General features: G+C 42.7%; 37 protein-coding genes and 2 pseudogenes. 23 read left to right on the forward strand and 16 right to left on the reverse strand.

Annotation, left to right across the window (positions count from 1 at the left end):
• Together AACW45_RS31940 and AACW45_RS31945 are read left to right on the forward strand one after the other, a co-directional pair.
• The coding region (locus AACW45_RS31940; protein WP_242045801.1) for a HEAT repeat domain-containing protein at positions 1-1,776 on the forward strand (1,776 nt) is incomplete at its 5' end.
• A gap of 169 nt (positions 1,777-1,945) precedes the next feature.
• Entirely contained in the window at positions 1,946-2,170 is a 225-nt protein-coding gene (locus AACW45_RS31945; RefSeq protein WP_190637013.1) for a hypothetical protein, read from the forward strand.
• A 1,056-nt stretch (positions 2,171-3,226) separates the two neighbouring features.
• Here the strand turns inward: AACW45_RS31945 and AACW45_RS31950 are convergent.
• Together AACW45_RS31950 and AACW45_RS31955 are read right to left on the reverse strand one after the other, a co-directional pair.
• On the reverse strand, positions 3,227-3,367 hold the full coding sequence (locus AACW45_RS31950) for a hypothetical protein (RefSeq protein WP_190637015.1): 141 nt from the start codon (positions 3,365-3,367) through the stop codon (positions 3,227-3,229).
• Between the two features lie 479 nt (positions 3,368-3,846).
• Complete coding sequence (locus AACW45_RS31955; RefSeq protein ID WP_190637080.1) at positions 3,847-4,050, reverse strand: hypothetical protein; 204 nt, start codon at positions 4,048-4,050, stop codon at positions 3,847-3,849.
• Positions 4,051-4,431: 381 nt separating this feature from the next.
• On the opposite strand from AACW45_RS31955, the gene AACW45_RS31960 reads away from it, so the two are divergent.
• From AACW45_RS31960 to AACW45_RS31970, 3 genes are all read left to right on the forward strand, one after another.
• Entirely contained in the window at positions 4,432-5,724 is a 1,293-nt protein-coding gene (locus AACW45_RS31960; protein ID WP_190637017.1) for an Arm DNA-binding domain-containing protein, read from the forward strand.
• A gap of 90 nt (positions 5,725-5,814) precedes the next feature.
• Positions 5,815-7,146: an Arm DNA-binding domain-containing protein gene (locus AACW45_RS31965; protein WP_190637019.1), complete on the forward strand. Its 1,332-nt coding sequence runs from the start codon at positions 5,815-5,817 to the stop codon at positions 7,144-7,146.
• Between the two features lie 157 nt (positions 7,147-7,303).
• Positions 7,304-7,711, forward strand: a complete 408-nt coding sequence (locus tag AACW45_RS31970) for a hypothetical protein (RefSeq protein ID WP_190637021.1) — start codon at positions 7,304-7,306, stop codon at positions 7,709-7,711.
• Between the two features lie 249 nt (positions 7,712-7,960).
• On the opposite strand, the gene AACW45_RS31975 is transcribed toward AACW45_RS31970, so the two are convergent.
• Together AACW45_RS31975 and AACW45_RS31980 are read right to left on the reverse strand one after the other, a co-directional pair.
• On the reverse strand, positions 7,961-8,317 hold the full coding sequence (locus tag AACW45_RS31975) for a hypothetical protein (RefSeq protein ID WP_190637023.1): 357 nt from the start codon (positions 8,315-8,317) through the stop codon (positions 7,961-7,963).
• Positions 8,318-8,319: 2 nt separating this feature from the next.
• Positions 8,320-8,793, reverse strand: a complete 474-nt coding sequence (locus tag AACW45_RS31980) for a hypothetical protein (protein ID WP_190637025.1) — start codon at positions 8,791-8,793, stop codon at positions 8,320-8,322.
• Between the two features lie 140 nt (positions 8,794-8,933).
• Here AACW45_RS31980 and AACW45_RS31985 point away from each other — a divergent pair, with 140 nt between their 5' ends.
• The 3 genes and pseudogenes from AACW45_RS31985 to AACW45_RS31990 all read left to right on the forward strand — a co-directional run bounded on the left by AACW45_RS31985 (position 8,934) and on the right by AACW45_RS31990 (position 12,693).
• On the forward strand, positions 8,934-9,164 hold the full coding sequence (locus AACW45_RS31985; protein ID WP_190637027.1) for a helix-turn-helix transcriptional regulator: 231 nt from the start codon (positions 8,934-8,936) through the stop codon (positions 9,162-9,164).
• Between the two features lie 29 nt (positions 9,165-9,193).
• A pseudogene (locus AACW45_RS38510) lies at positions 9,194-9,253 on the forward strand (PEP-CTERM sorting domain-containing protein); the annotation flags it as partial.
• A gap of 602 nt (positions 9,254-9,855) precedes the next feature.
• Entirely contained in the window at positions 9,856-12,693 is a 2,838-nt protein-coding gene (locus AACW45_RS31990) for a DUF3854 domain-containing protein (RefSeq protein ID WP_190637029.1), read from the forward strand.
• A gap of 165 nt (positions 12,694-12,858) precedes the next feature.
• Here AACW45_RS31990 and AACW45_RS31995 read toward each other — a convergent pair.
• A pseudogene (locus tag AACW45_RS31995) lies at positions 12,859-13,578 on the reverse strand (hypothetical protein); the annotation flags it as partial.
• Positions 13,579-13,824: 246 nt separating this feature from the next.
• Here AACW45_RS31995 and AACW45_RS32000 point away from each other — a divergent pair.
• Positions 13,825-13,983 carry a hypothetical protein gene (locus AACW45_RS32000; RefSeq protein WP_190637031.1) on the forward strand — a complete coding sequence of 53 codons (159 nt, stop codon included), beginning with the start codon at positions 13,825-13,827 and terminating at the stop codon, positions 13,981-13,983.
• Between the two features lie 41 nt (positions 13,984-14,024).
• Here AACW45_RS32000 and AACW45_RS32005 read toward each other — a convergent pair whose 3' ends face one another.
• Positions 14,025-16,418, reverse strand: coding sequence for an NACHT domain-containing protein (locus AACW45_RS32005; RefSeq protein WP_190637033.1), 2,394 nt, complete (start codon positions 16,416-16,418; stop codon positions 14,025-14,027).
• A 726-nt stretch (positions 16,419-17,144) separates the two neighbouring features.
• Between AACW45_RS32005 and AACW45_RS32010 the strand changes: the two genes are divergently transcribed.
• Both AACW45_RS32010 and AACW45_RS32015 read left to right on the forward strand, forming a co-directional pair.
• Complete coding sequence (locus AACW45_RS32010) at positions 17,145-18,623, forward strand: type I restriction-modification system subunit M (RefSeq protein ID WP_190637035.1); 1,479 nt, start codon at positions 17,145-17,147, stop codon at positions 18,621-18,623.
• On the forward strand, positions 18,620-19,819 hold the full coding sequence (locus AACW45_RS32015) for a restriction endonuclease subunit S (RefSeq protein WP_190637037.1): 1,200 nt from the start codon (positions 18,620-18,622) through the stop codon (positions 19,817-19,819). The genes AACW45_RS32010 and AACW45_RS32015 overlap by 4 nt, the downstream gene beginning before the upstream one ends.
• Positions 19,820-19,835: 16 nt before the next feature.
• Here AACW45_RS32015 and AACW45_RS32020 read toward each other — a convergent pair whose 3' ends face one another.
• From AACW45_RS32020 to AACW45_RS32030, 3 genes are read right to left on the reverse strand one after another with little or no spacing between them, the layout of a single operon-like run.
• Positions 19,836-20,111, reverse strand: coding sequence for a DUF4351 domain-containing protein (locus tag AACW45_RS32020; protein ID WP_306415017.1), 276 nt, complete (start codon positions 20,109-20,111; stop codon positions 19,836-19,838).
• Positions 20,093-20,314, reverse strand: a complete 222-nt coding sequence (locus tag AACW45_RS32025; protein WP_190637039.1) for a DUF4351 domain-containing protein — start codon at positions 20,312-20,314, stop codon at positions 20,093-20,095. The genes AACW45_RS32020 and AACW45_RS32025 overlap by 19 nt, the downstream gene beginning before the upstream one ends.
• Before the next feature lie 52 nt (positions 20,315-20,366).
• On the reverse strand, positions 20,367-21,203 hold the full coding sequence (locus AACW45_RS32030) for a DUF4351 domain-containing protein (RefSeq protein ID WP_190637040.1): 837 nt from the start codon (positions 21,201-21,203) through the stop codon (positions 20,367-20,369).
• Positions 21,204-21,577: 374 nt separating this feature from the next.
• On the opposite strand from AACW45_RS32030, the gene AACW45_RS32035 reads away from it, so the two are divergent.
• Entirely contained in the window at positions 21,578-24,970 is a 3,393-nt protein-coding gene (locus tag AACW45_RS32035) for a DEAD/DEAH box helicase family protein (protein WP_190637042.1), read from the forward strand.
• 407 nt (positions 24,971-25,377) lie between these two features.
• Here the strand turns inward: AACW45_RS32035 and AACW45_RS32040 are convergent, their stop codons facing one another.
• Complete coding sequence (locus AACW45_RS32040; protein WP_190637043.1) at positions 25,378-28,959, reverse strand: nSTAND1 domain-containing NTPase; 3,582 nt, start codon at positions 28,957-28,959, stop codon at positions 25,378-25,380.
• A gap of 137 nt (positions 28,960-29,096) precedes the next feature.
• Here AACW45_RS32040 and AACW45_RS32045 point away from each other — a divergent pair, with 137 nt between their 5' ends.
• Complete coding sequence (locus AACW45_RS32045; protein ID WP_190637045.1) at positions 29,097-29,483, forward strand: CU044_2847 family protein; 387 nt, start codon at positions 29,097-29,099, stop codon at positions 29,481-29,483.
• A 434-nt stretch (positions 29,484-29,917) separates the two neighbouring features.
• Here AACW45_RS32045 and AACW45_RS32050 read toward each other — a convergent pair whose 3' ends face one another.
• The 4 genes from AACW45_RS32050 to AACW45_RS32065 form a co-directional block, all read right to left on the reverse strand.
• Positions 29,918-30,259: a hypothetical protein gene (locus AACW45_RS32050; RefSeq protein WP_190637048.1), complete on the reverse strand. Its 342-nt coding sequence runs from the start codon at positions 30,257-30,259 to the stop codon at positions 29,918-29,920.
• Between the two features lie 246 nt (positions 30,260-30,505).
• On the reverse strand, positions 30,506-31,183 hold the full coding sequence (locus AACW45_RS32055) for a recombinase family protein (protein WP_190637050.1): 678 nt from the start codon (positions 31,181-31,183) through the stop codon (positions 30,506-30,508).
• Positions 31,184-31,308: 125 nt separating this feature from the next.
• Complete coding sequence (locus tag AACW45_RS32060) at positions 31,309-31,431, reverse strand: hypothetical protein (RefSeq protein WP_339381972.1); 123 nt, start codon at positions 31,429-31,431, stop codon at positions 31,309-31,311.
• Positions 31,432-31,736: 305 nt separating this feature from the next.
• Positions 31,737-32,669, reverse strand: a complete 933-nt coding sequence (locus AACW45_RS32065) for a tyrosine-type recombinase/integrase (RefSeq protein WP_190637052.1) — start codon at positions 32,667-32,669, stop codon at positions 31,737-31,739.
• A 200-nt stretch (positions 32,670-32,869) separates the two neighbouring features.
• Between AACW45_RS32065 and AACW45_RS32070 the strand changes: the two genes are divergently transcribed.
• Together AACW45_RS32070 and AACW45_RS32075 are read left to right on the forward strand one after the other, a co-directional pair.
• Positions 32,870-33,067 carry a hypothetical protein gene (locus AACW45_RS32070; protein WP_190637082.1) on the forward strand — a complete coding sequence of 66 codons (198 nt, stop codon included), beginning with the start codon at positions 32,870-32,872 and terminating at the stop codon, positions 33,065-33,067.
• Positions 32,997-33,176, forward strand: a complete 180-nt coding sequence (locus AACW45_RS32075) for a hypothetical protein (RefSeq protein WP_190637074.1) — start codon at positions 32,997-32,999, stop codon at positions 33,174-33,176. The genes AACW45_RS32070 and AACW45_RS32075 overlap by 71 nt, the downstream gene beginning before the upstream one ends.
• Positions 33,177-33,189: 13 nt before the next feature.
• Here the strand turns inward: AACW45_RS32075 and AACW45_RS32080 are convergent, their stop codons facing one another.
• The gene (locus tag AACW45_RS32080) at positions 33,190-35,388 is read right to left on the reverse strand and encodes a pentapeptide repeat-containing protein (RefSeq protein WP_190637054.1); all 2,199 of its coding nucleotides are present in this window, start codon (positions 35,386-35,388) and stop codon (positions 33,190-33,192) included.
• A gap of 300 nt (positions 35,389-35,688) precedes the next feature.
• Here AACW45_RS32080 and AACW45_RS32085 point away from each other — a divergent pair, with 300 nt between their 5' ends.
• The 5 genes from AACW45_RS32085 to AACW45_RS32105 all read left to right on the forward strand — a co-directional run bounded on the left by AACW45_RS32085 (position 35,689) and on the right by AACW45_RS32105 (position 38,745).
• Positions 35,689-35,994 carry a TRADD-N-associated membrane domain-containing protein gene (locus AACW45_RS32085; protein WP_190637055.1) on the forward strand — a complete coding sequence of 102 codons (306 nt, stop codon included), beginning with the start codon at positions 35,689-35,691 and terminating at the stop codon, positions 35,992-35,994.
• 759 nt (positions 35,995-36,753) lie between these two features.
• Complete coding sequence (locus AACW45_RS32090; RefSeq protein WP_190637057.1) at positions 36,754-37,362, forward strand: ParA family protein; 609 nt, start codon at positions 36,754-36,756, stop codon at positions 37,360-37,362.
• On the forward strand, positions 37,359-37,709 hold the full coding sequence (locus AACW45_RS32095) for a hypothetical protein (RefSeq protein WP_190637060.1): 351 nt from the start codon (positions 37,359-37,361) through the stop codon (positions 37,707-37,709). Before AACW45_RS32090 ends, AACW45_RS32095 begins: the two co-directional genes overlap by 4 nt.
• Positions 37,710-37,860: 151 nt before the next feature.
• Complete coding sequence (locus AACW45_RS32100; RefSeq protein ID WP_190637062.1) at positions 37,861-38,451, forward strand: prolyl hydroxylase family protein; 591 nt, start codon at positions 37,861-37,863, stop codon at positions 38,449-38,451.
• Between the two features lie 75 nt (positions 38,452-38,526).
• The gene (locus AACW45_RS32105) at positions 38,527-38,745 is read left to right on the forward strand and encodes a DUF4230 domain-containing protein (RefSeq protein WP_190637076.1); all 219 of its coding nucleotides are present in this window, start codon (positions 38,527-38,529) and stop codon (positions 38,743-38,745) included.
• A 425-nt stretch (positions 38,746-39,170) separates the two neighbouring features.
• Here AACW45_RS32105 and AACW45_RS32110 read toward each other — a convergent pair whose 3' ends face one another.
• Positions 39,171-40,070, reverse strand: a complete 900-nt coding sequence (locus tag AACW45_RS32110) for a patatin-like phospholipase family protein (RefSeq protein WP_190637064.1) — start codon at positions 40,068-40,070, stop codon at positions 39,171-39,173.
• Positions 40,071-40,206: 136 nt separating this feature from the next.
• Between AACW45_RS32110 and AACW45_RS32115 the strand changes: the two genes are divergently transcribed.
• The 3 genes from AACW45_RS32115 to AACW45_RS32125 form a co-directional block, all read left to right on the forward strand.
• Positions 40,207-41,361, forward strand: coding sequence for a hypothetical protein (locus AACW45_RS32115; RefSeq protein ID WP_190637065.1), 1,155 nt, complete (start codon positions 40,207-40,209; stop codon positions 41,359-41,361).
• A complete protein-coding gene (locus AACW45_RS32120; protein ID WP_190637067.1) occupies positions 41,343-42,335 on the forward strand; it encodes an AAA family ATPase in 993 nt (330 codons plus the stop codon). Before AACW45_RS32115 ends, AACW45_RS32120 begins: the two co-directional genes overlap by 19 nt.
• Before the next feature lie 83 nt (positions 42,336-42,418).
• Positions 42,419-44,820 (forward strand): HEAT repeat domain-containing protein (locus AACW45_RS32125; protein ID WP_242045802.1); only part of this gene is annotated, 2,402 nt, incomplete at its 3' end.

The raw sequence follows: 44,820 nt of genomic DNA on the forward strand, positions 1-44,820 counted from the left end.
GTGCAACTGCTGCAATCACCTGATGTGGATGAGGACACCCTTTTGCAGGCAGCACAGAGCTTAGGGAAAATCGACCCAGGGAATCAACATGCGATCGCTGCCTTGGTGCAACTGCTGCAATCACCTGATGTGGATAACTACACCCTTTTGCAGGCAGCACAGAGCTTAGGGAAAATTGGCACAGGCAACCCTGATGCGATCGCTGCCTTAGTGCAACTGCTGCAATCACCTGATGTGGATGAGGACACCCTTTTGCAGGCAGCACAGAGCTTAGGGAAAATCGACCCAGGGAATCAACATGCGATCGCTGCCTTGGTGCAACTGCTGCAATCACCTGATGTGGATAACTACACCCTTTTGCAGGCAGCACAGAGCTTAGGGAAAATTGGCACAGGCAACCCTGATGCGATCGCTGCCTTAGTGCAACTGCTGCAATCACCTGATGTGGATGAGGATACCCTTTTGCAGGCAGCATCAAGCTTAGGCACAATCGACCCAGGTAATCAAACAGCCATCGAAGGGCTAATAGCACTTATCCGTGATTCAAAGGTAGATAATTATACTAAAGTACAAGCAGTAGAAAGTTTAGGACAAACAAAGCCTGGTAATCTCACTGCTATCACTGCATTAGAAGAGCTAATTCGTGATTCTCAATCTGAAGATATTCGCAGACAGGCAGCAGAGAGTTTAGCTAAAATAGCTTTTAATAATCCCACTGCTATTCTTCCATTAGAAGAGTTAATTCCTGATTCTTCGTTGAAAAATACTCATCTGTTTGCCCACGGTTATGCTTTGTTAATTGGAGTTGGTAGAACAGCCGAACCAAAATGGTCATTACCCGTTACAGTCAAAGATGTGCAAGCACTACAAACTGTGCTAACCGATGCAAATTTGTGTGCCTATGATCCCGCAAATATTCGCTTATTGCAGAATGAGCAGACAACACGTAGCGCAATTATCGCTGGATTAACCTGGTTACAAGAAAAAGCAGCAAGCGATCGCAATGCCACAATAGTAGTTTATTACTCCGGTCAGGGATGCTTTGACCTAGCAAGCCAGTGTTATTACTTGCTGCAACATGACTTCAAATCCTCAGATATTGCTAACACCGCCCTATCTGCCCCAGAATTTACACAAGCCTTGCGAAAAATTCAAGCAAAGCGGTTGTGGGTAGTAATTGATAGCCCTCATGCAGAAGGTATGGCTACTTCCAAAGGCAAACTACCTGCGGATTTTACCGCCACAGCCTTACCCAAGGGTGTTATAGATGACTTGAAGCACGGTGAAGGAATGGCAATATTTACATCATCCAGGGCAAATCAGAGTTCTTACATCCGCCCTGATCGTAGCATGAGCGTCTACACTTATCATCTCATTGAAGCATTGCAGGGAGCCGCTAACAAACCAGGAGACACCACAGTTATGCTCTCAAACCTCATCAATCATTTGGTTAAAACTGTGCCAGAAAGCGCTAGAACCCTGTTTAGAAAAGAACAAACGCCATTTTTTGATGTAGCAATAGAAGATTTCCCCATTGCTATGTTGCGCGGCGGAAAAGGACTACCAAACTCAACCCCAGACTCACCCGAAATCATGAGGGATCGCGAAGTCGTCACACCTGCACTCACAAGAGCAAAACGAGCATTAGCTATTTTAGAAGAACAAGCTGCTTCCTATGGAATCAGGATTCCAGTAGATTTGCAGATTGAATTGGAAGAAAAACGCCGACAAGTAATTGAATTAGAATCCCGACATCAAAGAACCGGATTAGATTAATTAAAGTACACAGGTAGGAGTGTCACTATACCCAAAAGATTTCAGGGTCTGGAAGCATAACCGAGTCTTTAAATATCTGAAACCCTTATTGTTGCGTTACTGGATTGTCAGTAAGTCCTAACATTGGAAGTATAACTTGTCCTTTGACTCAAAATGGAAGCATAAAGCTATGCGTAAGTCCCAAAATTTTGCATCCTTTAAACCCAATAAAAACGTTGGACAAACACTGAATATATTTTATACATCTTTACCTCGCTTAAGTTTGGGGCTTAGAACGATAATTTGGTTCTTGTCAGATTTTGGTGATGATGAAAGCTTACGCACTTTAAGGCAGAAGGCAGGAGGCAGATGGCAGAAGGTTTTAAAACGTTTTCTTATCCGGGCATGGGATTAGTGAGTTCAAGGGGCGATCGCTTACGGCTTTCTCGTGATGCAGATGTTCTATAATCCTTGCATTGCTTTAATTGTGGAAATTTTTCCTTCCTCTTCCTTCTGCCGTCTGCCGTCTGCCCTCTGCCTTCCCCAAGCGAGATCACCAAAAGTTGCCAAGAACCTATATGTTGTCCTATGGGGTTATGAAGTATGTCTTGACCGTTTGGTCAAGACATGGTTCAAATCACACTTGGTTAAACGACGTACCTATTGCCAAAACTCGTGTTTCTCGCTTCAAGCAATTGCAACCAAAACCTGCTTGAGCAATCCTTAAATACCCATAACCATGTAATACACGGTTGAAAATTGACATTTCAAGAGGTGATTTGGCTTTACGCTGTAATACATGGTTGCTCAACAGACACTCAAAAATTGGGCAGTCATCGCAAGTATTATCCTTCGCCATGTATTACACGGTAAGGAAATGTAAATTAATCGTTTTATTCCTGAACCGATTAACCTCACATAGGTCTTTTCCGAATTCGCCAACAGTGTCTTCGCTAGATCGGTATTGAGCCGAGATACAAGTAAAAAGCAGCAAGATAGACTGAAAAGCCTTGCTGTATATAAGTTTGAGCGTTTTTTAGGCGAAAGTAGGATTTTGAGAGAAGATACTTGCAGTCTGAGGGTCAATAATTGCTTTTCGCCTACCACAGAGAATAATAAATACTCTGTGGTAAAAGGCTAATGCTTTGGGCTATAATCCTTTATTTATAAGAGTTTCAGACAATTGACTGCGAAAGATACTCATCGTCCTTGCTATAAAACCTGTAAACAAAATTAATAAATACTCCAAGGAAAGTAGCAATATATACCTTATATTTGCGCTCTAGAGTCAATTTTACTTAAAAATGCCTGAACCCTATATATAACAGGAGTTTCCAGACCATCTTGCAGGTTTTTACTCATATCTCGGCTCACTACCTAGATCCACCCCATCTAGGGGTAGAGTCGAGGGGAATGTTGCCATTCCCCTCGACTCTACCTCTCGGCGGATACCCAGAAATACCTCATTTGTTTAGCGCATAGTTTTTATGCTAATAGCAATTATTAGAGTAATATCTATTGCGATTCCTGCTCCTGCTCCAATTCCTCCAGCTGTAAATAATCCAATAATTGGTGCTGCAATAGCTAATAAAATAGTTAAAAGTGAAGGCATATTTTTCCCTAATTAAACTATAAGTTTGTATACCAAGATAAACCTTATAGCCTTACTTTGAGTAAAGCTCTAGTATACAAACTACATATATCAATGCTCATGGATGCACAGTTAAATAACTATATCTCTTTAAAAAGATAGTGCCATATTTCTACTATCTGTGACTTCCGAATTTTCACTAGTTATTTAGTACCTGTTGTCCTCACTGGCATATCACAATAATTACTGAAATTTAGAGAAATTTGATAGATTTTTATCATAACCTAAAAACGAATTTTAGCAATAATATACTGATAATCTTATAAAGGCTTTATAGGATGTTTGAAAAGTCAAAACCAGTTAAAATCATGCCAGTCGTCTGACCATAATACGAATCATAGCAATATAGATAAATGCTTCTCAGGTTTTGGGTAGCCTTTCATAATCCTTACTTAAACGCCGACACCAATTAAGCAAGCCTTAAATGCGCTCAACAACATCTATTCTAAGGATTCTTCAGAGCAAAGACCTTCCTTAAATGCGGCATCAGTAATTACCCTCCTTAGCCAATCGGATTTATTGGGCAGCGCTCTAATAGCTGAATCGATTTTTACTGGTACCTTGACGCAAAGTGGCTGCTTAGCCAGTGACTCATCTCCCATTGGCTCAAAGTGTTTGAGATTGTCTAATTTGTTTTTTTTCATTGGTATACCACTGAGTAGCTACAAATTGAATACACACTATTATTAACCCAATTTCGCTCTCAAGCTTATATAGCAAGTACTTTCACTCGTATACCAGTGAAGCAATGCATAAAGTATTCATGTGCTGCTACAAATTGAATACAAAATGCAAAACACCTTCAAAAATAATCTATAAAACTGTTGCTATATAAAGGCTTTAGTCAAATTACCCGATTATGCGATGGACGGAAACGATGCTATAATGCCAAATAAAGCAGCCAGATCAGCAGCGGTATTCACTGGTATACCGTAGAGAACTTAAGTATATTTACTTATTTGTTTTCATCTGTTTTGAGATTGTGATCTGCTTGTGGCTACACTTTGAATACAAAGGCTGAACCCTTGAAAAATCGTACTTCTAGCAAAAATCATTCTGCTTCATGGACTGTAGGTAAAGCTCAAATTCAATCAAACGGTGGGTATCTACGTATTGCTCTCCCTAAGCATCTCTACCCAAGTAAGCGCAAGTATCTAAGTTTGGGATTAGCTGATACGCCAGAAAACCGAACTAGAGCAGAAGTAAAACTGCGAGAGATTCAACAAGATATTGACTACAAAGAATTTGATACCTCTTTAGAGAAATACCGTCCTGGTCATCAGAATAAAGTCGAGACTCCAAATACTCAGAGTAAGGAACTCTTTGAACAACTGACCCTGAGGCAAATGTTAGAAGATTTTGAAACTAGATATTTTCGGACACGTAAAAAAACTAGACAATCGCAGCGTACATTTAACCACCATCAAGAAGTGGTCATTAGAGCGTTTAAGTTTGAAAAAAATTTAGACTTTTATTTATCCAAAAAATCTATTGATAAAGCGATAGAGTTAACAGACGCTGGTACTCATTTAAGAAAAGACATAGTAGCTTCTTTAAGAGTTTTCCTCAAGTGTTTTAAATTTGATTATCAATTTGAATCAGGTATAGCAAAGGGTTACGAACCACAAGAGAGAAAATTGCCAACAGATGCAGAAATTGAAGAGGGTTGGCATAAAATTCAAGTAGAAAATTTTTCTCATTCAAGACATAGAGGTAATGCAGAGTCTTGGGGTTGGATAATGGCAGTGATTGCTACCTACGGTTTAAGACCTCACGAAGTATTAGCAATAAATTATGAAAAATCTTTTCAACCTCCACATTACTGTTTATATATTGATGAGAAATTAACTGAAGGAACCAAGACTGGTTCAAGAGTTGCTTATCCACTGCCATTAGAATGGGTAGATATTTTCGACATTGCTAATCCTAAAACTAGCTATTTGGAAAAAAAGAAAGATTTTTTCTTGGCGCAATTAAATAAATTATCAGAGCGCTTAGCGGAGAGAATGAGGTTTAAAAATGTAGGTTTTCAACCTTATGATCTGCGGCATAGATATGCAATCCGAGGGCGTGAGCTTGGATATCAGATAGATAATTTAGCGAAATGGATGGGGCATAGTCTCAAAGAACATACACAAACCTATCAAAAATATTGGGATGATGATTCACATGTCATAGTTTATGAAAAAGGTCTGCATGGTATGCAGAAATCAGAAACAATTCAGAATCAAAATCGCTCCTATAGGGAATTAGAAGCTTTGTTAGAAAAAGCCAAGCTCCGCATTGCGGAACTAGAAGCTGAGTTGCTCAATTATTGAATTGTTGATGAATTTTTAATCCTGTGTAGACAAATAAGAAGTAGTAAATTGAACTACTAAAATCAATTCACCTATTTTTTGAGAAAACTAATGAAAAAAATTAATTCAATCCCAAACAATACTCGTGTATCTAAAGGTACTGCTAAAATTCAAACAAATGGTAAATATCTACGTATCCAACTTCCCAGACATCTTTATTTAGGCAAGCAAAAATACTTAAATTTGGGATTGATTAATACACCAGATAATTGGAATTTAGCAGAAGTTAAACTACAAGAGATTCAAAAAGATATTAATTACGATAAATTTGATTTAACTTTAGATAAGTACCGACCTAATTCTAAAAAACCAGCCAATAATACGGATGAGTCTGAAACAAAAAATCTAACTTTTAGAGAAATGTTAGACGCTTTTGAAGCAAAATATTTCTACAAACATAAAAAAACTAGAAAATCTAAAGATACTATCTCTCAATATAAAGGTTTTATTATCAGGGCTTTCCAATTTCAAGATAATTTTGATTTTTACTTATCTAAAGAAAATATTGACCAGGCAATCTATTCAACTGAAGCTGGTTCTTGTAATAGAATGAGGACAGTAGTTGCTTTCCAAGTTTTTTTTAATTGTTTTAAATTTCAATATGAATTTGCTGAAGGGATAACTTCAGGTTATCAACCAAAAGTGCGAGTCTTACCAAGTGATGAAGAAATTATAGATGCTTGGTACAAAATGAAAGTTGAACGCAAAGGGTGTAACAAGAAGCATATAGGTAATGCAGCATCCTGGGGTTGGATATTGGCAGTGATTGCTACTTACGGTTTAAGACCTCATGAAGTGTTAGCAATAGATTATGGGAAATCTTTTCAACCTCCATATTTTCCTCTATATATTAATGAAAAAATTACTGGAGGAACTAAAACTGGTTCTAGAATTGTTTACCCACTGCCATTAATTTGGGTAGAGCTTTTCGACATCGCCAATCCTAAAACAAAGTATTTGGATGAATCGAGAGAGATTCTTCATGCAAGAATCCGAACACTTGCAGACCGTTTTGGGGAGAGATTAAAACTCAAGGGAGTGAACTTTAACGCTTATGATCTACGACACAGATATGCTATTCGGGGACGTGAAATTGGATATGAGAGCGATGATTTAGCAAGATGGATGGGTCATACTTTAAATGAACACACACAAACTTACCAAAAATATTGGACTGACAATTCACACTCTATTGTTTATGAAGCAGGACTAAGCCGCATAGAGGAATTAGAGAAAATTAAGAACGGAGGATTATCAATTAGCCAATTAGAAGCTGAATTAAATAAAGCCGAGCTTCGCATTGCTCAACTGGAAGCAGAGTTAAGTTTCAAAAAAATGCAGGCAGCACACCTTAACAACATTGACAAAAAGATTGATTTGTAGTTTGTTTGCACCTTAAGCATTTGTAGCTAAATCTACCATAGTCTACATCTTAGATTGTTAAGATATAACAGGATAATTATTAACTAAATTCACAATTATCTTGTTTTGCAATAACTTGAAAGAACAGAAATATTTGTAATACACAGGACATTAGTTTATGTCATTCATAGTTGATATGATCTTGCCCTTGGCAGAAGGTCAAAAACTCCCAACAATTTACACCCTATCTAATTATCAAATAGCTGATAGTAATCCTCCAATATGGGAAATAGCTGTATTTGCTGCTAGTGGACATCCACAGCAATTCAAGAAATTAAAAATTTCTACTCTCTGGAGTTTAGCTCCAAAGAGCCAAGTCTATATAAAATCCTGGTCAAATAAAGCTAGTTTATTTGGCAAGAGTCAAAATTTTTCTAATCATATGTTGATGGACGATGAGCTAGATAGATATGTACAACCTTTAGTTCTTATTTGTAAATCTTTAGATCCATATGATGGGATTGTAGAAAAACATTTAAACTCCGGGGGTATTCTTAATAATTGTTCATTTAAGCATAAAAAATAAACCCTTTACCATCAGGCTAAAATCAACGCATATAACTAGATATTCTTACCTTTTTCTTATCAAGAAATATCTCAAAGCCTTATTTTCTCATATTGACTAGCTAGTTAGCGATGCTTGCACTTGCATCTTGTGAGCTAGTTACAGCAAAGCTTTGAGAGTTTTCGGAGATGTCTTATATCTAAGTTCAACAATCATAAAAAAGCCTGCATATATGCAGGCTGAAAACTCGCTTATGAGATGAAAATAGGTTTAACTGTTTTCTGCAACAGGTTCTTTTCTGCACCAAGCAATGACTATTTCTCTGAGTGTTCCGTTACTATCTCCGCTGGCGGACAGAAATTTTTGGACACTGAACACAACCCAGTCTGAATGATTGGAGATATACTCACCTGTGGCTTGATTTGTAATTGTGAAATTCTCCAGTCTTTGCCCTATATAAGGATGCTTTCGCTTTGGAGTATAGTCTGCTTCGTGACGTAACAGCAAAGAGGTTTTTTGCCCTATCAATGGCTCATTTGATGAAATTTCAACGCCTTCTAGCGCCATGTAAAGATAGAGAGAAGCATCTTCAAAACATTCACGCAACTCTTGAATATCTGTATCCATTATTAATCACTCCCAAAGCTGGTTTGTTTACCTTCAAAAATGCACCAGGTTCCACCACCAATCGCCGCTCTATGGTCTTTAACTACCCATCCATTCTTTTTTGCCATCTTGTAGCATTGTTTGAAATCTCCAGCTACCCAATGAGCATTTCCTAGTTTGGCAGCTTCAATTCCAGAGATTTCTCTGGTTTCAAAAACTGTTGTGCCAATCAATCTTTCAGAATTATTTACTTGTCCATTAGCATCTGCTGCATAATTTCGTCCGTCCTTGGTTTGCCAGACATAGTAGATGACCCCACCTACTACCGCCGTCCCAATCAAAATGCATCCCACTCCTGCTGTACCTGCACAAAAAGCGGCAGGTGCAAGTATTACCGCAGGGTTAGCATTAACTGGGCGCGACAAAGTTGAACAAAACAGCGCAATTGATATTCCAACAGCACTAGCCTGTTGAAGCTTGGTTTGAAATTTGGTCATAATGTGAATATCCAAATGGAACAGAAATAGCGGCTTCTACTTTGGTCGGTGGTAGTCGCTTTTTCTGTGGTTTAATACTATAACGAGCGTTATATATATGTCAACTATCGTTATATAATTACTGTTATATAAGTGAGGTAATGAGTTCAAAATATGGCGATGTAATCATGCGGCTGAGAGCTAGAGCCGGGTTAACTCAAAGGCAAGTAGCAGAAGCTATGGGGCTGACAGTCCAAACTGTCAGCAATTGGGAAAATGGTGTCAGAATCCCCAAATTATCTCCAAAAGAAACTATGTCGCTTTGCAGGGTATTAAATTGCTCACTTGAAGAGTTGGCAGATGAGTTACCTGGAGAAAAGGAATCTGGGTAATGCGAATCTTTTACTAGGGTTAAGGCACCGAACCCACCACTATACTCGGCTTAGTCACAGCTTTAGGCTTCGGCGATCGCCAAAAGTAAAATTACGCCTCAAATAAATTGAGGCGTATTTGCACTGAGGGATTTTTGAGTGCTGCTGCTTTCTTCTTATTAAAATTTTCCCTCTCATTCGGTGAGAGAGAATTTAAAAAGTCTAAATCAGTCTGATTTATCTGAGACGAATGAGAATCCTGATTTTGCAATGGTTATACACTCTTCTTGAATTCTTCAGGTTTCTTTAAGTCTTTGGAACTATTTCCAAGAATTTCGCCATTTCTGAGGCACTTCCTCTTCTGATCTGAGAAACATTTAGCCCCAAATATGAATATAACCCCATCGGAAAAATCCCTCTGGAGTTATACTTAGATCTAAACTCATTCGATAAAAAACTTGCATACACGAGTGCTGACTCGTTGGTATGCTATTTCTTATTATATTGTAGCAATGAAGGAGTAAAAAGCGATTTTCTTTTCTTTGTCTTTTATCAAGTTGCACGCCGATAGCGTACCTTGCCTTTCTTTTTTTCAAAGATATAGCGGTCAATCAGGGACAAAGACTAAGATTTTCCTTCTTCACATGACTACGATTTAAGAGACTAGCATTTCCTACTCCAAAGCGCTTGGGTGTGCAAGAAAGGAGATGAAATGACCGCATTTTCCACACTACACCCTGCACCTAATGCATCCGCTGCTTTTGAGAGTTTTGAGGGATTTAAGGCATATATTCGCAGGACATTTATCGAAAAAAGCGGCATTGACGCTGCATTATTTGACGCTTGCGTTACTTTTCATCAAGACATAGAGCTGACTGACGGCAACGATGTAGAAACCCCTATTCACGATGCCTTAGGCTGGCATTATACTCGCTTTGGGGCTAAAGCGAATGGGACACTGTACGCCGCATTCCTGATGAATGAAGATGGCTCATTGTGGCAAGCAGTTGTGAGTGTCTGGGATGAAGACAAGCAACGTCACTACCGCTACTTTGCACCGACGGCTAATGGAGATCGCGCATTTTTACCCCCAGTGCCACCAACAATTCGTCGGCGGATTGGCGATCGCTTTGGGATCTCCGTACCAGAAGATGGCAGTTTTTGGGAGTGGGTGAAAGGGGTAAATGTACCACGCCTGCTCACCGAAGGCGGAAAAAAGGGATTAAGCGGCTTATCGCATGGCTACATTACGATTGCCCTGTACGGCTGCACTTGTGGGGTTTCTACCAAAGATGAGGAACAGCATACCGTTGAGCCTTACTTAATCAAAGACTTAGAGCAGTTTGCCACCTTTGACCAGCAATGGCTGTTTGCCTTTGACCGCGACACCAAGCCAACGGCTATTCGAGCCGTAGCGCATGGCAAAAAGCGGCTACGACAGGCGCTTTCTACCGTAGGATGTGTTGCGGCGGATATTATATGGAGAGGTGAAGAAGACGGCAAAGGCATGGATGATTTTATCATAGAAAAGGGCAGTGGTGCATTTGATGCCGCCTACGCGAAGGCGATATCGCTGCTGGAGCGCCAGTTTACCTCCCGTGCCAGGTCTGATCAGCCAACTCCTATTCCGAAAGCGGATATTCTGGCGGCAGAGATTGTCGAAGATTACCGCGACATTATTGTGTGGAACAATGCCCACCGCACCTGGCTCAAATATGAGTTAACCCAGGCAGGGGTGTGGGGGATGGTAGACGACCACTACGTAGACACATTAATTCACAATGTATTAAAGGCGCGTGGGATTCGGGGTTATGGTACTGATGCTTACATTACGAATATTCGTAAATTCTTAAGCCGGGAGTTGGTAACTTTTACCTGGGAAGAACGCAAAGGGGTGTTGCCTTTTGAAGATGGGGTCGTATCTATTGATACAGTAGTTTTTGCACCGCATTCCCCCCAGAATCGTCTCACCTGGTGTTTGCCGCGCCAGTATGAAACCTCGCTGATGGCAGACTGGGGAACAATTCGCGCCTGGTTTGAGGAGGCGTGGAAAGATGAAAGAGATCGGGAGATGCTGCTCTGCTTTGCGGCGGCGGTGATACGGGGGCGGTACGATTTGCAGAAATTCTTGTACCTTGTGGGCACAGGCGGCAGTGGCAAAGGCACCTACACTCGTTTACTGCAAGCAGTCATCGGCGAGCGAAACGTCTGGGCGGGAAAAATTGAAAGCTTAAACGATAAAAATGACTGTGCGCGGTTAGTAGGAAAACCCTTAGCCGTGTTTGCTGACCAAGATAAAGTCACTGGCGGGTTACAGCTATTTAAAAACTTAACTGGGCAAGATGACATCACCGCCAAGCGGCTGTACAAGGACGGCTTTAACTTTATCTTTCAAGGATTAGCACTGATTACAGCAAATGCACCCGCGCTTTTAGGGGCGGGAAGCTGGATGAAGCGCCGGGCGATTGTCGTCAACTGCAATCACCAGCCGACAAAAGAACGAAATTTAGATGTAGAGTTTGCCCCAGAGATTGCTGCGTTTACTCGCTACCTGTTAAGCATTTCCAATGAGCGTATTGACCAAGTGCTACGGGATGAGCGCCCCACCAGTGGTGCGGTTGCTCCTGCCTACTGGGAGATGGCGCAACGCCAAGATTCGATTGTAGCGTGGTTAGAAGAGTGTGTGGTCTGTGATCCTCAGGCATTTACCGCCGTTGGCAAGAATAAAGATGAGTGGCGAGAAGGCGGATATACCCCAGAATTAAGTACACTATTTGGTTCTTATCACCATTTTTGTCGCCATACGGGGTTACAAGGAAAAAGTTTAACGAATTTCTCTCCAGAACTCGAAGAGCTGTGTCAAAAGGTATTAAGCTACCCGTTTGTCCAGCGTACCCGCAATAGTCAAGGGATACGGGGATTTCAAGGACTTCGCCTCCGGCGTGAAACAGAACCACATATCTCTGACAACCTTGTACAGGCGACTGACAATCATGCTGACAACCAGACTGACAACCAAAAATCCTTACCAATCAAGGATTCTGACAACCCTGACAACCTTTTGACAAAAATTATTCCCAATAATTTATCTTCTGTTCAAAGCGGTGACAATTCGCCGCCTAAATTTCCGCCTCATGCTCCCCCTGTGACTGCCATAACTTCTCCAATAACAATAGAAAATGGTTGTCAGGGTTGTCAGAGCCATGAGGAAAACCACGGCATAGTCAAGGATGTAGCCTCTGACAACCCTGATGTGGTTTTGTTGTCAGCCAACAACACATCAGGAGATTGCCTCCCTGAGGAAGCAGTGCCACCCGCATTACCTACGCCTGGTGTACCTTCCTGGGTAGTTAAGCTTTGCTCAGGCTCGTTGGTAAGGTTTCAGCACGATGATTTTGATGGATGGCGCAATGGGGTTATTCAGGAAGTGGTGGCTGAAGCAGGGGTTTTCGTTCACGCGGTGGTAAAAGCGAATATTAAAAAACGTGGGGTGTTCGTGGAGCGGACTTATACTGTGGGACGGATGGATTGGTTACAGCCGAGAGGGTAATAACACGCGCATATCATATAAGCACCATAATGGGCGCTGGCAAATTTAAATGCAGCTGAGACAATTCCTGACTTCCTCATGCATCTGAAGATGAATTAGCTATTGGTAAAGACAGTAGGTAGACAAGGGTACAGAATAATTCTTTTGGCGATCCGCCTATGACTTCTGTTTTTTTGCTGCCTGCACTGCCGCCTGATCATCTTTAGATAATTTAAGAAATCGTGGGGCTTTCTCCTGCGGCGGTGCTAACATCTCCACAAAGCCAAATACATTTCGGTGTGGCAGAAATTTCGCTTTAATTGCCACAAACACCGGTTGCCCCTGGTCTCCCTCTGCCTTAGGGTTAAACCGAAATGGCTTGACTGGTGCATCCTTCCACAGCGTAGGCACATGACTTGCCTTCATAAATTTCACATTTTGGGAAGGTTCCGCCTGTTTCATAAACTCTAGCCGTTGACGAGTGAAATTACGAAACACGCTAATACACGGCGTAGGGCATACGGGGATAAACTGCCACAATCCTGAAAGTTTAAATTCATTGTCTCCTAACTCACTTGAAACCGCGTGAGCTTCTCTTCCCATATCAAAGCCCACTACTTGGAAGGAAATGACGTGCGGCTGGTCTTTCTTCGGAAAGTGAATTACCTTTGGGTAGACCACGAGCCGTTGCCTATGGTTGCCTGTGGTTTCAATCTCACGTTTAAGCGACTCAAATGCTTTGCGCTTTTTGGTAATGTAAAACAGCGGGTAGGAGGTCTGCCCGATCGTCATCGTATTCCCTGACTCAGAGAAATGAACATCTCCTACGATGACCCCCACCGCTTGAAAGTGTGCTTGAAACTCATTATCCGCACCTGCATGGGGAGTATCTGTATCTTCTGTCATAGGCGTATGTGTCTCCTTGGAGGAAACAGGAGAAGGAACAGCTTCAGTGAAGGACATAAGAGTCTAAGTCGAACATGTGAGGGAAAGTCTGCATTTATCTATCGTACCCACAGAGATGACAAGGTGCCGTGAATAAGGCAAGGTACAGGTTAACACATGGGTGTAATTGGGTGTCATTAAGTGAGAATAACATTCATCTTGTTGCCATCGCATTGAGCGGTCTTAATTAAAGATGCAGCTAACAATATGTGGCGACCTGGATTTAATCGAGATGGAGACTATAACGGCGAACGAGTTGAGATTTGGGAAGCAGGTAGCAGTAGTCGTCAAATCACCTGCCGTATCAAATCTGGTGGCACAATTAAAGTCAAGCGAGGTAATCTCCGACCTTGGCTAGGGATTTGAGCGACAGACAACGCCATTGTTAAATTAGTGTTCAAAGGGGGTTAGGTTCGATTTGCTGGCAACAGTAATGTATCTTCAATCTCCTGGCGAACTGAACGGCTTACGTAACATTCGCTATTGAGACAATCGACTAGTAACTTATTAGCGTCATAGTACTGCTGCAACAGTTGCCGCTGGGCATTGTTGAACTGCCAGTCATGTCCAATATTGCGATGCTCAATGATCACAGTTCTGAGTTGTTCAGTCCAGGCTTGACCATTTGTCTGCCACCACTGTTGGAATTTTTCTAAGTTTTCTTGGGTTCTATCCGGTAGCTGATTTTTGAGTTCTTGCAGCTTACACTGCAATTTGGGGTTGAGGGAGCGGTCGAGGGAGCGGTCGAGGGAGCGGTCGAGGGAAATGAAGAGAGAGCCGGGGAGGTCGAGGAAGACGAAGACGGAGCGGGAGCGTTCGAGGTCGAAATCGAAGTCGAGGGAGCGGAAGCGGTTGAGGGAGTGGTCGAGGGAACGGTCGAGGGAGCAGGCGAGGTCGAGGTCGAGAGAGCGGTCGAGTTCGAGGGAGTGGGAGAGTTCGAGGTCGAGGGAGAGTTCGAGAGAGAGTTCGAGGGAGTGGGAGAGGTCGAGGTCGAGGTAGAGGTCGAGGTCGAGTCCGAAGGAGCGGTTGAGGGAGCGGGAGCGAGAGTGGGATAGCAAGAAGTAGAAGGCTCGAATAGCAGATCTTTTATAAGACGCTCCCACAGAACTGGATTTTAGACTAACCCAGGTGAGGAACTCCTGTAATCTTTCATCATTTGCTATGAGTTCATCAATCCGCTGTTTCATTAACTGCAAGAGGTCGTCAGCATCAGGCAATATCCCTACCGTCAACAAAAAGACTTCTCGCCAACGTTTGTCAGTGATATGACTAACTAATTGTTGAAACATCTGCTGAGGATTACGGCTCAAGGCGATATTTCTAGCGGTAAAAAACTCATGAAATGTCAAATGGGAAAATGAATAAATTCTCCATGCCCGTTCTACTAGTAGTCCATGCTGTGCTTCAATGGATTTTAGTACTGCTTTGCTATCTAGTAGCAGTGCTTCTGGATCTGTTTGAGCATCAGGTAGATTTTGGATGTAATCACTGATGTATCCTTCCACAAGCCTTTCTTTAAAAAAGTAATTTCCTTCCTCAAAGGTTTCTAAGGCTATCTTGCTGAGGAGGTCTTCTTTGCGTTTGAGAGATAGTTTTTGGTATACCTGGTCACGCTCAATGCTGCGCGTACCATCCCACTTTTTCAGCAATACATCTACACCTTCTTGGTAAAGTTCAGAACGATTAGAAGGAAAATCTGTAGATTCGCCAAAGAGCAAGCACAGCAGTGTCAGGAGCAAGGGATTGGTTGCTAGTTCTTTAATCCGCTTGTTTTCTTTAAGTTTTTGGATGAACTGTTGGGCTTTCTTTGGGTCTTTAGTCTGAAACCATTTGGTAGCAAACTCCCCAATCTGCTTATCCTCAAAGTCGGCAACCTCAACCTCAGTAAACTGTTCAAATGTATATTCCTTTGACGCAATTCGGCAGGTGATTACAAAAGAATTGGCATCGTATTGAGTCGAAAAGTCACGAATTTCTCTTAAAACCCGGTCATTGTCTGCTTGCTTAACTTCATCCAACCCATCAAGCAACACGATTGCCCAACCCTGACGCAACAGCGTTTTAATTATTTCTTGGTCTGAGATATCATTAAGAGCAAATTGGTCGTTAATATATTGCAATAAACCTGGTTGCTGGGGTGCTTCAGCAAAGTCTTTGAGAGTGATGAAAATCGGGACATGATCTGCAAAAAATTGCCCATTATTACATTGAATTGCTATCCGCTTTAAAAAAGTTGTCTTGCCTGCCCCTGGCTTTCCTAAAATCATTAGTTTGGAGTGTTCTGCAACAGCCGTCAGCCCTGGAACTCGCTTTTCTATCACTTGATTTAATCCAAAGCGCTCAAAGTCTTCTGTGTTGCAGTTTTCTAAGAGTTGAGCTATCTCTAAGCGTCTGCGTCCTGTAATTTTCTCCAGAATGTTGACATCAGTGTAAATGTCATTTAAACCGATGGGCTTAGTCATGTCCAGGACGCGCATCCATCCGCATCGCTTTTGGATGTCTGCGCTGACTTTTTCACGTACCTGATTTACTAAAGCATCAATTGTTGTTGGCAGGATGGGTTTTTCTTCCCCAGTTTCTAGTTCGGCGATTTCTCCCCACTCCAAGCCCAATTCATTGCAAATAGCTTGGAATTTGTTCTTGTCAACATTTCTCCTAGCAAAAAAATTATTGATGGTTTGGCGAGAACATCCTACACCCCCAGCTAAGTAATCTTGAGTCCACCCCTTCCGCTTAAATGCGTTTTTAGCTTTTTCTAGTCCTGCTGTCGATGCTCGGAGTGACCTTTGTGACCTTGCCATTAACTCACCACAACTTTTACATAAGTCTTACATAACCCCAACGCCTTTGTCTGACCAAGGGTTAAGAAATCTGGGGTCTGATGGTAATTGAAGACAACCACAGTTTAACCCCTGACTTTAAAGGTATCAAATGAATAAGTTTCCCAGACACACACTCACCCGCCGCCCAAATCCCAGAAGAAAATCTTTACTGTGGAGAATCAGGCAGCTATGCCGATTCTGGCAACCAATTGTAGCGATTGTATTGGCGGTACTAGGGTTTTTGATCAAATCTTGGCAACCAATTTTGCAAGTCATCGCCCACATATTTGAGTGGTTATCCAATTTTTTTTAGGAATTAGGTAGCCAATAGGGATGTCTTCATCCCATTATGTCTAACAACTGGTTAGAGCAAGCCCTTGACAGCCATCGTCAGGGGCTTATTTATTGCTCTGTGGAACTGGAGTGTAATTTATTTCTCAGTACTAACCCAACAGATTCCCTTCTCTTTAGCTGGATACCTAAGCTAGGCGGGTGATTTCCTGACTTAGGTATTGACTTACTGAATTCCACAAAACTTTTCTGAGAATCTAGCCAAACAACTCTCAAGTCCTGTAATGTCTAATCTTCAGGATTAAATAACACTGCATTACAGATTCTCTAGTGTAGAATCTACAGAGCATTAATGTCTTCGTATACGGCGCTGTTGTGGAAGCACACAGGGCGCTGACTTCTGGAGTAAATTGGATGATCACAGGTGAGATGAGGTCAAAGGTTGACCGCCTTTGGACGACTTTTTGGAATAACGGGATTAGTAATCCCCTTTCAGTCATTGAGCAAATTTCTTACCTGTTATTCATCAAGCGCTTAGATGACTTGGAATTGGCGCAGGAGAAGAAAGCGCAAAGGTTAGGTAGACCCGTTAGTAAACCGACTTTCTCGGCGACTCAGCAGCGCTGTCGCTGGTCTTACTTTAAAAACCTCACCGACTCCGAGGAAATGCTGCGAATTGTGCGGGATGAGGCGTTCCCATTCATCAAAACTTTGGGGCAAACCGGGGAAGACAGCGCCTATGTCCGCCACATGAAGGATGCTGTGTTTTTGATTGCTAACCCGGCACTGTTGTCGAATGTGGTGGGACAAATTGACCAAATCCCGATGGAAGACCGGGATACCAAGGGCGATTTGTATGAGTATATGCTGTCCAAGCTGACCACAGCAGGGACTAATGGGCAGTTTCGCACCCCGCGCCATATTATTAAAATGATGGTTGAGTTGATGGCACCGGGTTCAAGAGAAATTATTTGTGACCCAGCTTGTGGTACAGGTGGCTTTTTGGTCGCAGCAGCTGAGTACCTGCGCGATCGCAAAGATGGAGATGGCAATCTAATTCTCAATGCACCAGGGAACCGGGAACACTTTAATCAAGAAATGTTTCACGGCTTTGACTTTGACGCGACCATGCTCAGGATTGGCAGCATGAACCTGATGCTGCACGGCATTGAAGACCCCAAAATTGAAGCGCGGGATTCGCTTTCGGAAGACCATGCCGGGATTACTGAGGCATTTACGCTGATTCTGGCAAATCCGCCGTTTAAGGGGTCACTGGAAAAATCCACCATTGCCAAGGATTTAACTAAGGTTATTTCGACGACTAAAACCGAACTGCTGTTCATCGCCCTGTTTTTGCGCCTGTTGAAAATTGGCGGACGGGCGGCGGTAATTGAGCCGGATGGGGTGCTGTTTGGTTCCTCGACCGCACATAAAAAGATGCGGGAGGTGTTGGTAGAGGAGCATAAACTGGATGGGGTGATTTCTATGCCTTCCGGGGTGTTTAAGCCCTATGCCGGGGTGTCTACGGCGGTGCTGATTTTTACCAAGACCGGGGCAGGGGGGACGGATTACGTTTGGTTTTACGATATGGAGGCGGATGGTTTATCACTGGATGATAAGCGTCAGCCAGTGGAAGAGAACGACATCCCCGATTTATTGCAGCGGTGGCAGGTGCGAAATCCTGAGACGGATACAGACCGCAGGGGGAAGGCGTTTTTTGTGCCAAAGGAAGAGATTAAAGCCAATGGTTATGACCTGTCGATTAACCGCTATAAGGAAGTTGAGTATGAGGAAGTGAAGTATGAGCCGCCCAAGGTGATTTTGCAGAAGCTGCGAGATTTAGAAGATGAAATTCGGGCGGATTTGGATGCTTTGGCGGAGTTATTGGGATGATTCAACTTGTCGCGATTGGAAAAGTAGCTGACGTAAATCCAACAATTCCAAAAGAACTTGGCAATTTACTCGACAATGTGGTGACTTTTCTGCCGATGGCAGCAGTCTCGGAGGAAGGTAGGATCACCATACCTGAAGAGCGTCCAATAGGTGAAGTTATTAAAGGTTATCGATACTTTGAGCAAGGTGATGTTTTACTAGCAAAAATCACCCCTTGTATGGAAAATGGGAAAGCAGTTTTTGTCGAAGACATTCCGCACAAGATTGGATTTGGTTCGACTGAGTTTCATGTGCTTCGTCCAAGTTCTGAAATAGATGGGCGGTATCTTTTTTATATGCTTTGGAATCCAATTTTTCGTGGTATTGCCGAGCGAAATATGACAGGAACTGCTGGACAGAAAAGAGTTCCAACAGATTTTTTAAAGCGTTATAAGATTCCCCTCCCACCTCTGAAAGAACAGCGCCGTATTGCAGCCATTCTCGACAAGGCTGATGCTGTTCGTCGGAAGCGCAAAGAAGCGATCGCACTCACAGAAGAATTACTGCGATCGGCTTTCCTCGATATGTTCGGCGACCCTATTACAAATCCAAAGGGGTGGGAGGTCGTTAATTTAAAATCACAAGTTGCAGAGCTTCGTTATGGAACTTCAGTGAAATGTCATGATGTGAAAAAGAATGGTGATTTACCTATTTTAAGAATACCAAACATTATTGGTGAGGAAATTTCTTGGGAAGATTTGAAGTATGCTGAACTTGAAGCTAAAGAAACATCTAAGCTCCTCTTAAAACCGGGGGATATTCTATTCGTTCGGACAAACGGAAATCCCGAATATATAGGTCGGTGTGCATTGTTTGAAGAGAATTATGGTAATACTTTGTATGCTTCCTACCTAATTCGCGCACGCTTGAAACCAAATGCTCAATTTTACCCTGCTTTTATTCGGGATATTATCTCATTTCCAACTTATCGCTCTCATGTAGTTCGTGAAGCTCGGACTACAGCAGGAAACTATAACATTAATACTGAAGGCTTAGGTCACTTACATTTAATTAAGCCTCCTTTAAAGGAGCAAGAAAGTTACTTACAGTTAGAACGTAATCTTAAGATTCGTGCTGAAAAGCAGAAAAAACAACTTGAAGAAATTAACAACCTCTTTAACTCCCTACTTCAAAAAGCCTTTAGGGGAGAACTCTGAGCGATTGCATTAAAATTTAACTATTCTCCTGCTGTTCTAATAAAGTTAACAAATCAGATATTGCAGAAAAATCTATAGATTCCTCTCCTAATATTTCCAATTGTTCAGTAGATAATACTTGAATCCGTTCAATTATCGACGAATCTATCTCTCCAAAACGTCGATTTAACTGGAGCATCAAAAACCGAAAGGCTTCTTGTTGCATTCCTTTCTGGAAAATATCCTGATAAATTACCGACTCTTGCATCACATCTTTGCTTGATAGTTGAAGAATTAAATTTGCTGTAGCCAACTTACTAAATCATCTATCGATGAAATTCTTAAAAGCGCCCTACCTAAAGCTTCTAACTGTTCCTTACTTAAAACTTCAACTTGCTCAACAATTGACGCATCAATATTACCAAAGCGTTCCTCAAGTAAAGACATACAAAAAGTCAGAGCTTCTTGTTGCTGTCCCTTCTGTAAAATATCCTGATAAATTACCGATTCTTGCATCGCATATTCGTTGAAAAATGACGTATCAATTCCTGATTTTGTGGTGAATATTTCAACTATTCTCCTGTTGTTCTAATAAAGCTACCAAATCAGAGATTGTAGAAAAATCCACAAATTCTTCACCTAAAACTTCCAATTGTTCAGTAGATAATACTCGAATCCGCTCAATTATCGATGCATCTATCTCACCAAAACGTCTCGTTAATTGACGAATCAAAAACCGAAAAGCTTCTTGTTGCTGTCCCTGTTGCTGTCCCTTCTGTAAAATATCCTGATAAATTACCGATTCTTGCATTACATCCTCCCTTAAAAATTGCCGAATCAATTCCTTTTCAAACTTCAAACCAGCTAAAATCTCGGCGTAAGCTGCAATATCCTGTTGAGTATTCCTATCGGAAATTCTAGCAACACTCTGGGCAACCTGGGATAACAACCTTTGCGGTGAAGTTGTTTGGGTTAATGGTGCTAAAGGTAATAATGCCGGGTTATCGAGAAACATCGCTGAATCTTGTTCCCACATCCGCAAAACTCGATAACGGTGAGTTGTCGTCTCATTGACATATTCTTCGGTATAAGCGATTTCGTTACTTGTCTCCTGCAAAAAAATCACCACCTGCGTCACAGGGACATTATATTGCCGGATTAACCTCACTGAATAATCCAGCATCCTGAATGGTAGCGGCGGATTTGAAATGGTGCGTGTCTGAAATTCAATATGTAAAATCCGATTGGCTGTTTGCAGAAAAGTCACAGAATCAGCACGGATTGGTTCTAAACTCAATTCGGTCTTTAGTACCTTAACTTTTGTCGGTGCTTCGCTCAGTAACCAACTCACAAATTCGCTTGGGTATTTCTCAGCTAATACCTTACAAACATTGTCAAAACTCACAATTTACACCCCATTTACCACCAAAATTATCGTTACATGGGAAAGGGAAATTGCATAGTTGAAGAAGGCAGGAGGCAGAGGGCAGAGGGCAGAAGGTTTTGTTTGGAAAGGGATTCCGATCTCTCCCAAACAAGAGCCACTAAATTTTCAATTTGTTGTGGTGTTTCACCTTACCCCCAATGAGAGTGCAAAGGAGCCACCTGCATGGGTGGGTTTCCTGACTTGTGCAGAATGGCGTGGCTCTAATCAGAATTCCCTTCTGCCTTCTGCCTCCTGCCCTCTGCCTTTCTTGATAAATCCACCGAACACCTTAGCAACAGTTTACACTAGTAAAATCAGCATGAGTGGTAATTACTGGGAGTGAGTGGGGATTTATGGCATCCAACTTTGATTTTCTGGGCGACCGTTACCCTGAGCTATTTAAGCACGCCACCCACGCCGAAACCTTAGTTTACACTGCCCCCCGTGCCAGTTGCTTTTATACACGCTTCACCCTAGAGCAAGCAGTTCTCTGGCTCTATGATCACGATACCTACCTGCAAATTCCCTACGACACCAAACTCAGCGCCCTTATCCACGAACCAACCTTTCAAGACAACCTCAAACCAGGACTATTCCCGAAAATCCGCACCATCCACAAAGTTGGTAACATCGCTGTCCACGAATCCACCCCCATCAAAGAAAAGGACGCACTGCATTTAGTTGAAGAATTGTTTCATTTCCTCTACTGGCTCTCCCGTTCCTATTCCCCGGACGCAAAAAATCACCCGACTGTTAACTTTGACCGCCAACTTATCCCCCGCCCTACCGCACCTAGCACCCCAGATTTATCACTGCAACAGCTGCAAACCCTAGAAGCGCAACTTTCCCAAGCAGACGAGATGCGCCGCATCGCCGAGGCTAGACAACAGCAAACTCAACAAGAACTAGCCGCCCTGCAAGCAGAAATTGCTGCCCTGAAACAGCAAAATGCCGCAGTTCCCGACAGCCATAATTACAATGAAGCCCAAACCCGCCACTATTTAATAGATGTCCTGCTCAAAGAAGCCGGCTGGAACATTGCCCAAGCGGGATGGACTGAGTACGAAGTCCAGGGAATGCCCAATGATACAGGTACGGGGTGGGTCGATTACCTACTGTGGGGAGATGATGGTAAACCCCTGGCTTTAGTAGAAGCCAAACGCACCCGCACCAGCCCAGAAGCCGGGAAACACCAAGCCAAACTCTATGCCGATTGCCTAGAGCAGCGCTTTGGTCAGCGTCCGGTTATCTTCTATACCAATGGCTATGAATATTGGATTTGGGACGACCTGAATTATCCCCCCCGGCAAATCCAAGGGTTCCTGAAAAAAGACGAGCTAGAACGGCTAATTTTTCGCCGCAGCCACCGCAAGCGTCTGCATTTGGTGCAAATCACCCCCAGCATTGTGGAGCGCAGCTACCAAAAAGAAGCGATTCGCCGCATCGCCGAAACCTTTGATGATCGCAAAGGACGTAAAGCGCTGCTAGTCATGGCTACTGGTACAGGTAAAACCCGCACCGCCATCGCCTTGGTTGACTTGTTAATGCGCGCCAATTGGGTGAAGCGAGTGCTATTCCTTGCTGACCGGAACGCCCTGATTACCCAAGCCCTCCGCGCCTTTAAGTCGCACCTCCCCACAGCCACCGCCGTAGATATTACCAAAGGCGGCGATGCCCACAGCGCCAATGTGGTGCTTTCCACCTATCCGACAATGCTCAACCGCATCGACCGCAGTGATGGCAATCAAAGAATTTTCGGTTCTGGTCACTTTGATTTAATCATCGTAGATGAAGCCCACCGCTCAATTTACCAAAAGTACCGCGCATTATTTGATTACTTTGATGGGCTATTGGTGGGATTAACCGCCACCCCCCGTGACGAAATTTACCGCGATACCTACCGCATCTTTGACCTAGAGCCAGGAGTCCCTTCCTTTGCTTACGAACTCGACGACGCGATTAAAGACGGCTACCTCGTCAGAGCCAGGGGGGTAGATGTGCCTTTTAGATTTCTCCGCACTGGTATCAGATATGCAGACCTCTCCCCAGAAGAACAGCAGGAATACGAGGAGCGATTTCGCGACGAAGAAACTGGGGCGATTCCTGACCAAGTAAACGCTGCTGCTTTAAATCAGTGGCTGTTTAATATCAACACCGTAGACCAAGCGCTAGAGTTAGTCATGGAACGGGGGCTAAAAGTAGATGGCGGTGACCGTCTAGGTAAAACCATCATCTTTGCTCGTAACCACCAACACGCTGATTTCATTGTTAGACGCTTTAATATTAACTATCCCCACTACCAAGGCAGGTTTGCCCAGGTCATTGACAGCCACAATTCCTATGCCGAGAATTTATTAGATGAATTTTCCTCAGCCAACAAGGAACCGACCATTGCCGTTTCTGTAGATATGCTGGACACAGGGGTAGATGTGCCAGAAGTGGTGAATCTGGTGTTCTTCAAACCTGTGTACTCACGGGTGAAGTTCAACCAAATGATTGGACGGGGAACTCGCCTGTGTCCGAATTTGTTCGGCGTTGACGATCATAAAAGTGAGTTTTTGGTTTTTGACCTGTGCAGTAACTTCGAGTACTTCAACCAGCAAATCACAGCAGCTGAGAGCAAACCGCCGCAAACCCTCACCAGCAACTTGGTGAGAACTCGCCTAGAATTGAGTGAATTGCTCCGCCAACAACCTACCCCAGAACTTGCCGAACTGCGGGGGACACTGCTAGATGACTTGCATCAGCATGTGGCGACAATGGCGCGAGATAACTTTTTAGTTCGCCGTCACCTGCAACAGGTAGAAGAGTTCTCATCTCGCCAGCGCTGGAATTCGCTTCAGGAAGCAGATATAGAAACAATCGCTGAGTCATTAGCCAAACTGCCCAATGGTCTGCCCCAGGAGAATCATCTGGCTAAACGCTTTGACCTACTTTGTTTTAAACTGCAACTAGCGATTCTTAAAAATTCCCCAGACTTTATCAAACTCCGCGACCAAGTACGGGATTTGCTGCACCGCTTAGAAGCAAAGCAGACCATTCCAATGGTGAAAGCAAAACTCGCCTTGATTGCCGACATCCAGGCAGAAGCATGGTGGCAAGATGTCACCCCAGAGATGATTGACCAAATGCGCCGTCAGCTGCGGGATTTAATTAAATTCATTGACCCTGAAGCACAGAACATTGTCTACACCGACTTTCAAGATGTGCTAGGAGAAGTCAAGGAAGTCGCTGTCCCTTTCCCCCAAACTGGTTTTAGTCCTTACCAGTATCGTAAGAAAGTTGAAGCGTATATTCGAGAACAGGAAAACCATATTGCGATCGCCAAACTCAAACGCAATCATCCCTTAACCGACGCTGATTTAGCCTCACTGGAAGAAATGCTTTTCGGTGCAGCAGCCATCGAGAGTCGGGAGCGTTTTGAAGAAGTGTATGGGAAAAATCTCAAGCTGAAGATATTCATTCGCGAACTCGTGGGGTTAGATAGGAACGCCGCCAAGCAATCCTTCGCCCAATACCTGGAAGGTAACAGCTTTAGTGCCAATCAAATTCGCTTCGTGGAAACTATTATCGATTACCTGACTCAAAATGGTGTCATGGACCCTGGGTTGCTCTATGAACCCCCCTTCACAGACTTGCACTATGAAGGATTGGATGGAATTTTTGAGCCTGATGATGCCGACCAAATTATTTCCATTGTGCATTCCTTTAATGACACTGTAGGGAAAAAGTTTGGCGCAGCATGAGTTATTTCAGTCCCAACGCCAAATCTTGATAGTTTTCTGAAGCACAATTTTTACAACACAACTATCAAAACAAAGACAGTAGCCCTCTAGGCAACTGTCCCTGCCTCGGTTATGAAAACTTTCGTTGTGTCCACCTTTATTTTGAAAACAGGTCTATTAAATCTGCTCCCGGCTATCTTGCCCCTGGTGACAGCCTCGCTATATCTACGCATACAGAGTAGCTGGGAGAGTAAACGTAAAGCCATGACTCGCAATCAATTAGAACGAGTAGAGCGTGATGGACTTCCAGGCGAAGAAATAATGCGAAGAGCAATTGAGCAAGTGGCTGCAAATAAACCCACAATGCCAGAGTTTATTGAGCGATTATGGTCAAAACATCAAATCAAAGCTGTTGTCAGTTATTACAGTCATGGTGGAGTCAGAGGCATTAATTTTGGTATTGATATCGGCTCGGTTAATGAAGATGGTTCCCCTGGCTGTATAGGTGGAGTCAATATGCCACCGCCCCTATTAGATGTATTTTCATTATCAGAGGAAATCGCTCTTATCAAACTAGCCAAAGATTGGTTGTAATTCACAATAGACTGAACTCGATTATTTTCAGATATTGTTAGTGTATTTTCTGCTTGAATCACATCAGTTTGAGTACCAACTCCTGCTTGAAATCTTAATCTTGCCAGACGCAAAGTTTCTCTAGCTCGTTCTAAAGCTACGTTAGTGATTTGAATGCTTTCTAAACTAGATTCCAGACTAATATATAATTGTTCAACTTCTAACCTTATCTGGTTCTGTTGCTGCTTACTTCTATTTTGTAGAGCAAGAGCAATAGTTTTTTCTAGTGTTAAGTTCCAAAGACCATTTAATTTTACAGGATCTGCTACTGAGACACTAACTGACTCTGGAAAACCTAACCGAAGCGATAGCCTACGTCTCGCTATTTTTCGCCGAAGTACAGCATTTGTCAAACCTTCTTGGGCAATCCCCAAATTCAACTGAGCTTGCAGGACATCAAACCTTGTACCTGCTCCTGCTCGCTCTTGAGCTTCAGCATCCCTCAAACTAGCCTGAGCATTTGTTACAGCAGACTGGGTAGTCCTTACCTGTTCATCTGTTTTTTGCAGATCGTAGTAATCAAGAGTAATTTGGAGTTGCATTGCCGGAGATAAACCTTGGTTTTTGCGCCGTGTCAAATCTAAAGCCTGCGCCAAAGTAATCGGTAGATTTCCCTGTAATTTTCCGCCTTTCTGTGCGGGAATAAAAGTTGGAGAATTTGTTAGAGATTGGATATCAGTATTAGCTGAAGAGGAAATGGTGAGATTTACACAATCGCGGTTGGATACTTTTCCATCAAACATGGTAGTACTGCACTGCAAAGCACTATCTAGGTATTCACTATTGAGTTCTACAGCACTTAGTTGAGCATTTTTGAAATTGGTTCCACTAAGATTCGCATTGTTGAACTTGACATCGTTGAGGATAGCACCTCCAAAGTTGGCATTGCGGAGATCGGCAGCCCATAAGTTGGTTTTGCTCATAATGGCACCACTGAAATTAACTCTGTTAAGTTTAGAACCACTTAAATCTGCACCACTTAAATCTGCACCACTGAGGTCGGCATCTCTAATATCTATTCCTCTGAGGTCGGCATCTCTGAGATTAATCTTAGTTAAGCTGGCACGGAATTTTACTAGTTCTTGAAGAGCTTGATTTCTTTGTTGGCTCAGTTCTTTTCCCTTAGCAGCATAAATGATCTGCCAACGTTGCTGTATCAATAGCTCTCTTGCGACAAAAACTCCCAAGAATATAGCTAAATTGAGAGGAATAATCAGACCTAGTCCAATGGACTTTATGCGTCTGTTTTGTCTGTATTTCAAGCTGCGTTGAATAAACTCTTTAGCCAGATAAGATAATTCCAGGTTCCCTAATTGCGCCGATTGAAATATCAAAGCATCTTGCAACGGTTTTCCCTGAAGTAAATAATCCTTTGCCTTTTCTTGATTTCGCCACTCTTCAGCTGCTACTTCAATTTTGCGCTTTTGTCTCAGGTTGTCCCGATTTTCATCAATCCACTTGCGTAACAACGACCAGTAACGAATCAACGCCTCATGAGCCACATCCACTACTGCCAAGCGCCCTGATTCTGCCCCTTTCTCTACTAAAGTACTCGTCACCACTAGCCGAACATTTTCAGCTGCCAGCTTGCCAATTACTCTTTCTACTAGCTCCTCTTCTTGCGGTGATGACACCAAATTTTGCAGCAGCACTCGTCTACGGGTATCCTCTATTCCTTCTCCTAGCTGCGTGAGTTCTAGAAAAATTCGCTTGGCAACGGGCTGTTCTTCTGGTGATAAAGACTCATAAACCTCAGTAGCACGTTTTTCTAAGGTTCCCTTGATACCTCCCAAACGGGTGTATGCGGCATAGGTAAATTCCTGCTGTTGCCAAAGTTCTGTCAGCGTGTACTGCAATAACGGTAAACTCCCCGGTGAACCCTCTACATCGGCAATTATTTGCTGCACGAGTTCTTTTTGTACCTGCAAACCCACCTTCACTGCTGGTGCAGTAATTGCTTGTTCTAGTTCATCCCGTCTCATCGGTGTCACCGTCACCAGATGTTGCTGAATCTGTTGTGCCAGCCCACTATATTCTTGTTCCGCGCATTTCCCGAAAAAGTCCGCCCGCATTGTCAAAACTAAGCAGAGCTTATTATTAGTGTGATGTAAAGCACTAAGTAAGCATTCAAAAAATCTCTGTCGCTCTTCAATATCCTGGCATAAGGAAAAAGCTTCCTCAAATTGATCTGCCAGCAATACTACCCGCTCAGTATCAGCAGCATTAATCAATTGCCCTAAGCCAACTCCGCCCTTGGCTAGCAGTTCCTCTGCTTTAGCTAACTGGGATGCCCTATCAATTACTGATAACCCAGAATCTAAAAAAGCCAGTGCTAAACTCTGGAGGGGATGCTCACCAGGGCGAAAAATCTTAATTGACCAATTCTCGCTACCTGATAGCCGTCGTCCTAGTTGAATTTGATACAGTAAGCCAGCCCTAACAACACTCGATTTGCCACTACCTGATGCTCCTAAAATCGCCAAGAAATTGCCAGAGCGAACTTTCTCTAATAATTGGTCTGTTAACGCTTCTCTGCCGAAAAAATATTCAGCGTCTTCTTGTTTACAATCAAAGTATTGCAAACCACGATAAGGACAAACGGAGCCAGTAACAGCATAACTAGACTCTTGCTTTTGTACTTCCCAAATGCGTGTCAGGTCAATTGCACTACCAGAGTTAGCGAACAGGGGACGTTGCGGGTAGTTTGCCCAATGATGATGGAGAAAATCAATTAAAGTATAGTTAGTTACCCATTGCCCTGGCGATTGTTGCGGGTCTAGCCCTTGCAATAAAGCTTCTGTTAATACGCTATGTCTGCTACCGATAGCTTCATAAGCGACTTCAAAATCTCTGGATGCCGCAATAAAACATCTATCTCTTCCTTTACCTCTGTCTCCAGGATCTGCTTCAGCAAAATTGAGTAACTCACCACTGTAACAACAGTCCAGCCAAATAATCTGTTGTTTTACCTCGCTGTCTTGCAGCAGTTGACGTAACCATTGCAAAGACAAACCCCAGTTTCCAAAATCTGGATTAACATCACTGGTTGCCAAAAATCCTTGTTGAATCCCCCGGTTTTTTCGCAGCCCATGTCCTGAAAAATACAGCAGTGCTGTATCTGGAACGTTCTTCCCTTCTGGCTTAAACAGTTGAACTATAGCATCTTCTAATTGTGTTAATGTAACTGAGGTTTTTTGACCAACACGAACAGTATTATTTTCCTTATCTTTGACGCTTGGTAGCCGCCTAACGTTAAATTGACCATACCGTTCTAGTAGTTTGGCTATAGCTTCTGCATCTTGTGCTGGTGCTGTCAGATTAGGTAGACGTTCATAGCTATAAGTATTAATCCCTACTACTAGCGCGTCTTTGATCATAAGTAGGAGAAATTTTTAGAGATTCTTTGTTTTCAGCATTATCGCTCAGTAACTACAAAAAAACTCAGAAATATTCCGTAAAAACTTCTATAAAGTTGTGGTAGTTTCTTAAATTGCTGCTATCAGGAGTTCATTTGATGACAAAAGTTATACCTATCAAACTCGATGACAATACGGTAATCTACATCGAAGCCACAGAGGATGTAAACGTTCCTGTAGTCAACAATGCGGTATTGGAAGAGGAAGAGGAAGAAGAAGCATTAGTTGATAAAGGGATGAGTCCTGAACAAGTACGACAAAAAATGATGCAAAATTTCTTGTCGATTCAAAACACAATTCGGACTTATACAGTTTATACCTTGAATGCCTTCAAGCAAATTCCAATTGCTGAAGTTAACAAAGTTACCTTAGAGTTCGGCATTGAAATGGGCGGTGAAGCTGGTGTTCCTTATGTTACAAAGGGTACTGCTAAAAGTAATATGAAAATTACTGTGGAATGTTCGTTCCCTAAAGAGAATACGTAGATTATTCGAGAGACTATCGAGCTTGCCGTTTATTCTGAACACTTTTTCAGTAAATATGCTTGGTTTAAGGAAGTTTGATAATAATTCCAGCCATTTTTACCCTATAAACCAACAGGCTACTGTCTAAAGTATGAGATTACCGGAGTGAAATTAAAGTAAAAGCTTGCCATTCTGGCAAACAATTCCTTTAAGTCACACATTAGCTGTGAAATCTTCTTAGCGTACAATTTTCCTTTTCTGGCACGGTGATGCCTTGCCTTATATAAGCCAGGATTATCAATCGCCCTCAATGAATTTAACAAACGCCTCCAAGTGCTTTAGCGCTTTCTTATACTCTGGCGATTGTTTACCTAACTTGAGACTAGCAAGGTAGAGATCGCGCAACGCTTGGTAATCTGGCTGTGATTCCTGCCTGGGAGATTCAGCCTGCTCTCTCAGGCTAATCGCTCCCCCAAGGCTGTAAGTCTTTCATTCAACTCTTGTCTTACACCAGTAATTTCTTGTCTTACTAGTTCGTTAAGCTCAGACAGTAGCTCATCTCGGATTGTTGACTTGAGTTCTTCTGGCTCAATAGTCTTACTTGTCTTACCAGTCTTACCAACAGGAATTTCAATTGACCCATCTGACAGCACTTGGATACCAGCAGCGATGATGTCGATTAAAGTTTTCGAGCGATCGCATCCATTGTTATTGTCTGCTGGATAGCGCTGCCGCCCTAATTCGTCTATCGCCTCTAGCAAGTCGCTAGGGCAGCGAAAGTTGAGCATCTTAGCCATGTCTTACCTCATGTCTTACTTAGTAAGACTAGTTTCATCTCTAGCCTTACATACAGTGTAAGACTTTGGCGTAATACATAATCATAACCGTAAGACTTATTATTCATCATGTCTGACTTGCTCTGTTGAGAGTAAGACGGCAATAGTCTTACGTTTATGTAAGACTCATTAGCCATAATGTCTTACCCTTTCTAGTCTTACAGTATCTCAGGCAGTAATACATGATTGACAGATTTGAGGGAATAATTAAGTTTTCTGATAAAGTCTATCAACCACTCGCTTAACACTGTTAGCGTGCCACCGCGACCCGTACTTAGTCTTGTACCCGTTCATATTCATCCAAGTGGCGATCGCCCCAAAAGACTTACCAGATTTGTGATGTTTGCGGATAGCTTCAATTGCGTCTAATTCTTCCAGATCAGGAATTAATTCACCGTCAACAGCTTTCTGACCAAAAGCGGGAGCGCCATAAGCATAACCGCCTTTGTCGGCTTTGGCACGTCTACCGCCTTGGGTACGCTCGTTGATAATATCTCTCTCCAACTTGGCGACCGCAGACATGACAGTCAAAATCATGTATCCCTGCGGTGTGGTAGTGTCCACCTGTAAATCTAGAAGGATTAAAGCTTTCCTTTGTGGCTGCAATACATCATCAACCAGCGCTAGTACATCTCTAGTATTTCTAGCTAGTCTGTCTAATTTTGCTGCAATGATTCCATCAGCTTGTTCGCTTACAAGTTTTAAAGCTGACTGAAACTGGGGGCGATGAGTCGTGTTTTTACCGCTGCCCACCTCTTCAAAGATTTGTAACAGTTCATGACCAAAAGCGTAGCAGTATGATTCGATTTTCTGACGTTGTTCAGTTAAAGAGGTGTTTTCTGCTTGTGACTCGCTGCTGACTCTTACATAACCAACCAATTTCATTGGGATTATTTACTCTGCCTGTGATTCAGGGATTATAGCATTACAGATAGTTCAATAATCGTAACAACGCAACTGGCACATATAGAGAAAACTACTGGTAATTACACAAAATATCTTTAATCTCTCTATATTAAAATTTTCGAGCGATCGCATCCATTGTTATTGTCTGCTGGGTAGCGCTGCTGTCCTAACTCGTCTATCGCCTCTAGCAGGTCGCTAGGACAGCGAAAGTTGAGCATCTTTTCCATGTCTTACATAAATTAAGACAAAGTAAGACAAGATTCATCTCTAACCTTATATACAGTGTAAGACTTTAGCGTAATACATAATCATAGGCGTAAGACTTATTAGCCATAATCTCTGACTTGCTCTGTTGTGAGTAAGACTGCACTAGTCCTAAATTTTAGTAAGACTTGTTACTGATAATGTCTTACTCTGTATAGTCTTACAGCATCCCAGACAGTAATACATCAATCGTAGGACGATCGCGAAGTATCCCAACCTCCACAAGAGCAACCTGAAAAAAACTTGTTAAATGATATCAATATTGATATCAAACTCGCGGCAAGTGCAAAGCACTACTATCACCGGGTCGAATGTGAATGTAAGCTGATGTAGTAGCAATATCCGCGTGACCCATCGTTTGCTGAATTAAAGGAACTGGCGTACCCCTCTCAGCGTTGTGCGTAGCGTGACTATGCCTCAACCAGTGACAGCTAACTTTCTCCGTCAACCCTGCCCGTTCTGCTGCATCCTTAATTATGGGGTCAACATTTTGACGAAGCAGTGGCTTCATCCCCTTACCATTGCGACTGGGGAAGACATAGGTATCCTTAGTTGCTTCCCCCCTATAGTTCATTAGTTCGACCCACAGATATTCTGGCAGCAGCACATGACGCGACTTATTCCCCTTCCCGACAACAGTAACTTGCCCTGTCCTGTCGCGAGCAGTAAAATCTCTCCACCTAAGCCCTACCAACTCCGACACTCGCAAACCTGCGACATATAGCAATTTCAATATCAACAAGTCTCTAATTTGTTGACCTTCATAACGATACTTAGCCCGTTCGGTCAGCCGAATCATCAGCGCGATATCAGTTTCAGTAAGAACTTTCTCATGCAATCGCTGGTCAATCTTCTTTAACTTGATCGCAGCACCAGGGTTTTGTTTAATGTAACCAGTCTTGTAAGCAAAGGACAACAAACTTTTGACTGCTGCTATGTAAGTTGAAATCGTAGGCGCTGCCAATCCCCGATTATGCAAATACTCAGAAAATTCCACCATATCCTCAACAGTTGTGTGGCAGATAGCTTTGCCCACTCCTGCCAAAAATGCGGTAAAAGAAGCAGCATACCGCAAATAACATTTTTGAGTAGAAACTGGCTTATCGTGCAACCACAACTGAATTAAACGCTGTTGAGCGTTAACAGGGGCTAATTTCGATAATTGCTTGCCTCTGGGCTTGACTGCTACTACTGGTGTCATAGTTAATCGAAAACTCTAACGGACAAAAGCTAACTTTTGTCTGTTTTATACTCATACAGCTGTTCCACAATACCAAAATCATTTCGCCGCAATTCTTTACCAAAATCCCCTCACTCTCTCATCACATCAGCTAAATGCTCTTCCTTACCGTGTATTCACCTGGCGCTAATGTACGGGAGCAAGCGTTTATGAGATAGCTAATGACAGCAAAACCTATTGGGGCGATCTCTAGGGTGTTGCGATCGCCATTGAGATTAATGGCGCTCTTAGAGCTATCTGCTTTCCCTGGATGTCCAGTTGAGTCAGAAAGCGGGAATTACCAAGAAGATGTCGCCGCACCGCATTCGTCACAGTGCGATTACGGCAGCGCTGGATGCCACGGACGGGAATCTGCGTAAGGTGCAGAAGTTGAGCAGGCACGCCAAGATTGATACGCTGTTGATTTATGATGATAACCGCTCTAATGACCAGCAGGAGTTGTCGGATTTGCTGGGGGATATGGTTTAGGGAGGCGAGTGCCTCAGCGAGGAATTAAAACGCCAGAGCGGTCTCCTGGGGAATCTTCAAATATTGCCCCTCGCCGTATCAGGTCACGTTTCATATCCTCAGTAAGTCCTGAATTTCCTCCGAACCGGGCGTTTTTAACTATGGCACGGCTCAGGTCAGCACCGCTCAAGTCGGCACCGCTCAAGTTGGCACCGCTCTGGTTGGCAAAGATCAGGTCGGCAAGGCGGCTCAGGTTGGCAAGGCGGCTCAGGTCGGCACCGCTCAAGTTGGCAAAGATCAGGTCGGCAAGGCGGCTCAAGTTGGCAAGGCGGCTCAGGTTGGCATCGCGCAGGTCGGCACGGCTCAAGTTGGCAAGGAGGCGCAGGTCGGCACCGCTCTGGTTGGCAAGGCGGCGCAAGTTGGCATCGAGCAGGATGGTAAGGAGGGTCTGGTCGGCACCGCTCAAGTTGGCAAGGAGGCGCAGGTCGGCACCGCTCTGGTTGGCAAGGAGGGTCTGGTCGGCACCGCTCTGGTTGGCAAGGAGGCGCAGGATGGCAAGGAGGCGCAGGTCGGCACCGCTCAAGTTGGCAAGGCGGCGCAGGTCGGCACGGCGCAAGTTGGCAAGGAGGTTCAGGTCGGCACCGCTCAAGTTGGCAAGGAGGTTCAGGTCGGCACCGCTCAAGTTGGCAAGGAGGTTCAGGTCGGCACCGCTCAAGTTGGCATCGCTCAGGTTGGCATCGCTCAGGTTGGCAAGGCGCAAGTCGGCAAGGCGCAAGTCGGCACCGCTCAAGTCGGCAAGGCGCAAGTCGGCAAGGATCAGGTTGGCAAGGCGCAAGTCAGCACGGCTCAGGTTGGCATCACTCAGGTTGGCACCGCTCAGGTTGGCACCGCTCAGGTTGGCACGGCTCAGGTTGGCACCGCTCAGGTTGGCACGGCTCAGGTTGGCACGGCTCAGGTTGGCACGGCTCAGGTTGGCACGGCTCAAGTTGGCACCGCTCAAGTTGGCACCGCTCAAGTCGGCACCGCTCAAGTCGGCACGGCTCAGGTTGGCACCGCTCAAGTTGGCATCGCGCAAGTCGGCACGAAACAAGTTTCTAAAAATCCGAAAAGCACTACCTAGATTGCCACGAATCAGGTTTTTAATAATCAAGTTGACATCTATCGAATTTTTACTAAGAATCAGATTTTGACTCTCAGATGTCTGAACACCAGATTCTGTAGTATATTCATTGATCTCCTCATCATTATTCTCTAAAGAATATTCAAATATTGCCCCTTGCCTCACAAGGTCAAGCTTTACATCCTCAGAAAGTCCTTCATTTTGTCCAAATAGAGTATTTTTAACTGTTGTACCCATTAGGAAGACACCACTCAGGTTAGTTCCTCTTAAGTCGGCACCGTCCAGGTTGGCATTGCTCAGATCGGCACCACTCAGGTCTCGACCCGTAGATGGCTGATTGATAATTTCCCACACCAACCGCCATTTGTCGCTAATTATTGTTGCCTCGTCAATGACAGCATCATGCAGAGAAGCACGATTCAGGTTAGCATCGCTCAGGTTAGTACCTCTCAAGTCAGCACAATTCAAGTCGGCACGGCTTAGGTCGGCACGGCTTAGGTCGGCACGGCTTAGGTCGGCACAGCTTAGGTCAGCATTACTGAGGTTAGCGTCCCTCAGGTCTGCACCACTCAAGTCAGCATCGCTTAGGTCTCGACCACTAGCTCCCTGAGCAATAATTTCTTGGACTAGACGAATTTTATCTTGCTCTTCATCTGTAGTGCCGCTAGGTAATAACTGTACATTTTCAACAGGCATACCCAATACTTCTGTCAAGTTGCCTGATGTGATTTGCTCCTCCAGCCTTTTCAGACCTTCTGGTGAACCACTGAAGGTTATTTTGATACTGCCTTTTTCAATCTTCTCAATTTTTAAACTTGTATCCCCTGAAACTGCTTGCATCATGCTTAGAAAAGCTGCCTGAAAAGCAGGATTTTTTTGGAGACTTTCTATATCGCCTGTAAATGTAATAACGAGTTGTTCTTTACAGTTAGCATTTTGTTTTTCTACTAGGGATACTGGAGAAGCCAATACCTGTGTAGCGCTGCGCTCCTCCTGGAGAACCTCACAGTTTTTTTCTCGTTCTGTGTCCATACCAAGATTCCTGCTGGATTGCTCTTCTTCTGGCTCTAGTTCTGCAATCTCTCCCCACTCCAAGTTTAATTCAATGCACATAGCTTGGAATAAGTGCTTTGCAACAGGTCGCCTAGCAAAAAATTTGATGACGGTCTGTCGAGTACAACCTACAGTCCCCGCTAGGTATTCCTGCGTCCAACCCTTAAGTTGGAACGCTTTCTCAGCCTTTTCAAGCCCTTCTTTTGATGCTCGACATGACCGTGGCATTACGAACCTACAAGAACTTTTACACAAGTCTTACATAAGTTCGACGCTTTTATCAAACCAAAATTCATGAAATCCAGAGTCCAATGGGGTTATTGAAACAAAATTCTACACAGTTACCCCAGACACTGAGCTATGACCAAGAATATCGTACTTTCTCAGCCTAACTCTCATCCAGATCCTTACTTGACAGTAAAATTGACTATTGTCCAAGAACGTTTGCGTCAAGCACGTTACAGTTTTAACCTCGCCCTGATTGCAACAGGGGTATCTTTCGGTATTAGCCTCATAGGTGCTGGACTTTTGATTTCCAATCAAGCCTCGGAAGGTACTGTTACTGCTGCTTGTGGTCTAGCTGCTAGTGTGCGATCTATTCAGATAGCAAAGGACGCAAATAATAGGCTCGACAAAACTTTAGCTGAGTTAGATGAGGAAGGTTAAAGTTGTACCGCTAATCCTTCATTATTGAGCCACATATATAGTTACTCAGGGTGTGTCAGGGAGATTTTGGGAATGCATAGATAGTTGCAGCAATTCCCAAAATCTCCCATAACCTAAGATTTACGTGGCATTCCTTGGTGTTGCCAGTATGTTGCAGAATAAACCAGAAAACCAAAAAACCAGATTTCTGGTTTTCCATAAATCTGGTTAACCAGAAGCAAGTTGTCACCGAAGAGGAGGGCACTTGAAGCTATTGAGGCTCTTGAGGTAGGGGGAGGAAAGAAACTTACTGTCCAATAACTCTTTTCTTCCCCTGCTCCCCCATCTCACCTCAACAAATAAATTTCTTCACCGAAGCGTATTGCATTTACCCCCGCTTACCACTACCAACATAAAAATGCCCCCGTGAACATAAAGGGGGCTTTTGATGTGGTTCATATTTCTTCAGAGGAAAGAAGAGGATAATTTAGGTTCGGTATAAGGAGTTCTGTATATGTGCCCCATAGTAGCAACTGTGAATGTCAATCTTTGGGCGATCGCTGAGTCTTCAAGATAGCTTTACAAGAAATTATCAATCTACTCATTTTCACCCCAGGGCGATCCGCATTGTGTCAGGGAGATTTGGGGGATGCATAGATAGTCACAGCAATTCCCTGTCTGATCCATAACCTAAGATTTACGTGACAAAACTTGATGTTACCAGTATGATGCACAACAAACCAGAAAACCATAAAACCAGATTTATGGAAAACCAGAAATATGGTTAACCAGAAGCGAATTGTCACGATCACAGGATATAAAGGCGGGGTGGGGAAAAGCACTACGGCGGTGCATCTGGCGACGTTCTTAAGCGAACAAGGTAAAACAGTCTTAGTTGACGGCGACCAGAACCGTACTGCTCTGGCTTGGTCAAAGCGTGGGTCTTTCCCTTTCCCCACTGTGGATGAACGCCAAGCTTTAAAGGTCATCGCCGATGCTCAATTTGTGGTCATTGACACGCCAGCTAGACCAGATTCAGATGATTTAAAGGAATTAGCCAAGGGATGCGACCTTTTAATACTGCCGACTAAGCCAGATATTGTCAGTCTTGAGCCAATGCTGGAAATGGTGAAGGACTTAGGTGAAGCAAATTATCGCTGCTTGCTAACTATTGTCCCCCCCTATCCCAGTAAGGAAGGTGAAACCTTGCTTTCTGAGCTATCAAAGGGGGGAATCCCTGTTTTCCAGGCGATGATTCGGCGAACTGTGGGTTTTGAGAAAGCAGCAATGGCTGGTGTCCCCATTAGGGATGTTGATGACTCGCGTTTAAAAACAGCTTGGGCTGATTATATCTCTCTAGGTCAGGAAGTTATGGAGATTTTGAAATGAGCAAGTACGGAGATTTAATTAAAAAAGTTAGAGAGACTGAACCAGAAAACCAGGAATCTGGTTTACCAGAAGACCAGAAAACCAAAGAACCAGAAAGCCAAAAAACCAGAAAACCAAAGAACCAGAAAACCAGAAAGCCAGAAGACCAGAAATCTGGTTTACCAGAACAAGAGCTAGAGCAGGAAGAGATGGTCAATCTGTGTGTCAAAGTCCCTATCTCCCAGCGCCGCTACTGGATGTCGAAGGCTAAAGAGCAAGGGATTACTGTAACTTCGGTGATTCTGGAAGCGCTCAAAGATAAATTTGGTTTACCAGAAAACCAGAAAACCAGAAACCCAAATCAATGATTTTTCAGTTCTGGAGATTTTTCAGCCCCCTTCAAATTCAACGGTATTGATGCAGTAAAGTCTAGGCTGATGAACCTCGGTTTGGCGGTATTGTGATTGAAACTCTGATATATGATGTGCGTCATTACAAAAAATGCACTCATATTCAACCATGACCAAGAAAAATTTGCTTGGCAACGAAATTTTCACATTGGATAATATTCTCTCACCAGAAGAATGTGCTGAGTATATTACTTTAACCGAAAACATTGGTTATACAGATGCGCCGATTACTACCATCCGAGGTTTTGAAATACGTCCCGACATCCGCAATAATCAGCGTGTCATTTTAGATGTTCCGGAACGAGCTTTTGATTTATGGCAGCGAGTGTCAAATTATATACCTAGTACTATGGGCAGATGGCAAGCTGTGGGGCTGAATGAGCGTTTTCGTTTCTATCGCTACGATCCAGGTCAAAGGTTTGCGCTTCATCATGATGGTTCTTATCAGCGACCTAACGGCGAGGAAAGTTTATTGACTTTCATGATTTACCTGAATGAAGGTTTTGATGGTGGTGAAACCCGTTTTCATCTTTCGCCTCGATATTATGAACATTTACCTACTATGGCTGTGGTTCCGGTTACAGGTATGGCTTTGTGTTTTGTCCACGAACTAGTACATGAAGGCGCTCCTGTGATCCAAGGACGAAAGTACGTTTTACGCTCAGATGTGATGTACCGTCAACTGTCGAAAGTCTATTGAACCGTCAACATGATATTTCTGTTGATTGTCCAAATCCTAAATCTCAAAAGACTGCGATCTCCTTCCACCTGAACTATTGAAAGGTTCGGTGACAAAGCAGACACAGAGTTATACGAACAAGCTCAGTATCAGGCAATCGCTAAAATCAAAGAAGAAGCCTGTGCTAACCATATCTTGGAAGCAGCGAATAACAATGCTGAAGTGTTAATTAACAATCTCTTGAGTAAAGCAGGCTTTAACACGATTCAAATTGATACTCAAGCACCTTTACCCAATGCTTGCTCTGTAGCATAGCCCTATATTCTGCTGGACATGTTTCAATTAAGTTACGTTTTCTAAAGTAGAACCACCTAAATTTACCTTTGCGATCACCTCCGATGAAAGCACCTTGTCATCATCGCCAAGTGCGTAAGACATAATTAGCAATGTAAGACTATTTTCAAATACGTCTTACTAGATTCGGAGGTTCTTTTTTATGTTTTAGGCAGCTAAGGTACAGGCATAGATTTTAATCAATGATGGTTTAGTATTTATTAGAGATAAACTTATAAAACTGAGTGCAAGTAAGAAAAAAGTAAGCAAGAGAATTGTCTTACTTACTAAAAAGCTTGAATTATAAGGAATTGGCATGGGTGCAACCGCGCAAGGTTGCGCGGTTGAGGCTAGGTTTCCTCTTCTTTTTTGCAACTCCGATCTCACAGAAGCGGATATCTCGGTGGCTACTGTTGGCTCCTTCGGAGAAACTCTCTTCCTTTGCCAGAACTAAAGAATGCCAAAGTGGCATGTCTACCTGCTTGATAGAGTGAGAGTTTTTGCGCTTTGGTGATTCCGAAGTCGGTTACGCCAATGCCAAGGGTCGGTAGATGAACCGTATAGAGATTCTTAACAGTTGCTTGGTGATAATCGGCAGCAGCACCAATTGCTGAGTCCATTAATCTGCCAGCCAAATCAAACCACCCCCTAGAATGTGACGGTTGTTTTCCTGACTGGAGACGGAAGCCCAAAATAGGTTTATCGGTTATTTGCCGCAACAGTGGTGCGGGATAATTATTTACAACGCCCCCGTCCACAATTTCCGAGGAGCCAAATTTTACTGGTACAAATAAAAATGGAAGACTCATGCTCATCCTTACAGCATCTGCTACAGGCAGTACCTTAGAGTTACTCTGGCTGGCAACAAACTGCTTTTTACGGGTGATATCAGTTGCCGTGATGAATAACGGTATAGGAATATCTGCAAAGATTGGCGACTCTTCCATTTTGATGCTGAGATTATCTACCAACCATTCGTAAAAATGATCGCCTTTGTAAATACCTTTTTTGAGGTAAAAAAGGAGCAACCTAATTCCTGGAATGTGGCAAACTGGATCTAAGAACTCGCAAAACTCCTTATTTTTCATAAGAAGCAGCAGTTCGTCAGCACTATAACCAACCGCTAATAAAGCGCAAATGATCGCTCCAGCTGATGCTCCAGCCAAGGCAGAAGGAAGAATGTTAAGTTCCTCTAGTGCCTTAATTGCGCCAATGAAGGCTGTTCCTAAAACTCCACCTCCTTGAAAAACGAGCGGTACTCTAACTGGATTGACGGCAGCATTTTCTCTGTGGGATAGTGATTTCATATATTTTTAAGGCTCGGTATGGGATTTTCAGAGAAGTAACTTCTCTATACCCAATATTCCAGAACCCCAAAAAGACTACAAAATCTGATCAGGATCTGATCAGCATCTGTTTAAACTAAAAGATTCTTGCAAGGCAATGGTAAAAATAAATGTTGCAAAAGATAAAATTGAGACAGTTAAACAAAAAATAAAAACTAAGGGCTGGACAATAGATAGAAATACTAGCCAACTTCTACCAGAAGCGAATAAATATAGATTTAAAAAGATATTAGAAGAGCAAGAGATAAATGACTGTATTGAAAAAATAAAAATTACACACCTGAAAAAAATCAAAGGAATTGTCATAAAAGAAAAAATATTTACTCCTGAATCTGAGAATAAATTCAGGGATTACTTAGAAAAATTAGAGCAAGAACGAAAAGAATATATTGATATTGATGATTTGGTAAATTCTCAAGAAATTCGTATTAAACGATTCACTCATAGAAATTTAATGTATTTTCTCGAGGGAAAAGAAATTGAAAAAGATGTCTTCATAGTTTTTTGTAAAGTATTAGGGATACCCTGGCGTACAATCGTTCCTAAAGACTCAATTTATTATAAAGATTATAGTTTACTTAATTATTTAAAGCACTTCGATCATCACCAACAAGTTAATTTGTTAACAATAGAATTATCTAAAAATCATCACCAGCAAAAATTATTTTTAGCAAATAATAAGTGCCAGTGCAGTCTCACATGGATGTTGAGACGGTTGGATGCAGAAATTTCTAATTTTACTAAATTAAAATGCAGAGCATTATCTCTATTAAAGTCGCAATATTTGTCATTAGTAAATAATAATATTGAAACTTTTTTAAATGAAAATTTAAGTATTACTAGTTTAGAAAAAAATAATATTTTATTGATTTTAACCATAGAAAGATATGAAGATATAACAGAAATTAATGAGCGTTTGCGGTTGTTAATCCAAAACCAACCAGAACAAAGCAAAGGCAAATTAGTTGTGCTCTTAATAATTAACCAAGACAATTATTTGGTATCAGGTGATTTGCAAAAATATATTGTTCAACTAGATACATCACTTGCGTATACAAAAGACGATATGGCAGGATTAATATCGAAAATCGCGATAAGCATGGGCAAAATTTTAAATGATTCACCACATAAAGCCGAACAATTAATAAGTAAAGCTCAAGGTAACTCTTTAGTTTTACTTCGAGAAATTTATCAACTTTTTGAGTGTGATAGAGACCCAACCTGGGAGAAATTATGGACCCAATATCCTTAGAATATACTGGTAAAATTCATCCTCCGGTTGGCGGAGAGTGGAATGAGCAGTTACAACGCAAGCTTTATCATTACTATCCTAGTGAAGAACTTAAAGAAGCAGTAAATTTGGCTATCCGCTTGAATCGCCCTTTGCTACTTGAAGGTGAACCAGGGTGTGGTAAAAGCGATCTTGCTCGTGCTGTATTCTACGAATTTAGTAGTCAAACAAAACTAGGAGTTAAGTGGAATTACCGTTTATGGAATATACAATCAACTAGCAAAGCTCAAGATGGTTTTTACAGTTATGATTACATTGGCAGGTTACAAGCTGCACAATTAGCAAAAGTGGATATTCAAGATGAAAACTCTAATCCTGCTGATTCCGAAAATTATCTTGAATTGGGTCCACTAGGCTATGCTTTTGAGGAAAGGAAATTTATAGACAGACGAAGTATTGTTTTAATTGATGAGATTGATAAAGCTGATAGAAATTTTCCTAATGACCTTCTATTGGCCTTAGAAGACCAGCGTTTTGAAATTAAAGATGTGCGTCCCCGACGTTATTTAGGAGACATAAAAAAGGAACAACAAGAAATTTCACAAAAAATTCCCCCAATGATTATTGTTATAACATCTAATCAAGAAAAGGAGCTTCCTAATGCTTTTCTGAGGCGTTGCCTGTATCATTACATAGAGTTTCCTGATAAGGAGCAATTAACCCAAATTATCAAGGCTAGGTTTAAGAATCCCCCCGAAGAATTAGTCAAAGCTGCTATCGAGCGTTTTATCGACTTGCGGTCAGAAATGGAGGACAATAAAGACGAAACAGCGAAAAAAGTTAGTACTAGTGAGTTAATTGATTGGTTTACAATTTTAAATGAATATCCAGATGAGAAGATTATTGAAAAATTGAACAAAAAGGAGCTACCTTTTGTTAGTACATTGCTCAAGAGTCGCCAGGATAGGAGTGAATATGGCTTTTATGGAGAATAACATGAGCATTATTGTAGGTTGGGTTTCGCTGAAGCTTTACCCAACCTTTCCGAGACTTGATTGGGTTTCTTTGTGAGAAGACCATGACTACTCCCCCCCTGCTGGATTTCTTTTTACGGCTGCGAGAAGCTGGTTTGCCCCTCACAACTGACCAGTATTATTTAGCAGTAGAGGCATTATTGTGCTCAATTGAAGCAGGATTAGATATTTCTGACCAACAGGCTGTAAAACAACTGTGTAGGACTGTATGGATTAAATCTAGACAACAAAAGCTATTGTTTGACGAGTGTTGGAATGAGTGGCAAGAAAAGTCTCTTAGTCAAACAATATACAGTAAATTACCTGTTCCAGGCTCGCTCCCAACTGAGTCGAAAATTGGACTCGAAACCTCTTCAAAGTCAAATTCACCAGATCAGCCAAGTGAGGAATTGGTTACCTCAATTCCTAAAAGTAACGTTAATGACGTTGATGTTGTTACATCCATCTCTACAAAACTGAAAGAGAGAGATTATTTTCCTATTAGTCGAAGAAAATTACAACAAAGTTGGCAACTGCTGATGCAAAAGTTGCCAGAGACTATCCCCAGTCAGTTAGATGTTCTCGGTACAGTTAAAGATGTTGCCAAGCAGGGATTTTTTGTAAAACCTGTTTTAATTCCCGCTCAAATCAAATATAAAGAAATAGTATTACTGATTGATCAACAAGGTTCAATGGCTCCTTTTCATCCTTTGTGTCGTCAATTAGTGACAACATTCAAGGATGCAAAGGTTTACTACTTCCACAATATTCCTACAGATGAATTATACCAAGATCCCAAATTTTTGCAGGGTGAATTAGTTCAGTCTATTTTGGCACGTTTTTCAGAGGAGCATACTTTAGTCATCATTGTCAGTGATGCCGGTGCTGCGCGTCAGCGTACAGTAGTTTCAAGATGGGAAGAAACTGTTGACTTTCTAAAAATACTAACGCCCAAAGTACAACGGTTAGCATGGCTTAATCCCCTACCTCGCTTTCATTGGCAAGATACCACAGCAGAGGAAATTGCCAAAATAGACCCGTTGGTACCGATGTTTGCCCTAGAGCCTGGGGAATATGAGCAAATGGTGAAATGGTTGCTCTACGGTCAAGCGAGTGTAAGGAAATTCTTGCAAGATGCAAATAAGAATGCCAAGAAAGAACGGGAAAATAATCGATTTGATAGTTCAAGGTTGTGGGGTTTAGGATTTGATACTGTTGGTAAGATAGAATCTTTTAAAGAACAGTTTGGTGAGCCACATTTGGATTTTGCTTATCATGCAGCGTTTCCTTTAGTTTTAACACCAGACTTGCTTTATTGTCTGTGGGAGGAGTTGGTTAGAAAATCGGGTAAATCTTCAACTCAAAAAAAACAATTCCAAGAATCACCAGAAACTCCAAATTTGGAAGCTCCCTGGTATGCAGTTTCTGATTTACTACTATCAGGTTTGTGTCAGCAGGTAGATTCGGAATTGTATGAAATGGAGCGTGAAATTCGTAATGAACTGCTAAAAGGCTGTCAACAGAAATTTGGAGTCCACACTCTGCAACAAATTTCTGAATTTTTAATTGAGTATGTTAATTGCCAAGTTAATAAAGAATCATTAAAATCTTGGAAATCGGAATTTTTTCAAGTGCAGCAATGGACAGCTTTAGCTTACACCGAAAAGCGAAATCAAGCCGCCCAGGCGCTGGCTAAACAACTACAACAAGTCTATTTGCAAAATAATAAAGCTGAGTTGGTACGTTTGTCGTCGGTGATCGAAACCTTAGCAGAACCCCTAGCAGAAGAATATGAGCCTTTGCTGGTTGTTGCACAGGGTTACAACGCTTTAGTACGTGGTGATGAAACAGGTGTGAAAGCGAGTCAAGCTCAACTAGAACGATTATTAGGTGCTGGAAAAGATATCAATATAGAAGGAGTTTTGTTAGAGCGGCCAAAAAACCCTGTTATTCCAGAACCAGAAACCTTAGGCACAATCGACCCAGGGAATCAACATGCGATCGCTGCCTTGGTGCAACTGCTGCAATCACCTGATGTGGATGAGGACACCCTTTTGCAGGCAGCACAGAGCTTAGGGAAAATCGACCCAGGGAATCAACATGCGATCGCTGCCTTGGTGCAACTGCTGCAATCACCTGATGTGGATAACTACACCCTTTTGCAGGCAGCACAGAGCTTAGGGAAAATTGGCACAGGCAACCCTGATGCGATCGCTGCCTTAGTGCAACTGCTGCAATCACCTGATGTGGATGAGGACACCCTTTTGCAGGCAGCACAGAGCTTAGGGAAAATCGACCCAGGGAATCAACATGCGATCGCTGCCTTGGTGCAACTGCTGCAATCACCTGATGTGGATAACTACACCCTTTTGCAGGCAGCACAGAGCTTAGGGAAAATTGGCACAGGCAACCCTGATGCGATCGCTGCCTTAGTGCAACTGCTGCAATCACCTGATGTGGATGAGGA

The sequence above is a fragment of the Calothrix sp. FACHB-168 genome, assembly GCF_963889195.1.
GTDB classification, from domain to species: domain Bacteria; phylum Cyanobacteriota; class Cyanobacteriia; order Cyanobacteriales; family Nostocaceae; genus Aulosira; species Aulosira anomala_A.

Excerpts from the sequence above, each read along its gene's own strand:
- AACW45_RS31945 (WP_190637013.1), top strand. The coding sequence starts at position 1,946 with ATGCGTAAGTCCCAAAATTTTGCATCCTTTAAACCCAATAAAAACGTT.
- AACW45_RS31950 (WP_190637015.1), bottom strand. The coding sequence starts at position 3,367 with ATGCCTTCACTTTTAACTATTTTATTAGCTATTGCAGCACCAATTATT.
- AACW45_RS31955 (WP_190637080.1), bottom strand. The coding sequence starts at position 4,050 with ATGAAAAAAAACAAATTAGACAATCTCAAACACTTTGAGCCAATGGGA.
- AACW45_RS31965 (WP_190637019.1), top strand. The coding sequence starts at position 5,815 with ATGAAAAAAATTAATTCAATCCCAAACAATACTCGTGTATCTAAAGGT.
- AACW45_RS31970 (WP_190637021.1), top strand. The coding sequence starts at position 7,304 with ATGTCATTCATAGTTGATATGATCTTGCCCTTGGCAGAAGGTCAAAAA.
- AACW45_RS31975 (WP_190637023.1), bottom strand. The coding sequence starts at position 8,317 with ATGGATACAGATATTCAAGAGTTGCGTGAATGTTTTGAAGATGCTTCT.
- AACW45_RS31980 (WP_190637025.1), bottom strand. The coding sequence starts at position 8,793 with ATGACCAAATTTCAAACCAAGCTTCAACAGGCTAGTGCTGTTGGAATA.
- AACW45_RS31985 (WP_190637027.1), top strand. The coding sequence starts at position 8,934 with ATGAGTTCAAAATATGGCGATGTAATCATGCGGCTGAGAGCTAGAGCC.
- AACW45_RS31990 (WP_190637029.1), top strand. The coding sequence starts at position 9,856 with ATGACCGCATTTTCCACACTACACCCTGCACCTAATGCATCCGCTGCT.
- AACW45_RS32000 (WP_190637031.1), top strand. The coding sequence starts at position 13,825 with ATGTGGCGACCTGGATTTAATCGAGATGGAGACTATAACGGCGAACGA.
- AACW45_RS32005 (WP_190637033.1), bottom strand. The coding sequence starts at position 16,418 with ATGGCAAGGTCACAAAGGTCACTCCGAGCATCGACAGCAGGACTAGAA.
- AACW45_RS32010 (WP_190637035.1), top strand. The coding sequence starts at position 17,145 with ATGATCACAGGTGAGATGAGGTCAAAGGTTGACCGCCTTTGGACGACT.
- AACW45_RS32015 (WP_190637037.1), top strand. The coding sequence starts at position 18,620 with ATGATTCAACTTGTCGCGATTGGAAAAGTAGCTGACGTAAATCCAACA.
- AACW45_RS32025 (WP_190637039.1), bottom strand. The coding sequence starts at position 20,314 with ATGCAAGAATCGGTAATTTATCAGGATATTTTACAGAAGGGACAGCAA.
- AACW45_RS32035 (WP_190637042.1), top strand. The coding sequence starts at position 21,578 with ATGGCATCCAACTTTGATTTTCTGGGCGACCGTTACCCTGAGCTATTT.
- AACW45_RS32040 (WP_190637043.1), bottom strand. The coding sequence starts at position 28,959 with ATGATCAAAGACGCGCTAGTAGTAGGGATTAATACTTATAGCTATGAA.
- AACW45_RS32045 (WP_190637045.1), top strand. The coding sequence starts at position 29,097 with ATGACAAAAGTTATACCTATCAAACTCGATGACAATACGGTAATCTAC.
- AACW45_RS32050 (WP_190637048.1), bottom strand. The coding sequence starts at position 30,259 with ATGGCTAAGATGCTCAACTTTCGCTGCCCTAGCGACTTGCTAGAGGCG.
- AACW45_RS32055 (WP_190637050.1), bottom strand. The coding sequence starts at position 31,183 with ATGAAATTGGTTGGTTATGTAAGAGTCAGCAGCGAGTCACAAGCAGAA.
- AACW45_RS32060 (WP_339381972.1), bottom strand. The coding sequence starts at position 31,431 with ATGGAAAAGATGCTCAACTTTCGCTGTCCTAGCGACCTGCTAGAGGCG.
- AACW45_RS32065 (WP_190637052.1), bottom strand. The coding sequence starts at position 32,669 with ATGACACCAGTAGTAGCAGTCAAGCCCAGAGGCAAGCAATTATCGAAA.
- AACW45_RS32070 (WP_190637082.1), top strand. The coding sequence starts at position 32,870 with ATGACAGCAAAACCTATTGGGGCGATCTCTAGGGTGTTGCGATCGCCA.
- AACW45_RS32075 (WP_190637074.1), top strand. The coding sequence starts at position 32,997 with ATGTCGCCGCACCGCATTCGTCACAGTGCGATTACGGCAGCGCTGGAT.
- AACW45_RS32080 (WP_190637054.1), bottom strand. The coding sequence starts at position 35,388 with ATGTGCATTGAATTAAACTTGGAGTGGGGAGAGATTGCAGAACTAGAG.
- AACW45_RS32085 (WP_190637055.1), top strand. The coding sequence starts at position 35,689 with ATGACCAAGAATATCGTACTTTCTCAGCCTAACTCTCATCCAGATCCT.
- AACW45_RS32090 (WP_190637057.1), top strand. The coding sequence starts at position 36,754 with ATGGTTAACCAGAAGCGAATTGTCACGATCACAGGATATAAAGGCGGG.
- AACW45_RS32095 (WP_190637060.1), top strand. The coding sequence starts at position 37,359 with ATGAGCAAGTACGGAGATTTAATTAAAAAAGTTAGAGAGACTGAACCA.
- AACW45_RS32100 (WP_190637062.1), top strand. The coding sequence starts at position 37,861 with ATGACCAAGAAAAATTTGCTTGGCAACGAAATTTTCACATTGGATAAT.
- AACW45_RS32110 (WP_190637064.1), bottom strand. The coding sequence starts at position 40,070 with ATGAAATCACTATCCCACAGAGAAAATGCTGCCGTCAATCCAGTTAGA.
- AACW45_RS32115 (WP_190637065.1), top strand. The coding sequence starts at position 40,207 with ATGGTAAAAATAAATGTTGCAAAAGATAAAATTGAGACAGTTAAACAA.
- AACW45_RS32120 (WP_190637067.1), top strand. The coding sequence starts at position 41,343 with ATGGACCCAATATCCTTAGAATATACTGGTAAAATTCATCCTCCGGTT.